General features: G+C 64.1%; 58 protein-coding genes (1 of these 58 running past the window's edge). 45 read left to right on the forward strand and 13 right to left on the reverse strand.

Features of this window, described 5'->3' with window-relative positions; genetic code table 11:
* Nucleotides 1-319, forward strand: a 319-nt coding sequence (locus KJQ12_RS05430) for an MFS transporter (RefSeq protein ID WP_342344827.1), incomplete at its 5' end; no start/stop codon positions are given.
* A 47-nt stretch (nucleotides 320-366) separates the two neighbouring features.
* A complete protein-coding gene (locus tag KJQ12_RS05435; protein ID WP_015255871.1) occupies nucleotides 367-1047 on the forward strand; it encodes a DUF421 domain-containing protein in 681 nt (226 codons plus the stop codon).
* Between the two features lie 66 nt (nucleotides 1048-1113).
* Here the strand turns inward: KJQ12_RS05435 and KJQ12_RS05440 are convergent, their stop codons facing one another.
* Nucleotides 1114-1680 (reverse strand): NAD(P)/FAD-dependent oxidoreductase, encoded by a 567-nt coding sequence (locus KJQ12_RS05440; protein WP_015255870.1) that lies wholly within the window; start codon nucleotides 1678-1680, stop codon nucleotides 1114-1116.
* A 481-nt stretch (nucleotides 1681-2161) separates the two neighbouring features.
* On the opposite strand from KJQ12_RS05440, the gene KJQ12_RS05445 reads away from it, so the two are divergent.
* From KJQ12_RS05445 to KJQ12_RS05485, 9 genes are all read left to right on the forward strand, one after another.
* On the forward strand, nucleotides 2162-5395 hold the full coding sequence (locus KJQ12_RS05445; RefSeq protein WP_213483798.1) for an efflux RND transporter permease subunit: 3234 nt from the start codon (nucleotides 2162-2164) through the stop codon (nucleotides 5393-5395).
* Nucleotides 5396-6280 carry a TetR/AcrR family transcriptional regulator gene (locus KJQ12_RS05450; protein WP_213483799.1) on the forward strand — a complete coding sequence of 295 codons (885 nt, stop codon included), beginning with the start codon at nucleotides 5396-5398 and terminating at the stop codon, nucleotides 6278-6280. It begins immediately after the preceding gene.
* 117 nt (nucleotides 6281-6397) lie between these two features.
* Nucleotides 6398-7744, forward strand: coding sequence for a hemolysin family protein (locus KJQ12_RS05455; RefSeq protein WP_213483800.1), 1347 nt, complete (start codon nucleotides 6398-6400; stop codon nucleotides 7742-7744).
* Nucleotides 7745-7840: 96 nt separating this feature from the next.
* The gene (locus tag KJQ12_RS05460) at nucleotides 7841-8572 is read left to right on the forward strand and encodes a ZIP family metal transporter (protein ID WP_213483801.1); all 732 of its coding nucleotides are present in this window, start codon (nucleotides 7841-7843) and stop codon (nucleotides 8570-8572) included.
* Between the two features lie 28 nt (nucleotides 8573-8600).
* Nucleotides 8601-9161, forward strand: coding sequence for a nitroreductase family protein (locus tag KJQ12_RS05465; RefSeq protein ID WP_213483802.1), 561 nt, complete (start codon nucleotides 8601-8603; stop codon nucleotides 9159-9161).
* A gap of 154 nt (nucleotides 9162-9315) precedes the next feature.
* On the forward strand, nucleotides 9316-10344 hold the full coding sequence (locus tag KJQ12_RS05470; protein ID WP_213483803.1) for a LacI family DNA-binding transcriptional regulator: 1029 nt from the start codon (nucleotides 9316-9318) through the stop codon (nucleotides 10342-10344).
* Between the two features lie 64 nt (nucleotides 10345-10408).
* Nucleotides 10409-11569 (forward strand): Gfo/Idh/MocA family protein, encoded by a 1161-nt coding sequence (locus tag KJQ12_RS05475; protein ID WP_015255863.1) that lies wholly within the window; start codon nucleotides 10409-10411, stop codon nucleotides 11567-11569.
* A gap of 39 nt (nucleotides 11570-11608) precedes the next feature.
* On the forward strand, nucleotides 11609-12334 hold the full coding sequence (locus KJQ12_RS05480; RefSeq protein ID WP_015255862.1) for a ThuA domain-containing protein: 726 nt from the start codon (nucleotides 11609-11611) through the stop codon (nucleotides 12332-12334).
* A gap of 81 nt (nucleotides 12335-12415) precedes the next feature.
* A complete protein-coding gene (locus KJQ12_RS05485) occupies nucleotides 12416-13516 on the forward strand; it encodes a Gfo/Idh/MocA family protein (protein WP_213483804.1) in 1101 nt (366 codons plus the stop codon).
* 303 nt (nucleotides 13517-13819) lie between these two features.
* On the opposite strand, the gene KJQ12_RS05490 is transcribed toward KJQ12_RS05485, so the two are convergent.
* Complete coding sequence (locus KJQ12_RS05490) at nucleotides 13820-14239, reverse strand: DUF4395 domain-containing protein (protein ID WP_213483805.1); 420 nt, start codon at nucleotides 14237-14239, stop codon at nucleotides 13820-13822.
* A gap of 210 nt (nucleotides 14240-14449) precedes the next feature.
* Here KJQ12_RS05490 and yunB point away from each other — a divergent pair, with 210 nt between their 5' ends.
* The gene (gene yunB / locus KJQ12_RS05495; protein ID WP_342344828.1) at nucleotides 14450-15511 is read left to right on the forward strand and encodes a sporulation protein YunB; all 1062 of its coding nucleotides are present in this window, start codon (nucleotides 14450-14452) and stop codon (nucleotides 15509-15511) included.
* 19 nt (nucleotides 15512-15530) lie between these two features.
* Here yunB and KJQ12_RS05500 read toward each other — a convergent pair whose 3' ends face one another.
* Nucleotides 15531-16616: a M23 family metallopeptidase gene (locus KJQ12_RS05500; RefSeq protein WP_244860444.1), complete on the reverse strand. Its 1086-nt coding sequence runs from the start codon at nucleotides 16614-16616 to the stop codon at nucleotides 15531-15533.
* 146 nt (nucleotides 16617-16762) lie between these two features.
* Here KJQ12_RS05500 and lipA point away from each other — a divergent pair, with 146 nt between their 5' ends.
* Together lipA and KJQ12_RS05510 are read left to right on the forward strand one after the other, a co-directional pair.
* On the forward strand, nucleotides 16763-17665 hold the full coding sequence (gene lipA, locus KJQ12_RS05505) for a lipoyl synthase (RefSeq protein ID WP_213483806.1): 903 nt from the start codon (nucleotides 16763-16765) through the stop codon (nucleotides 17663-17665).
* A 57-nt stretch (nucleotides 17666-17722) separates the two neighbouring features.
* On the forward strand, nucleotides 17723-18616 hold the full coding sequence (locus tag KJQ12_RS05510; RefSeq protein ID WP_213483807.1) for a YutD family protein: 894 nt from the start codon (nucleotides 17723-17725) through the stop codon (nucleotides 18614-18616).
* A 52-nt stretch (nucleotides 18617-18668) separates the two neighbouring features.
* On the opposite strand, the gene KJQ12_RS05515 is transcribed toward KJQ12_RS05510, so the two are convergent.
* Nucleotides 18669-19286, reverse strand: a complete 618-nt coding sequence (locus KJQ12_RS05515; RefSeq protein WP_015255855.1) for a superoxide dismutase — start codon at nucleotides 19284-19286, stop codon at nucleotides 18669-18671.
* 179 nt (nucleotides 19287-19465) lie between these two features.
* Here KJQ12_RS05515 and KJQ12_RS05520 point away from each other — a divergent pair, with 179 nt between their 5' ends.
* From KJQ12_RS05520 to KJQ12_RS05565, 10 genes are all read left to right on the forward strand, one after another.
* Nucleotides 19466-20446: a helix-turn-helix transcriptional regulator gene (locus KJQ12_RS05520; RefSeq protein WP_213483845.1), complete on the forward strand. Its 981-nt coding sequence runs from the start codon at nucleotides 19466-19468 to the stop codon at nucleotides 20444-20446.
* Nucleotides 20433-21125, forward strand: coding sequence for a hypothetical protein (locus KJQ12_RS05525; protein WP_213483808.1), 693 nt, complete (start codon nucleotides 20433-20435; stop codon nucleotides 21123-21125). The genes KJQ12_RS05520 and KJQ12_RS05525 overlap by 14 nt, the downstream gene beginning before the upstream one ends.
* A 323-nt stretch (nucleotides 21126-21448) precedes the next feature.
* Nucleotides 21449-21871, forward strand: a complete 423-nt coding sequence (locus KJQ12_RS05530; RefSeq protein WP_015255852.1) for a GNAT family N-acetyltransferase — start codon at nucleotides 21449-21451, stop codon at nucleotides 21869-21871.
* A 125-nt stretch (nucleotides 21872-21996) separates the two neighbouring features.
* Nucleotides 21997-22611: a signal peptidase I gene (gene lepB, locus KJQ12_RS05535; protein ID WP_213483809.1), complete on the forward strand. Its 615-nt coding sequence runs from the start codon at nucleotides 21997-21999 to the stop codon at nucleotides 22609-22611.
* Between the two features lie 14 nt (nucleotides 22612-22625).
* Nucleotides 22626-23072 carry a ribonuclease HI gene (gene rnhA, locus KJQ12_RS05540; protein WP_015255850.1) on the forward strand — a complete coding sequence of 149 codons (447 nt, stop codon included), beginning with the start codon at nucleotides 22626-22628 and terminating at the stop codon, nucleotides 23070-23072.
* Between the two features lie 22 nt (nucleotides 23073-23094).
* Nucleotides 23095-24360, forward strand: a complete 1266-nt coding sequence (gene queG, locus KJQ12_RS05545) for a tRNA epoxyqueuosine(34) reductase QueG (protein ID WP_213483810.1) — start codon at nucleotides 23095-23097, stop codon at nucleotides 24358-24360.
* A 41-nt stretch (nucleotides 24361-24401) separates the two neighbouring features.
* On the forward strand, nucleotides 24402-24959 hold the full coding sequence (locus KJQ12_RS05550) for a methylated-DNA--[protein]-cysteine S-methyltransferase (protein ID WP_342344829.1): 558 nt from the start codon (nucleotides 24402-24404) through the stop codon (nucleotides 24957-24959).
* Between the two features lie 50 nt (nucleotides 24960-25009).
* Complete coding sequence (locus KJQ12_RS05555; protein ID WP_213483812.1) at nucleotides 25010-25231, forward strand: YneF family protein; 222 nt, start codon at nucleotides 25010-25012, stop codon at nucleotides 25229-25231.
* 33 nt (nucleotides 25232-25264) lie between these two features.
* Entirely contained in the window at nucleotides 25265-25858 is a 594-nt protein-coding gene (gene folE, locus KJQ12_RS05560; RefSeq protein WP_015255846.1) for a GTP cyclohydrolase I FolE, read from the forward strand.
* Nucleotides 25859-25969: 111 nt separating this feature from the next.
* Entirely contained in the window at nucleotides 25970-26278 is a 309-nt protein-coding gene (locus KJQ12_RS05565) for a hypothetical protein (RefSeq protein ID WP_213483813.1), read from the forward strand.
* 56 nt (nucleotides 26279-26334) lie between these two features.
* Here the strand turns inward: KJQ12_RS05565 and KJQ12_RS19560 are convergent, their stop codons facing one another.
* Together KJQ12_RS19560 and KJQ12_RS05575 are read right to left on the reverse strand one after the other, a co-directional pair.
* On the reverse strand, nucleotides 26335-27453 hold the full coding sequence (locus KJQ12_RS19560; protein ID WP_244860446.1) for a superoxide dismutase: 1119 nt from the start codon (nucleotides 27451-27453) through the stop codon (nucleotides 26335-26337).
* Between the two features lie 69 nt (nucleotides 27454-27522).
* Nucleotides 27523-28581 carry an alpha/beta hydrolase gene (locus tag KJQ12_RS05575; RefSeq protein ID WP_213483814.1) on the reverse strand — a complete coding sequence of 353 codons (1059 nt, stop codon included), beginning with the start codon at nucleotides 28579-28581 and terminating at the stop codon, nucleotides 27523-27525.
* Between the two features lie 279 nt (nucleotides 28582-28860).
* Between KJQ12_RS05575 and KJQ12_RS05580 the strand changes: the two genes are divergently transcribed.
* The 3 genes from KJQ12_RS05580 to fdhD all read left to right on the forward strand — a co-directional run bounded on the left by KJQ12_RS05580 (nucleotide 28861) and on the right by fdhD (nucleotide 32897).
* Nucleotides 28861-29607, forward strand: coding sequence for an IclR family transcriptional regulator (locus KJQ12_RS05580; RefSeq protein WP_015255834.1), 747 nt, complete (start codon nucleotides 28861-28863; stop codon nucleotides 29605-29607).
* 90 nt (nucleotides 29608-29697) lie between these two features.
* On the forward strand, nucleotides 29698-32097 hold the full coding sequence (locus KJQ12_RS05585) for an FdhF/YdeP family oxidoreductase (protein ID WP_213483815.1): 2400 nt from the start codon (nucleotides 29698-29700) through the stop codon (nucleotides 32095-32097).
* Nucleotides 32082-32897, forward strand: a complete 816-nt coding sequence (gene fdhD, locus KJQ12_RS05590; RefSeq protein ID WP_015255832.1) for a formate dehydrogenase accessory sulfurtransferase FdhD — start codon at nucleotides 32082-32084, stop codon at nucleotides 32895-32897. Before KJQ12_RS05585 ends, fdhD begins: the two co-directional genes overlap by 16 nt.
* Before the next feature lie 175 nt (nucleotides 32898-33072).
* Here the strand turns inward: fdhD and KJQ12_RS05595 are convergent, their stop codons facing one another.
* Nucleotides 33073-33417: a hypothetical protein gene (locus KJQ12_RS05595; protein WP_015255831.1), complete on the reverse strand. Its 345-nt coding sequence runs from the start codon at nucleotides 33415-33417 to the stop codon at nucleotides 33073-33075.
* Nucleotides 33418-33600: 183 nt separating this feature from the next.
* On the opposite strand from KJQ12_RS05595, the gene KJQ12_RS05600 reads away from it, so the two are divergent.
* Complete coding sequence (locus KJQ12_RS05600) at nucleotides 33601-34458, forward strand: helix-turn-helix transcriptional regulator (protein ID WP_015255830.1); 858 nt, start codon at nucleotides 33601-33603, stop codon at nucleotides 34456-34458.
* Between the two features lie 108 nt (nucleotides 34459-34566).
* Here the strand turns inward: KJQ12_RS05600 and acnA are convergent, their stop codons facing one another.
* Nucleotides 34567-37275 (reverse strand): aconitate hydratase AcnA, encoded by a 2709-nt coding sequence (gene acnA / locus KJQ12_RS05605; RefSeq protein ID WP_015255829.1) that lies wholly within the window; start codon nucleotides 37273-37275, stop codon nucleotides 34567-34569.
* Nucleotides 37276-37568: 293 nt separating this feature from the next.
* On the opposite strand from acnA, the gene KJQ12_RS05610 reads away from it, so the two are divergent.
* From KJQ12_RS05610 to KJQ12_RS05640, 7 genes are all read left to right on the forward strand, one after another.
* Nucleotides 37569-38645, forward strand: a complete 1077-nt coding sequence (locus tag KJQ12_RS05610) for an amidase domain-containing protein (protein WP_213483816.1) — start codon at nucleotides 37569-37571, stop codon at nucleotides 38643-38645.
* A gap of 61 nt (nucleotides 38646-38706) precedes the next feature.
* Nucleotides 38707-39867, forward strand: coding sequence for a D-alanine--D-alanine ligase (locus KJQ12_RS05615; protein WP_015255827.1), 1161 nt, complete (start codon nucleotides 38707-38709; stop codon nucleotides 39865-39867).
* A gap of 18 nt (nucleotides 39868-39885) precedes the next feature.
* Nucleotides 39886-40203: a hypothetical protein gene (locus KJQ12_RS05620; RefSeq protein ID WP_015255826.1), complete on the forward strand. Its 318-nt coding sequence runs from the start codon at nucleotides 39886-39888 to the stop codon at nucleotides 40201-40203.
* A gap of 184 nt (nucleotides 40204-40387) precedes the next feature.
* Nucleotides 40388-41158, forward strand: coding sequence for an enoyl-ACP reductase FabI (gene fabI, locus KJQ12_RS05625; RefSeq protein WP_213483817.1), 771 nt, complete (start codon nucleotides 40388-40390; stop codon nucleotides 41156-41158).
* Between the two features lie 14 nt (nucleotides 41159-41172).
* Nucleotides 41173-41997, forward strand: a complete 825-nt coding sequence (locus KJQ12_RS05630) for a sulfite exporter TauE/SafE family protein (protein WP_015255824.1) — start codon at nucleotides 41173-41175, stop codon at nucleotides 41995-41997.
* 64 nt (nucleotides 41998-42061) lie between these two features.
* Nucleotides 42062-42910 carry an inositol monophosphatase family protein gene (locus KJQ12_RS05635; RefSeq protein WP_015255823.1) on the forward strand — a complete coding sequence of 283 codons (849 nt, stop codon included), beginning with the start codon at nucleotides 42062-42064 and terminating at the stop codon, nucleotides 42908-42910.
* Nucleotides 42911-42992: 82 nt separating this feature from the next.
* Nucleotides 42993-43316, forward strand: a complete 324-nt coding sequence (locus KJQ12_RS05640; protein ID WP_015255822.1) for a hypothetical protein — start codon at nucleotides 42993-42995, stop codon at nucleotides 43314-43316.
* An 8-nt stretch (nucleotides 43317-43324) separates the two neighbouring features.
* Here KJQ12_RS05640 and KJQ12_RS05645 read toward each other — a convergent pair whose 3' ends face one another.
* Nucleotides 43325-43774, reverse strand: a complete 450-nt coding sequence (locus tag KJQ12_RS05645; protein WP_213483818.1) for a bactofilin family protein — start codon at nucleotides 43772-43774, stop codon at nucleotides 43325-43327.
* A 1-nt stretch (nucleotide 43775) separates the two neighbouring features.
* Entirely contained in the window at nucleotides 43776-44777 is a 1002-nt protein-coding gene (locus KJQ12_RS05650) for a M23 family metallopeptidase (RefSeq protein WP_213483819.1), read from the reverse strand.
* Between the two features lie 130 nt (nucleotides 44778-44907).
* On the opposite strand from KJQ12_RS05650, the gene cls reads away from it, so the two are divergent.
* Complete coding sequence (gene cls, locus KJQ12_RS05655; protein ID WP_213483820.1) at nucleotides 44908-46293, forward strand: cardiolipin synthase; 1386 nt, start codon at nucleotides 44908-44910, stop codon at nucleotides 46291-46293.
* A gap of 43 nt (nucleotides 46294-46336) precedes the next feature.
* Here the strand turns inward: cls and ligD are convergent, their stop codons facing one another.
* The gene (gene ligD, locus KJQ12_RS05660; RefSeq protein WP_213483821.1) at nucleotides 46337-47236 is read right to left on the reverse strand and encodes a non-homologous end-joining DNA ligase; all 900 of its coding nucleotides are present in this window, start codon (nucleotides 47234-47236) and stop codon (nucleotides 46337-46339) included.
* A gap of 167 nt (nucleotides 47237-47403) precedes the next feature.
* Here ligD and KJQ12_RS05665 point away from each other — a divergent pair, with 167 nt between their 5' ends.
* Both KJQ12_RS05665 and KJQ12_RS05670 read left to right on the forward strand, forming a co-directional pair.
* Nucleotides 47404-48357, forward strand: a complete 954-nt coding sequence (locus KJQ12_RS05665; protein ID WP_213483822.1) for an ATP-dependent DNA ligase — start codon at nucleotides 47404-47406, stop codon at nucleotides 48355-48357.
* A gap of 101 nt (nucleotides 48358-48458) precedes the next feature.
* On the forward strand, nucleotides 48459-49376 hold the full coding sequence (locus KJQ12_RS05670; RefSeq protein WP_213483823.1) for a YitT family protein: 918 nt from the start codon (nucleotides 48459-48461) through the stop codon (nucleotides 49374-49376).
* 224 nt (nucleotides 49377-49600) lie between these two features.
* On the opposite strand, the gene ku is transcribed toward KJQ12_RS05670, so the two are convergent.
* A complete protein-coding gene (gene ku / locus KJQ12_RS05675) occupies nucleotides 49601-50491 on the reverse strand; it encodes a non-homologous end joining protein Ku (RefSeq protein ID WP_213483824.1) in 891 nt (296 codons plus the stop codon).
* A 139-nt stretch (nucleotides 50492-50630) separates the two neighbouring features.
* Between ku and KJQ12_RS05680 the strand changes: the two genes are divergently transcribed.
* From KJQ12_RS05680 to tsaD, 7 genes are all read left to right on the forward strand, one after another.
* A complete protein-coding gene (locus KJQ12_RS05680; RefSeq protein WP_213483825.1) occupies nucleotides 50631-50819 on the forward strand; it encodes a hypothetical protein in 189 nt (62 codons plus the stop codon).
* Between the two features lie 5 nt (nucleotides 50820-50824).
* Entirely contained in the window at nucleotides 50825-51721 is an 897-nt protein-coding gene (locus KJQ12_RS05685) for a polysaccharide deacetylase family protein (protein ID WP_213483826.1), read from the forward strand.
* Between the two features lie 184 nt (nucleotides 51722-51905).
* The gene (locus tag KJQ12_RS05690) at nucleotides 51906-52775 is read left to right on the forward strand and encodes a YitT family protein (protein WP_213483827.1); all 870 of its coding nucleotides are present in this window, start codon (nucleotides 51906-51908) and stop codon (nucleotides 52773-52775) included.
* Between the two features lie 109 nt (nucleotides 52776-52884).
* A complete protein-coding gene (gene tsaE / locus KJQ12_RS05695) occupies nucleotides 52885-53385 on the forward strand; it encodes a tRNA (adenosine(37)-N6)-threonylcarbamoyltransferase complex ATPase subunit type 1 TsaE (protein ID WP_213483828.1) in 501 nt (166 codons plus the stop codon).
* Nucleotides 53382-54170 (forward strand): tRNA (adenosine(37)-N6)-threonylcarbamoyltransferase complex dimerization subunit type 1 TsaB, encoded by a 789-nt coding sequence (gene tsaB, locus KJQ12_RS05700; protein WP_213483829.1) that lies wholly within the window; start codon nucleotides 53382-53384, stop codon nucleotides 54168-54170. The genes tsaE and tsaB overlap by 4 nt, the downstream gene beginning before the upstream one ends.
* Before the next feature lie 2 nt (nucleotides 54171-54172).
* Nucleotides 54173-54685: a ribosomal protein S18-alanine N-acetyltransferase gene (gene rimI / locus KJQ12_RS05705; protein WP_213483830.1), complete on the forward strand. Its 513-nt coding sequence runs from the start codon at nucleotides 54173-54175 to the stop codon at nucleotides 54683-54685.
* Entirely contained in the window at nucleotides 54682-55731 is a 1050-nt protein-coding gene (tsaD, locus tag KJQ12_RS05710; protein WP_213483831.1) for a tRNA (adenosine(37)-N6)-threonylcarbamoyltransferase complex transferase subunit TsaD, read from the forward strand. Before rimI ends, tsaD begins: the two co-directional genes overlap by 4 nt.
* A gap of 50 nt (nucleotides 55732-55781) precedes the next feature.
* Here tsaD and KJQ12_RS05715 read toward each other — a convergent pair whose 3' ends face one another.
* A protein-coding gene (locus tag KJQ12_RS05715) for a phosphodiester glycosidase family protein (RefSeq protein WP_213483832.1) crosses the window boundary here: on the reverse strand, nucleotides 55782-56148 show its 3' end. 722 nt of this gene lie beyond the right edge of the window; only the last 367 of its 1089 coding nucleotides appear in the window; its start codon lies beyond the right edge, outside the window; it ends in the stop codon at nucleotides 55782-55784.

Below are 56148 nucleotides of genomic sequence, written 5' to 3' on the forward strand. Positions count from 1 at the left end.
GCTCGGGCACAGCACAAGCATGGCCGTTCTTGTCGCGGTGATGACCTTGTACGGCCTCGGGTTCGCGCTGCTGTTCCCGGCGATGAACACGCTGCTCATCCACGGCACGACGGAAACGAACCGCGGACAAGCCTACGGCTGGTTCTACGCGCTGTTCTCGGCGGGCACGGTGGCCGGTTCGTCCGGCATCGGACTCGTGCCGCTGCCGGTTGCGGGACAGTTCATCGTGACGGGCTGCGTCATGCTCGCCTGCGTTGCGGCCGTGCTGCTGACCGCGCCGAGAGCGAAGATTTTGGCTGGATCGGATCAAGGAAATTAAGGGAATACTAACGGCGATGACCGCAGTGGAAAGCGCGGGGGGTTGCCGTGAGCCATTATTTGCATATCACCGTGGATCTGCTGTTCGGGTTCGCAGGACTGTTTGTTTTCAATCAGGTGCTCGGCAAGGCGCATTTTTCCAAGCTGACGCCGTTCGAATTCGTCGCCATACTGGTGCTCGGAGATCTGGTCGGCAACGCGGTCTACCAGCCGGATGTGACGGCGGCGCAGATTGTGTACGGTATCCTGATCTGGGGGCTGATCATTTACGCCATCGGGCGGTTGACCTTGAAGTCGAAAAAGATGCGCACGCTGTTCGAAGGCGAGCCGTCCATCGTCATCCGGCGCGGGCATCTGCAATACGACGTCATGCGCCGCAACATGCTGGATCTCGACCAGCTGCTCAGCATGCTGCGGCAGCAGGGGTATTTCTCGCTGCGCGAGATCGAGTACGCCGTCCTCGAGACGAACGGCATGATCAGCGTGCTGCCGAAGCGGCCGTACGGACCGCCGACGCGCGCGGATCTCGGCCTGCACGGCGTGGGCGGACGGGTGCCGATTACGCTGATCCTCGACGGCCGGCTGCAGTCGGACAACCTGGGGAAGGCGTCCTTGTCCGAACCGTGGCTGAAGCAGCAGTTGGCAGATCGGGGCATCACTTCGTATGAGGGCGTCCTGTACGCGGACTGGGACCCCGAAGAAGGACTGTTCGTTATGCCGCATCAATGAGAAACGGCAGCCGAACTGACGCCGTGTTGTCTCGAGCGTCGGTTCAGGCTGCCGTTTTCTGATGGCTCAGGATTTCAGCACGTCGTGGTCGACGTACCGTTCGCCGTTCAGCTTGCTGATGACGTTGATCGCGACTTTCGCGCCGTCGCCGGCGGTGATGATCGTATGGACGCTGACGCCCGCCACCGTGCCGGCGGCCCAGATGCCGTCGATGTTCGTCCGGCCGTCCGCGTCGACGTCAATGACCGTCTTGATGCGCGGCTCGGTGCCGTCTTTCAGCTTCAGGCCGATCTTCTCGGCGAGGTCCGTCAGCAGGCCGGTTGCGATGATGACTTGTCCGGCTTCGAAAGACTCGCCGCCTTCCGTCTCAATGCGGAACTTGTCTCCGTCCTTCACGATGTTCGTGACCGTCGCCTGCTTCACTTCCGCGCCGAATTTTGCCGCCTGCTTCTTGCCGGTCTCGACCAGATCGGGACCCGTAATCTCCGGAACGCCGTAATGGTTCTCGATCCAGGCCCGCTTCGTGATGCTCTTGTCATTGTCGAGCAGCAGCGTCTTCTTGCCCGCTTTGGCCGTGAACAGCGCGGCGCTTGCGCCCGCCGGTCCGGCGCCGATAATGGCGATGTCAAACATCTCCACCCACTCCTTCGCCCATGAAATCAATGCGAATACAACTTGATGCCACAGGAACATTTTATACAAAAATGTTTCTAAAATCAAAAGGATGACGGGAACGGGCGTGAAGGCGTGTAAGAGAAGGCTCTCGGAGGCATGCAGGGGTGGAGGACCGGGGGAGTCACGCGGTACCGTTAAAGTTCGAAAAATAGTCACAAATGTCGGAATAACGATTTACCGTTTCGTCGGCGGGTCCGGTGCCCTGATCCGAAACGCCGCTGCGGACGGGCATCGGGCGCGGTTCGTGCAATTTTTTGGCTCCCGGGCGCAGGCTCGGCCGTATGTAAATGGTGGGCCTGCAAAGGCTGTGCCCGATGTGCGAAAGGGGTATGACCGTCCGGTCAACGGAGGTGTTCATTTGAAATTCAATATTTTGATAAGATAGAATATTACCATTCTGAACAATCGGTCAGCACAACAGACAAAGGAGTGGAATTGGTTGAACGGCATCATCCGATTTTCGCTGAACAACAAGTTTGCGCTGTGGATCATGACCATCATCGTCGTGGCGGCCGGTCTCTACGCCGGACTCACGATGAAGCAGGAAACGATCCCGGACATCAACGTTCCGGTTATTTCGGTAACGACGATCTATCCGGGCGCGGCGCCCGACGAGGTGGCGGAGCAGGTGACGCGTCCGATCGAGCAGCGGCTCCGCAATTTAAACGGTGTCAACCTGCTGCAATCCATGTCGATGGAGAACGTCTCGTCGCTTTTCATTCAGTATGACTATGAGAAGGACATGAAAGAGGCGCTCGAGGAAGCCCGCGAAGCGGTGGACAGCGTCAAACTGCCCGAAGGCGCTTCGAAACCGACGCTCTCCCGGATTACGATCAACGCCTTCCCGGTGCTGGCCGTCAGCGTCAGCAGCGACACGCTGTCGCTCGAGGAACTTACCGCGGTCATCGAAGAGGATCTGCGGCCGTCACTCGAAGGCCTTGACGGGGTATCGGAAGTCCAGATCTCGGGCCAATACGTTCGTGAAGTCATCCTGACCTGGAAAGAGGACAAGCTGGCGGAGTACGGCCTCAGCAAGGATACAGTCCAGGGCATCATCCAGGGTTCGGTGCTGAAGGCGCCGCTCGGTCTGTTCGAGATGGAGAACACGCAGAAAAACATCGTCGTGGACGGCGGCGTGCGTTCGCTGGAGGATCTGCGCAATCTGGCCATTCCGCTCATCCCGTCCGGCGGTGAAGGAACGGGTGCCGGCATGGGCGGCGCTGGCGGCATGGGTGACGCTGCGGGCATGAACCCCGCGGCCGGCATGGGCGGTGCCGCTGGCATGGATGCAGCAACAGGCATGGACGGTGCCGCAGGCATGGAAGCCGGCGCGGGCGACGCCGATCTGCTCGCCGCGCTGATGAACAGCGGCTTGCCCACGGTTCCGCTCTCCGAGATCGCGGACATCGAGCTCGTCGGCAAGGCGGAGTCGATCTCGCGCACGAACGGCCGGGAGTCCGTCGCCGTGCAGATCATCAAGGCGCCGGAGGCGAACACGGTCGAAGTCGTGAACAAGGTCAAGGCCGAGCTCGACGCCTTCCAAGAAGACACCGAAGGTCTGAACATCATCACGATGCTCGACCAGGGCGAACCGATCGAGCAATCGGTCGCGACGATGCTCGAGAAGGCGCTGTTCGGGGCGATCTTCGCAGTCATCATCATCCTGCTCTTCCTGCGCAATGTGCGCTCGACGCTGATCGCGGTCATCTCGATCCCGATGTCGCTGCTGATCGGCATCCTGCTGCTGAAGCTGAACAACATCACGCTTAACATCATGACGCTGGGCGCGATGACGGTCGCGATCGGCCGGGTCGTGGACGACTCGATCGTCGTCATCGAGAACATTTACCGGCGCATGTCGCTGACCGGCGAGCAACTGAAGGGCAAGGCGCTCATCCTCTCGGCGACGAAGGAAATGTTCATCCCGATCATGTCGTCGACGATCGTGACGATCGCGGTCTTCGTGCCGCTCGGCCTCGTCAGCGGCATGGTGGGCGAGCTGTTCCTGCCGTTCGCACTGACGATGGTGTACTCGCTGCTGGCGTCGCTGCTCGTCGCGATCACAATCGTGCCGATGCTGGCACATACGCTGTTCAAGCGCGGCCTGTCCAAGGGCAAGCATTCCGAAGGCCCCGGCACGCTGGCGAAAGCGTACCAGAAGGGACTGCGCTGGGCGCTCAGCCACAAGATCGTGACGTTCTTGGTCGCGGTGCTGCTGCTGGCGGCCAGCGTCGGCCTCAGCGGATTCATCGGCACGAGCTTCCTGCCGGAAGAAGAGCAGAAATACGCAATACTCACCTATTCGCCCGCACCGGGTGAACTCCAGGACGAAGTGGTGGACCTGGCGACGAAGGCGGAGGGCTATCTGCTGAACCGCGCCGACGTGACGGACATGCAGTTTGCGGTCGGCAGTCAGGGCGGCAGCATGATGGGCTTCGGCTCTGACCGCTCCGCACTGTTCTATGTGCTGTTCCAGAGCGACATCAAGAACTTTGAAGAAGTGAAGGAGCAGGTGCTCGCCGACGTGCAGGCGAAAGCCCCGGGCGAAGGCGAGTGGGGAATGCTCGACATGTCCAGCGTCATGGGCACGGGCAGCTTCAGCCTGACCGTCTACGGCGACAGCTACGAAGAAATCAAGGACGCGGCCGAAAAAATCAAGACGCTCATGGAAGAGGATTCGAACTTCAAGGACATCGAGACGGGACTGGAAGAGACCTACGACCAGTACACGCTGCTCGCGGATCAGGCGCAGCTCAGCCGGTACGGGCTGACGACCGGCAACATCATGCTCGCGCTCGCTCCGGTGCGGGAGCGGCCCGTCCTGACGACGATCCAGGAAGACGGCGAAGTGTACAACGTGTACGTGCAGTCGGAGGCGAAGCAGTACGACACGATCGACGATATGACCGGCGTGACGCTCACCTCGCCGCTCGGCTTCGAAGTGCCGATCCGGGATGTCGTGAAGGTCGAAAGCGGAGAATCGCCGAACGCGATCAACCTGATGGACGGCCGGCTGTATACGAACATCACGGCCGAAGTGACGACCGCCGACGTCGGCAAGGCTTCTTCCGAACTGAAGCAAAAGATCAACGATCTTGAGCTGCCGGCATCGGTGGATGTCGAGTTCGGCGGCGTCGTCGAGCAGATGAACGAGACGTTCACCCAGCTCGGCCTGGCGATGGCCGCCGCGGTCGCGATCGTCTACCTCGTGCTCGTCATCACGTTCGGCGGCGGACTGGCGCCGTTCGCGATCCTGTTCTCGCTGCCGTTCACGGCGATCGGCGCGTTCATCGCGCTGCTGCTGGCCGGCGAAACGCTGAACGTCTCGGCGATGATGGGGCTGCTCATGCTGATCGGCATCGTCGTCACGAACGCAATCGTCCTGATCGACCGCGTCATTCACAAGGAACGGGACGGCCTCGCGACGCGGGAAGCGCTGATCGAGGCGGCCGGCACCCGTCTGCGCCCGATTCTGATGACCGCCCTCGCGACGGTCGGCGCCCTGCTGCCGATGCTGTTCAGCCTCGAAGGCGCGGGCATCATTTCGAAGGGACTGGCGGTGACGGTCATCGGCGGCCTGACCAGTTCGACGCTGCTCACGCTGTTCATCGTGCCGGCGATCTACGAAGTGCTGATGCGCTTCCGCCGCAAGCAGGCCGAGGAGCGGATCTGATTGTCGGACAAGAAACGGATGATCGTGTCCGCCGCCCTGCGCGTGTTCGCGCGCAAAGGCTACCGCGCGGCGTCGATCCAGGAAATCGCCGAGGAAGCCGGGGTGGCGAAAGGTTCGATCTACCTCCATTTCAAATCGAAGGACGAGCTCGCGCTGGCCGCCGTCTCCGACGTCTACGACCGCGTCCGGCGGCGTATGGCGGAGCTGGAGTCGGATGACGGCCTGACGCCGCGCGAGCGGTTCATCCGCCAGCTCGAGGCGCAGCTCGCCGTGGGCTCGGAGAACGCCGAATGGATTCGCCGGCTCTGGCATGATCACGCAACTGAAATCCACGAAGCGCTGCCCGGATTCGTCCTCCGGATCCGGGCGGAGACGGCGGATTGGCTGCAGCGTTCGATCCGCAGTGTCTACGGCGAAGCGTGCGGGCCGTATGCCTGCGACATCGCGCTGCTGATGCAGGGCGCGATCGGCGAGTTCATCGGCTACTTCCTGCTCGGCGGCAAGCCGCTCGAACCGCAGCGGCTGGCGCGGTATCTTGTCGCCCGGATGGACGACATCGCCGCCGGGCTGTCCGGCAGCGGCGAGCGTCCGCTCGTTGCGGGCGATGAGCTCGAAGCGCTGGTCCGGAGTTTGGCCGGCGGCTGCGGACCGGCGTTGCGGCAGACCGCGATCCGGGAACTGCGGGAACAGTTGGAAGCCCTCCGGACGGACGGCGCGGATACGGGCGAGCTGGAGGAAGCGCTGGGCGTGCTGGAGGCCGAGACGGCGAAACTGTTGCCGAACCGCGTCATTCTGCGCGCCATGCTGGGCCATGTGCGCGCCCTCGCGCCCGAGCCGCTCCGACCGGCCATCGACCGGCTGGAAAGGGAAATGCAGCAGATGTGAAAACCGCTGCCGCCGGCAGCGGTTTTTCTGTTGGCGCGGAGAAGGCCGCGCGGACATATTTCGAAGCCGCATACCTTATACTACGCATGAACCAGAACAGGACGGGGAAGTGAACGCATGGCATTCATTGTCCTCATCGTGCTCATCCTGCTGAACGCCTTTTTCGCCGCTTCCGAGATCGCGCTCATCTCGCTGAACGACAACCGGATTCGCGCGATGGCGGAGGACGGACACAAGAAAGCGAAACTGCTCGAGGGATTGCTGCGCGAACCGAGCCGGTTCCTCGCGACCATTCAGATCGGGATCACGCTGGCCGGATTTCTCGCGAGCGCGTTCGCGGCCGAGAGCTTCGCGGGCGATCTGGCGGCCTTCGCCGCGAAGCAGGGTGTGCCGGTGCCGCAGAAATTGCTGCATACGATCGCGCTCGTTGTCATCACGCTGGTGCTCTCCTATTTCACGCTCGTGTTCGGGGAACTGGTGCCGAAGCGGCTCGCGATGAAGAAAGCGGAGCCGATCGCGATGCTCGCCATCCGTCCGCTCGTCTTCCTGTCGGCGGTCACCTCTCCCGTCGTACGGCTGCTCACCGGTTCGACGAACCTGATCGTGCGCCTGTTCGGCGTCGATCCGAACGCGGACGACGAAGAAGTGACGGAAGAAGAGATCCGGATGATGGTCGATGTCGGCGAGGAGCGGGGCGCGATCGACAAGACGGAGAAAATGATGATCAACAACATTTTCGACTTCGACAACAAGACCGTCGGGGAGATCATGACCCACCGCATCGACGTCGTCGGCATTCCGCTTGAGGCGACGCTGAAGGACATCGTCGCGACGATCGAAAGCGAGAAATATACGCGCTATCCCGTCTACCGCGAGCATATGGACAACATCGTCGGCATCCTGCACGTAAAGGACCTGACCTTGCACGTCATGGACTGCGATGAAGAAGCGTTCGATCTGACGAAGCTGCTGCGCAAGCCGTATCATGTGCCGATGCAGCGCCCGATCGACGAAGTGTTCCGGGACTTCCAGAAGAACAAGGTCCACATGGCGATCGTCATCGACGAATACGGGGGAACGGCGGGCATTGTCACGATCGAGGATCTGCTCGAGGAGATCGTGGGCAACATTTTTGACGAATATGACGAGGATGTTCGCGATATTGTGAGAATGGACGACGGGTCGCTGCTCGTGAGCGGCATCGTCGACCTCGACGAGATCGAGCGAATGCTGGACATCGGGCTGCCGACGGACCGGTACGACACGGTGAGCGGCTTCGTCATCGGGCAGCTCGGACGGTTCCCGGAGGCGGGCGACGAGGCGGAGATCGTCTGGGAAGGGTACATCTTCCGCGCGGAAGGGCCGGTCAACAAGCGGATCGCGAAGGTACGGATCGTGCCGCCGGGAAGCGGAGAAGCCGGGACTGCGGGGAAAATGGAAGACGTGACGGCCCCGGCCGAATGACGATCCTTCCGCCGGCCCGACAAAAGGGCTTGCCGCCGACCGCGCTCGTGCTATACTCGGAACTAGCGCACAGGAAAGCGGGAGGTGCTGGCGGTCTTGGAGGACGCTTTGCTCGGCAGTTTCGTATCGGCCATGGCGACGGTTCTGGGCGGGCTTCCGGTGCTCTTGATCCGGAAGATGTCCGAGCGGTGGAAAGACATTCTCGTCGCGTTCACGGCCGGCATCATGGTGTCCGCTTCGACGTTCGGCCTGCTTCCCCAGGCGATCGCCGAAGCCGGCTTCTGGACGATGACCGTCGGACTCGTGCTCGGCGTGCTGGTGCTGGATGTGATCGAGCGGAACATTCCCCATATCGACGTCGAGAACAAAAACGGCATCCGCTCGCTCGACAACAAGGCGTTGCTCGTCATGATCGCGCTTTTCATCCACAATATTCCGGAAGGCCTCAGCACGGGGTTCAGCTACGCGAGCGGAAACGAAGGGCTCGGCCCGATGGTCGCGATCGCCATCGGAGCGCAGAATATGCCGGAGGGACTCATTCTGGCCGTGTTTCTGCTGAACGCGCGGACGCCCAAGCTGAAATCGCTGCTCATCGTGACGGCGACCGGCCTCATGGAGATGGTGTCTGCGGTGGTCGGCTACGGGGCGGCCAGCCGGATCGACGGGCTGATCGGCCCGGGGCTGGCGTTCGCGGCAGGGGCCATGCTGTTCATCGCGTACAAGGAACTCATTCCCGAAAGCCACGGTCACGGGTTCGAGCGGCCTTCGACCTACAGTTTTATCGCCGGGCTGCTCGCGATGATCTATATCGCGGAAGTGTTCGGCTGACTGGAAACCGGGAGAGAGGAGCGTACATATGGACGTTCTGGAAGCGATCCGCACGCGCCGGTCGTTCGGCCGTGTCAGCCAGGAGAAGGTAGCGCGCGAGACGATCGAGGCGATTCTCGAGGCGGCCAACTGGGCGCCGAGCCATCACGGCACGGAACCGTGGCGGTTCCGCGTCATGACGGGCGAAGGACGCGGCGTGCTGGCGAAGGCTTACGGCGATATCGCCGTGCTCGGCGCTTCGGAGGAGGAGCGGGAGACGGTCCGCGCCAAGGCGGAGGCGAAGGCGTACCGCGCGCCGGTCGTCATCGCGGTGTCGGCGCTGCCGTCCGATGCGCCGAAGGTCGTGCGCGCCGAGGAATTCGCGGCGACGCATGCGGCCGTGCAGAATCTGCTGCTGGCGGCGCATGCGCTCGGGCTGGCCGCGATCTGGCGGACCGGCGAGCCGATGTACCATCCGCTCATGAAGCAGGCGCTCGGCCTCGCGGAAGCTGAGGAGCTCGTCGGCCTCATCTACCTGGGCAAGCCGGCAGCGCCGCTCCCCGAGGGCAAGCGCAGGCCGGCCGCGGAGAAGACGGTCTGGCTGTCCTGAGCGGGCGCGGCGGATACGGGGAAGCGTGCATGGTCGCGCAAAAAAAATGGGACGCGTGCATTGACTTCCCCTTCTTTTCATGCGAAAATGTACGCGCGTACATTACGTCATCAACAGGCGTGTGAAGGATTTCATTCGGGAGGGAAGGCGCAACGTGGCATCCCGCAAGGAAGTGGCCGAACTGGCAGGCGTCTCGGAAGCGACGGTCTCGCGCGTGCTGAACGGTGTCGGCCCGGTGCGGGAAGAGACGCGGCAGCGGGTGCTGGAAGCGGCCCGCAAGCTCAACTATCAGATCCACGCCCTGGCGGCCAGTTTCGCGCGGGGCCGGAGCGGCAATCTCGGCGTCGTGCTGCCGCATGTGCCGAAGGTGCGGCTGTTCTCCACGTACTATTTCTCCGAGATGCTGGACGGCATCGGCGAGGCGGTGCGCGAGCGCGGCATGGGGCTGCTCCTCCTGTACCGCAGGCCGCAGGAGCCGTTCGACTACGTGCCGCTGTTCCGCTCGGTCAGGATCGACGCCTGCATCGTGCTCGGGGCGAGCAGCCTGCCGGAGGAAGAGGCGGGCATCCGGGCGATGGCGGACGAGGGGCTGCCGTTCTGCATGATCGACCATCGTTCCGGCGACGGCCGGGCAAGCTCGGTCTGCGCGGCGCACGAGGAAGGCAGCCGGCGCGCGGTGCAGCATTTGATTGAGAGCGGTTACAGAAAAATCGGTTTTCTCAACGGTTCGCCGTGGTATTCACCAAGCAGGGAGCGGGAGGCCGGCTATATGCGGGCTCTGCGGGAGGCGGGCCTTGCGCCGGACCCGAAGCGGATGTTCGCCGGCAATTACAGCCGCACAAGCGGCCGCCGCGCGGCGGAGGACGTGTACGCCCGGCTGCGCGATCTGGACGCGATATTCGTCGCGAACGACCGGATGGCGATCGGGCTGATGCAGGCGCTGCGCGAACGCGGTGTCCGGGTGCCGGACGATCTCGCAATCGTCGGCTGCGACGACTCGGACGCGGCCGCCATGGTGGACCCGCCCCTGACTTCCGTCCGCGTGCCGTTCGGCGCGATGGGACGGACCGCCGCGGAGCGGCTGCTGGACCGGCTGCCCGACTGGCGGGGAACGGAATCCGTGTTCCACGAGACGCTGGCTACGGAGCTCGTCGTACGCGAGTCTTCCGCGCCGCGCTCGTAGAAACGTCCGGCGCCATGCGCCCGGACCTTCATACAACTTTATCCCCGTGGGAGGAGTGATCCGCATGAAGCAGTACAACATCGGCATGGTCGGGTACAAATTCATGGGCAAGGCGCACAGCCACGCCTACAAGGAAGTGCCGATGGCGTTCCCCGGTACGCCGGTTCCGGTCATGAAGGCGATCTGCGGCCGGAACAAGGCCGGCGTCGAGCAGGCGGCCGCCCAGTTCGGCTGGGAGTCGGCGGTCACCGACTGGCGCGAGCTGGTGCAGCGCGATGACATCGACATCGTCGACATCAACGCGCCGTCGGACGCGCACAAGGAAATTGCCGTCGCGGCCGCCAAGGCGGGCAAGCACGTGTTCTGCGAGAAGCCGCTGGCGCTGAATCTCGCCGACGCGCGCGAGATGCTGCAGGCCGCCGAAGAAGCCGGCGTCAAGCACATGGTCAGCTTCAACTACCGGTTCGCTCCGGCTGTTCAGCTCGCGAAGAAGCTGGTGCAGGAAGGGCGGCTCGGCCGGATCTATCACTTCCGCGCATGGTTCCTGCAGGACTGGATCATCGACCCGGACTTCCCGCTCGTCTGGCGGCTGGACAAGAACGTGGCCGGCTCCGGGGCGCACGGCGACCTGGGCGCGCATCTGATCGACCTTGCGCATTTCCTTATCGGGGATATCGAGGAGGTCGTCGGCATGAGCGAGACGTTCATCAAGGAGCGCCCGCTGCCGTCCTCGATGACCGGCCTCAGCGCGAAGGGCGACGCTTCCGCGCCGAAAGGCGAGGTAACGGTCGACGACGCGACGCTGTTCCTCGCGCGGTTCGCAAACGGAGCGCTCGGCAGTTTCGAGGCGACGCGCTTCGCGCCCGGCCACCGGTGCACGAACGCGTTCGAGATCAACGGTTCGAAGGGCAGCGTGAAGTTCGATTTCGAGCGGATGAACGAGCTGCAGGTTTACTTCACGGACGACGCGGAAGATGTGCAGGGCTTCCGGCGCGTCATGGCGACCGACGCGGCGCACGCGTACATGGACGCCTGGTGGCCGGCCGGACACTCGATCGGCTACGGCCAGACGTTCACGCATGTCATCGTTGAACTGCTGAACGCGATCGAAGAAGGCCGCCAGCCGGTGCCGAACTTTGCCGACGGGGTGAAATGCCAGGCGGTGCTCGAGGCGGTCGAGAAGTCGGTGGATGAGCGCCGCTGGGTGAAGATCAGCGAAATGTAATCGGAACGTTGCGCTGGACAGAAGAGAAAGGGGAACCTCATGAAAAAAGCGTTGATCGTATGGGGCGGCTGGATGGGCCACGAGCCGGACCAGGCCGCGGAACATTTCCGGGGCATCCTGGAGAAGGAAGGATTTTCCGTCGAAGTGTCGGATACGCTGGAGGCTTTTGCGGACAAGGAAAAATTGATGTCGCTTGACCTGATCATCCCGATCTGGACGATGGGCAAGATTCCGAAGCGCTACGTGCGGAACGTGTCGGAGGCGGTGCAGAGCGGCGTCGGCCTCGCGGGCTGCCACGGCGGCATGTGCGACGCGTTCCGCGAGAACGTGGACTGGCAGTTCATGACCGGCGGCAACTGGGTCGCCCATCCGGGCAACGACGGCGTCGAATACCTCGTCAAGATCAAACATTCGTCGAGTCCGCTGACGGCGGGCATCCAGGACTTCACGGTGAAGAGCGAGCAGTACTATCTGCATGTGGATCCCGCGGTCGAAGTGCTGGCCGTCACGCAGTTCCCGACCGTCCCCGGCCCGCATGAGCTGAACGGTCCCGTGGACATGCCGGTCGTCTGGACGAAGCGCTGGGGCGTCGGCCGCGTCTACTACTGTTCGCTCGGCCACGTGGCGAGCGTGCTCCGCATGCCGGAAGTGACGGAGCTGATGCGCCGCGGTTTCCTGTGGGCGGCGGAAGGCAAGGAGCTTTACGGCAGCACCAACCCGGTGATTTACACCAGCTACACGGGCATGGGCGACAGTCCGGACTGAATCCGGCGGCTGGCGGGCTGACGGGCTGACGGGAGCATCGAAGGCACCAACACTCGACACGGAAAGAAGGAAAGTTCGGCTATGGACAAAGTGAAAGCCGGCATCATCGGCACCGGCAACATCAGCGGGATTTATTTTCAGAACGGCAGCCGGTTTGAATCGCTCGAGATTGTGGCCTGCGCGGACATCGACGTCGAGCGGGCGATCGCCAAGGGCGCGGAATACGGCGTGCGCGGCTGCTCCGTCGAAGAGCTGCTCGCCGATCCGGAGATTGAGATGGTCATCAACCTGACGATTCCGAAGGCGCACGCGCCGGTGAGTCTGCAGGCGCTCGAGGCCGGCAAGCACGTGTACGTGGAGAAGCCGCTGGCGGTGACCTGCGGGGAAGGCCGCGAGGTGCTGGAACTGGCCGGACGCAAGGGGCTGCTCGTCGGCAGCGCGCCCGACACGTTCCTGGGCGGCGGCATCCAGACCTGCATCAAGCTGATCGAGGAAGGGGCGATCGGCACGCCGATCGGCGCGACGGCGTTCATGATGAGCGGCGGCCACGAGTCGTGGCATCCGTCGCCGGAGTTCTACTATCAGGCCGGCGGCGGGCCGATGTTCGACATGGGGCCGTACTATCTGACGGCGCTCGTCGCGATGCTCGGCCCGATCCGGCGCGTCACCGGCTCGGCGCGCATCTCGTTCCCGGAGCGGACGATCACGAGCCAGCCGAAAGCCGGAACGGTCATTCCGGTCGAAGTGCCGACGCACATCGCCGGCGTCATCGACTTTGAATCGGGACCGGTCGCCACGATCATTACAAGCTTCGACGTGAAGGGCGGCTCGACGCTGCCGCGCATCGAAGTGTACGGCAGCGACGGGACGCTCGTCGTGCCGGACCCGAACACGTTCGGCGGTCCGGTGCTGTTGTCCCGAGCCGGCGCGCGCGAATGGATTGAAGTGCCGCTCACCCACGGCTACACGGGCAATTCGCGCGGCGTCGGCGCCGCCGACATGGCGAAGGCGATCCGCACGGGCCGGCCGTATCGCGCGAACGGCGCGCTCGCGTACCACGTGCTCGAGGCGATGCACGGCTTCCACGCGGCGTCGGAGGAAGGCCGGCATTACGTCATGGTGAGCACCTGCGCGAAGCCCGCGCCGCTGCCGGCCGGATTGCCGGAATTCACGCTGGACTGAATTTTGGACAAGCGACCAGGAGGGCTGTTCCTGATCGGCTTTCTTGGCGTCCTGGACCGTCGGGGTGCGGATTGGCGCAAAAATTGCCGCCATTCCGCCCGAAAAGGCAAAGTCGACGCGAATAGGCGCAGAATCTTCTTCTGATTCCGGGGAACCGGCCGATTTCGCGCCAATTTTCCGGAATAGAAGCAGAATTTTTCTCTGTTTCGGGTGAATGCCGAAAATTCGGCCCGATAAGCGAAGCAGCTTCGCTTATCGGGCCGAACTACTTGGAAGGGGTTGATCTCCACGCGCGCCAAGGCCTCAACGCGCGCGCAGCGCCCGCCATCTCTTGTACTGGTAGTAGATCGTGCAGCCGATGCAATAGCCCGCCAGGGCGGCCAGCGCGGCCAGTCCGACCATGCCGGAGGCGATGTGTCCCGGCCAGCTCCAGCCGGCGAGATGGAACACGGACGACAGGCCGAGCAGCAGCACGGCGATCGTCTGGTTGAACCTGGCAAGCTCCGCCGCCTGCGTCTCGGACCGCCTCAGCCGCTCGTCCGCCAGCGCCGACCGGGCGAGAAGAATGAACAGGCTCGCCTGCGGGCCGAACGCAAGGCCGGCAAGCTGGATGAGGAACAGGGCGTAGATCCACCACGGCTGCTGAGAGGCCAGCGCGATGACGACGAACAGGACGATGCCGGCCTGATTCGCTTTGATCAGGGGAAGCGGGATTTCCATCATGTCGGGACCTCCTTCCGAAATCCGTAATCCTCAAGCTAAAACCGACCAATCATATCTATCTGCTCACCATTAAAACGCAGCAGGCGCCGGATGTCAATGAAGGCGGGCGGAAGATCACGGCGGGGAAATGTTTCCGGGCGGGGGCGCATATGCTGGGATGAGGAAGCCGTCGGACGGGCGGCTGGCGGCCAGACAGCGGAGGTGACGCGAATGGCGAGATGGGGAAGACGCGGCATCGCGCATTGGCTCGGCGCGCTCTTGCCGGGAAGGCGCGGCGTCATGCGCATCCGCCGGCGCAGAGGATGGCGCCGGCCCGGCGCGGGCGGACGATTTGCCGCCGGCAGCCGTCCGGCCTCGGGGGGCCGGTTCGTCTCCGGAAACCGGCCCGCATCGGGCGGCCATTTTGTCGCGGGCGGCCGGACCGCTCTGTTCGCCCGTCCGGCGCGGCGCGAACGGCATCGCCGGCCCGCCGGGACGCGAATGCGCGTCAGCTCAAAGCCTCCCCGCCGGGAAAGACGGAAGCTCGGCGGAATGCGGCTGTTCCTGATCGTCTTCCTGTCTTTCTGCGTGTTCGTGACCGCCGCGTTCGTCTATGTGGAGCGCAATCTCCGCCCGCCGCTCATGCATGTCGCCACGATGCGGGTGAAGCAGATCGTGACGCGGGCGATCAACGAGGCGATCAGCAATCATGTGGCGAGCCATGCGAACGCGGAACGGCTCGTGGAATGGCAGAAAAGCGAAGACGGACGGGTGTCCGGCTTCATGCTGAACTATGCCGAGCACATGCGCATCACTTCCGAGACGATCGAGACGGTTCAGCGGACGCTGAACGAAATCAAACATGTGCCCGAGCACATCCCGATCGGCCAGGCGATCGGCAGCGCGGTCATCGCGTCGTTCGGACCGCGCATGCCCGTGCGCTTCGAACCCGTGGGCGCGGCGAAGGTGGAACTCGGCACGCGCCAGCGGGACGCGGGCATCAACATGATTCTCGTGGAAGTGTATATCCGGATTACAGCCGAAATGGCCATCATCATTCCGTTCGATACGCAGCCGGAGACGGTCGTGACGGAAATTCCGATCTCTTATCTGCTCGTCGTCGGCGACGTGCCGATGTACTATTACGACAACAAGGGCAATCCATCCGGATCAACGGCCGATCACGCGCCGAATATCGCGCTGCCGCTGCCGGAACCGGACAAAGAAACCTCCGGCGAGGCGCATGACGAGACCGGAACCGGAAACGAAGACGCCGTGCCGGAGGAATCGTGAGAAAAAGATCCGCGGCCGTTCACCACTTGTACGTGCCGTTCCGTATCCGCTGCCAGTCCTCGCGCTCCCATTTTTTCAGCAGCGGGTAAGGATCGAACGCCCACTCGACGAGACCGCGATCGCGGTACAGGCCGAAATGGAGATGGGGCGGGAACTTGCCCGACGTGCCCGGCTTGCCGTAGCCGGAGCTGCCGACCCAGCCGATGACCTGGCCCGGCTTCACGATGTCGCCGGGCTTCAGGTTTTTGTCGTACCCGGACAGATGGGCGAAATAGTGATACACATTGTCAATGTCCCGGATGCCGATCCGCCAGCCGCCGAACCGGTTCCATCCTTTCGTCTCGACGACGCCGTAGCAGGTGCTGCGGACGGGCACGCCGTAGTCTGCGAAAATGTCCGTCCCCTCGTGAATCCGGTAGCCGCCCCAGCCCCGCGCCGCTCCCCAGGTGTCCCGATACGAGTAGTCGGCGCGGACGGGCAGCGGGAACGCGTGATCGTCGAGATCGAGCCGGTCGAAGGCGGCGTACAGCGCGGAAAACTGCAGGACGCGTTGGACTGCGCGGGTGTTGTGGTAATATTCCCACAGCCCGATGGCGAAATCGTCTTCCGCCGTGCCGGATTTGAGCAACTGCTGCGCGACCGTCCAGAGGATGTCCTCGTCATCCGTCCGGTCGGCGCGTCCGTCGCCGTTGCCGTCCAGGCCGATGCCGCCGAAATGGCGGATGACCGCCGGATTCGTCTCGTTCTCGTCCGGGTTCAGCTCGCCCGCCCACCGTTCGGGCGGCACATAGATGGCGATCAGACCGCGCGGCTGCGGTCGTGATTTCGGACGAGCCTTCGTCAGCGTCCGCTCGTACTGATCGATGGCGGCCAGATGGTGCCAGGGGATGCCGGTCAGCATGCTGATCCGGTCGAACAGCGCGCGGCGTTCGGCATAGACGTCGCGCTCCGGCGTCACCTTGCCGGCCGCGGGCGCCGCCTGGGCGGCGGGACCGGCCGCGGCGGCAAAAAGCGCCAGGGAAGCGCAGGCTGCGGCGATGCGCCGAACGGCCCGCAATGCCGTGTCGAACCGGCTCCCCGCGCCTCTCCGCGTCAACCGAAGCATAGCGTTCCATCGCCTCCTTGTCCTCCGTTAGCATCTGCAGATCATTGGTTTTTATCCGAATCGTGTTATAATAAGAAAGATTATGGCTCCACTCTAGCAAGGGTCTGGGACTGCGGTCCCGCCCGTAAGGAAAGCGGGGATCCCCCATGAGCACACGCGAAAAGCAAAGGCTGCCGAAGCCGGACTGGCTTCGGATCCGGCTTGCGACGGAAGGCAACTATGCCGAACTGAAGACGATGATGCGCGCGAAGACGCTGCATACCGTATGCGAGGAAGCGCGCTGTCCGAATATTTATGAATGCTGGGCGAACCGGACGGCGACGTTCATGATCCTCGGCGACATCTGCACCCGCGCCTGCCGGTTCTGCGCGGTGAAGACCGGCCAGCCGACGGAACTCGATCTGGCCGAACCGGAACGGGTCGCGGAAGCGGCAGAGCAGATGATGCTGCGCCACTGCGTCGTGACGAGCGTCGCGCGCGACGATCTGGCCGACGGCGGCGCGCAGGTGTTCGCCATGACGATCAAGGCGATCCGCAAGCGGCTGCCGCTGTGCAGCGTGGAGGTGCTCATTCCGGACTTCATGGGCAACTGGGATGCGCTGCGCACCGTCATGGACGCGAAGCCCGACATTCTGAACCACAACATCGAGACGGTCCGCCGCCTGTCGGACAAGGTGCGGGCGAAGGCCAAATACGACCGCTCGCTCGAACTGCTCCGGCGGGCGAAGGAGATGCAGCCGGACATTCCGACGAAGTCGAGTCTGATGCTCGGGGTCGGGGAAGAATGGGACGAAATTCTCGAGGCGATGGACGATCTGCGCGCCGTGGACTGCGATATTTTGACGATCGGACAATATTTGCAGCCGACGCCGAACCATCTGCCCGTGGAGCGGTACGTCCATCCGGACGAATTCAAAGCGCTGAAGGAAGAAGGGCTCAAAAGAGGCTTCCGCCATGTCGAATCGGGTCCGCTCGTGCGCAGTTCCTATCATGCCCATGAGCAGGTGCAATCGGCGGCGGCGGCGCTGACCCATTCGGCCGGAAACTGAGCGAAAGGATTCGGGGAAGCATCGGAACAGAACCGGTGCGGGAAATGGGGGTTCATCTTGATCAATATCGGCGGCAGAGTATTCGAGCTGGTGCTCGATCACAAAGGCGGCTGGAACCCCGAAGCCTTCAGGGAACGGTACAGCGAAGTGCTGGACCGCTATGATTACGTCATCGGCGATTGGGGTTACAACCAGCTGAGATTGAAAGGATTTTTCCGCGACAATCATCCGAAAGCGACGAAAGATACGTCGATCAGCCATCTGGTCGACTATCTGCACGAATATTGCAACTTCGGCTGCGCGTACTTCGTCCTGCGGCGGGTGCCGGGGGATGAACGCAGCCGGACGGCGCCGGAAGAAGAGCCGGTCGTGTTCACGCACGCGCTGCCGGCCACCGGCGAGACCGCTGCCGGCCTCGCCGGCAAGGCGGCCGCGCTGCCCGGCGGCGAGCGGCTCATGCGCTGGCGGGCCGACCAGTCGACCGGCCGGGAAGGCCGGGCGCTCCGCATCGCGGCCGAGCGGGCGGAACTGGAGGCGCTCATTCTTCAGCGCGAGCTGCGGGAAGCGCGGGAACAGCGCGAGCAGCAGAAACAGCAGAAGCGGCAGGCGCACAAGAGCCCGGGATTCGGGCAGCAGAAGCCGCAGGGGCAGGGCGGCGGACAGCACGGCGGCAAGCGCGGAGGGGCGTCCGGCGGGCGGCAGGAGCCGCGCGGCGGGCAGCAGAGCCAGGGCGCGCCGGGCAAGGGCGAGCGGCATCCGCATCAGCCGCAGGGCCGGAAGCCCGACGCCGCCCGCGGCGACGCGCATCGCGGCCGGCAGCCGAATCCGCGTTCCGGCGACGCGCCGCGCGGACCGCGTCATCCCAAGGTCGAGCGGGCGGGCGGCGAGCAGCACCGGAACCGGCGGCCGAACGCGCAGCAAGCCGCGCCGGCGGGATCCGGCGAGACGTAAACAGCGAAAAGGGGTTTTCCCGCAGCGGGAAAACCCCTTTTTGTCAGGCTTTTTATTTCTTCACGGCTGCCTCGTAACGCTTGCCGACTTCGTCCCAGTTCACGATGTTCCAGAACGCGGCGATGTAGTCCGGGCGTTTGTTTTGATATTTCAGGTAGTAAGCATGCTCCCATACGTCCAGACCGAGGATCGGCGTGTCGCCTTCCATGAGCGGGCTGTCCTGGTTCGGCAGGCTGTACACTTTCAGCTTGCCTTCCGGCGATACCGCCAGCCAGGCCCAGCCGGAGCCGAAACGGGTCGTGGCCGCTTTCGTGAAGTCTTCCTTGAATTTCTCGAAGCCGCCCAGTTCGCTGTCGATCGCCGCAGCGAGCGCGCCCGTCGGAGCGCCGCCGCCGTTCGGGCTTAAGGTAGTCCAGAACAGCGAGTGGTTCGCGTGGCCGCCGCCGTTGTTGCGAACAGCCGTGCGAATCGATTCCGGTACGGCGTTCAGGTTCGAGATCAGCTCTTCGACCGACTTGCTTTGCAGTTCCGGAGCGGATTCGAGCGCTGCGTTCAGGTTCGTGACATACGTGTTATGGTGACGGCCGTGGTGGATCTCCATCGTCGTCGCGTCGATATGCGGTTCGAGCGCGTTCGTCGGGTACGGAAGCGGTGGCAGTTGATGAGCCATGGTTCGTTTACCTCCTGCGTTCAATTTTTTACAGCATTATTATCCATGATTCGCCGGAATAAATCAACATGGATGTTGCGAAAGTCCGGCGCGAGGAAGGCTTGAATCGGTGACAATCTTCATGTCACCGTCGTGTTGCTATGATCATGACGGGAAGCGAGGGAACCGCGTTGAGACGGATGGACAGGCTGGTGGCGATTCTGATCGCGCTGCAGCAGCGGCCGGAGACGGCGCAAAGTCTGGCGGACAAGTTCGAGGTGTCCAGGCGGACGATTCTGCGGGACATGCAGGCGCTCGCCGAGATGGGCGTTCCGATCTGGGCAGAGCCCGGGCCCGCCGGCGGCTTCCGGCTGATGGAAGGGTACAGGCTGCCGCCGCTGCAGCTGGATTCGCAAGAGGCGCTCACTCTGCTGTTCGCGCTCCGCGCGCTCACGCGGCTCGCCGACACCCCTTTCCGCCAGGCCCGCTGGACGGTGATCGACAAGATCCGGGCCGTGCTGCCGAAGCCGATGCTTGAGGCGATCGAGCCGGTGCTGGACCGGGTGGAAATCGAAGTTCCGGAAAGGAAGGTGAAGACGCCGCATCTGTCCGAGCTGATGGAACACGCCGCCGCGTCCCGCTGGATTCGTGCCGACTACCGGTCCGCCAGCTCCCGGCGCTGGCTGGAGCTGCTGCCGCGGCGCATTTTCGCGGCGCACGGGTTCTGGTATTGCGAGGCGTATTCGGCCTTCCACGGGGAGACGCGCACGTTCCGGGTGGACCGGATGATGAGCATCAAGGCGATCGACGGTCCGTCGCTGAACCCGCCGCGCACCAGCCGCGATGATGCGGAGGTGCGCGCGCCCGCGGCCCCTTTCGTGCGGATCGTCGCCCGGCTGACCTACCGCGGCGCGCTGCTGGCCGAGCAGGACGAGCATATCGGCGAGCGGGTGCGGCAGATCGCGGATGACGAGTGGGAAGTGGATTTCGATTGTCCGGCCGAAGAATGGCACTGGGCGGTGCGCTTCTTTTACACGCTTGGGCCGGATGCCGAGGTGATGGAGCCGGAGCGGCTTCGGCGCGAGATCGCCGGCATGGCGAGGCAGGTATGCGAACGGTACGAACGGCATGCCGGACGGGACGGTCATCGAGCGGGGCGGCAAGAATTTGACGGAGAATGAGGGAGGATGGAACGATGGGAAACAACGAAAGATCGGCTGCTTCGCCCCGGACGTGCTGGACGGGATCATCCGGTATTTGCGCGGCATCACGCTGCCGGACGGCGGGCTGCCCTTCGTCTTCAAGAGCGCGGGCGAATACACGCATGCCCCGTGGTGGAGGGCGGAGCGCGACGATGTGCCCTCGATCAACCCGACCGGCAGCATCCTCGGCCTCCTGTACAAGCAGCGGGTGCGGACGGAGATATTCGCGGAAGAATGGTTCGTGAAGAACGAAGCGTATGTCTGGCGCGTGGTGGAGCGGGAAGAGCCGGCAGGCTACCATGACGGAGTGAACTGGCTGATGTTTCTGCTGCATGCGCCCGACCGGAATCGGGCCGAACGGCACTTGTCCAAGTTCGATGCGTGGCTGGGCCGCCCCGGGACGATCGAGCGCAACCCGGACGCCGAAGGCTATGTGCATAAAGTGCTCGATTGGGCCCCCCGTCCGGACAGCCATGCGGCGAAATTCGTCACGGAGTCGGAAGTGCGGGAGCATCTGGAGGCGCTCGTCCGCCTGCAGCGGGAAGACGGCGGCTGGCCGATCCACTGGCAGACGGTCAGCCCCGGCGCGGAGCTGGCATGGCGCGGCTGGATAACGGTGGAACGGCTGAAGACGCTGCGGGCGTACGGGGTGATTTGAGTCGGGGTGGAATCTGTCGAGGATTCGTTCATATACATTTCGATAAGACGAGACATGGCGCATGGGACCTGCCGGTGAGCCCGAGCATAAAGTAACAATGGAAGGTGCCGCTGTCTGCCGCAGCTGCGAACCCGCATTTCCGAACAAAGCTAACTATTAATGGAAGTAAGCGCTTAAAATACACATCCACGGACAGCATTTCCACGAATGAGACGAATTTTTTAAACTTTTTTTAAGATTTTGCAGGAATCCGTTCATTTTTGTCGTAAATGAAAAGGTGCTTGTCTTTTCTCATTTGACGAAAATGCGGGGGTACTCATTCCATGGTTGTTCGCTCTTTTCAACTGTCGGATTACCGTGCGGTATCGGAGCTGATGGAGTCCGTTCTCTCCGAAGCCTGTTGTGAAGAGACGCGCGAAGCTTTCGCCCGCCAGCTCGGCTGGGACAGCGACCTGATCCTGGTGGCGGAGATTGAAGGCGCCATCGCGGGCTTCATCATCGGCACGATCGACAGGGACCGCGGCTATTACTACCGGATCGCCGTTCATCCGGACTATCGCGGCCGGGGATGCGCGAAGGCGCTGATCCAGGGGCTCAAGATCCGGTTTGAACAGCGCAAGGTAACGCAGGTCATGGTTGCCGCGGACGAGCATAACCAACCGATTCTTCCGCTATACGAAGCCATGGGCTACAAAGCCCAGGATTTCCAAAATTCGAACCGAAAACTCGCGATCATGGCGGGCTGAAGGCCGGCCTTGGGCGTCGAATCGATCGAAGTTCTCACAGCATATGTTGCGCGCCTTGCTTTTGGCCGCAAGATATGCTTTTCTATTCTCAGCGCCCTTGAGGGCATCCGCGGGCGGAGGATGACATGAACAAACCGGCGGAGACCACGGAGACGGATGAACGGTTCGCCGACAGGCGCGAACGGTCCCGGCGAAAGCGCGGCGCGAAGCCGAAGGGATGGCGGGAAGAGCTGGCCGATTGGCTCAAGTCGCTCGCCTTTGCGGTTGTCGTCGTGGCGGTTCTGAAACTGTTCGTCTTCGACCTCACGATCGTGCACGGCATCTCGATGGAACCGACGCTGAAAACGGGCGAGCGGCTGCTCGTCAACAAGATCGGCTACCGGCTGGGCGGACCGGCCCGCGGCGACATCGCCGTGCTGGTCGATCCCGCGCCGACTCCCGGCGAGAGCAAGTATATCGTCAAAAGGGTCATCGGCGTCGCGGGGGACACGATCGAGATCCGCGGCGGCGTGCTGTATGTGAACGGCGAGCGGCTGGCCGAGCCGTACGCGGATGTCGCGATCGCCGGTCCCGATTTCGGACCGCTCACGGTCGAGCCGGGCAAGGTGTTCGTCATGGGCGACAACCGGCGGAGCGGCGCCAGCAAGGACAGCCGTTCGTTCGGGACGGTGCCGGCGGGCAGCCTGCTCGGCAAGGCGGAATTCATCCTCTGGCCGATCCCGCGCTGGAAGAAGATATAGGAGCGACACGGCACGTGAAAGAAGTGACGATCTACACGGACGGCGCATGTTCCGGCAACCCGGGGCCGGGGGGCTGGGGCGCCGTTCTGTTCTATGGACCGCATCGCAAAGAAATATCCGGCGGCGAACCGATGACGACGAACAACCGGATGGAGATCGTCGCGGTCATCGAGGCGCTCAAGCAGCTCAAAGAGCCTTGCGCCGTGACGGTGTACAGCGATTCGGCGTATGTGGTGAACTGCTTCCGGCAGAACTGGATGCAGGGCTGGCTGAAGAACGGCTGGCGGAACAGCAAGGGCAAGCCGGTGGAAAATCAGGATCTCTGGCAGGAACTCTGGTCGCTGATGCAGCGGCATCGGGTATCCTATGTGAAGGTGAAAGGCCACAGCGACAACGAATGGAACAACCGGTGCGACGAGCTGGCCCGGGCCGAGATCAGGCGGCAGTCGCAGCCGGGCTGACGAGAGGAGCGTGGGGTCCGCCATGACGGAGCGGCCCGCGGCGTTTTACGCCGAGCTGAAGGCGGAGATGAAAGCGGCGGCGCGGTCGCTCGGCATCGACAAGATCGGCGTCGCATCGGCGGAGCCGTTCACAGAGCTCAGGCGCACGCTGGAGCGGCACCGCGCGCTCGGCCGCGAATCCGGCTTCGAGGAGCCGGACCTCGACAAGCGGACGAATCCCGCGCTGTTGATGGAGGAACCGCAATCGATCATCGCGATTGCGGTCGCTTACCCGTCGAAGCTGCGCGATGCGCCGAAGTCCGAGCCGGGGGCCCGCCGCGGCATCCTGTCGCGCTCGGCATGGGGGCGCGATTACCACGAGGTGCTGCGGGACCGGCTGGCCCGGCTCGAAGCGTGGCTGCGCGAGCGGGCGCCGGAACTTCGGGCGCTGTCCATGACGGACACGGGCGCGCTCGTCGACCGCGCCGTCGCCGAGCGGGCCGGCATCGGCTGGAGCGGCAAGAACTGTTCGATCATCACGCCCGAGTTCGGTTCCTGGGTGTACCTCGGCGAGATGATCACGAACTTGCCGCTGCCGCCGGATGCGCCGGTCACGGAGATGTGCGGCGAGTGCACGAAGTGCATCGACGCCTGCCCGACCGGCGCGCTCGTCGGGCCGGGCGAGCTCAATGCGCAGGCGTGCGTCTCGTATCTGACGCAGACCAAGGGTTACTTGAGCGACGGGCAGATGCGCAAGATCGGCAACCGGCTGTACGGCTGCGACACGTGCCAGATCGTCTGCCCCGTGAACCGCGGCAAAGACTGGACGCATCACGAGGAGCTGCAGCCGGACCCGGACACGGTCAAGCCGCTGCTTGTGCCGCTGCTGTCGATGAGCAACCGCGAGTTCAAGGAGCGGTTCGGCGCGTCCGCCGCCGCCTGGCGGGGCAAGAAGCCGATCCAGCGCAACGCGGTCATCGCGCTCGGCCATTTCCGCGAGGCGTCGGCGGTGCCGGACCTCATCCGCGTGCTGACCGACGATCCGCGTCCGGTGCTGCGCGGCACGGCCGCGTGGGCGCTCGGCCGCATCGGCGGCTCCGAGGCGGAGCGGGCGCTGCGGCAGGCGCTCGATCGCGAGGCCGATCCCGAAACTTCGGCGCGGATCAAGGCGGCGCTTGAGGCGCTTGAGGCGCTTGAGAATCCCGAGCCGCGGGATGCGGCCGGCGGCCGAGCGGACGACCGCAGGCACGGCGGCGCGGACAGCGGCGTTCCTATATACGAGGAAGGCGCGGCGAAGCCGGGCGTCTGACGCCCGCCGCATGCGCTGCGGAAGGAGGAATGGGTATGGATATGGGGCAACCGATACTTGTCCGCTGGATCGAAATCGATTCGCCCGTCGGACCGCTCGTGCTTCTGAAGGCGGACGGCAGGCTGTGCCGGGTCGAATTCGGCCGGATGGTAGAGCGCCGCGCGGCCTTGACCGCATGGGCGGCCGAGCACGGACTGGCCGGCGATTTCCGGCACGCGCCGGACGATCCGCTGCTCAAGGAAGCGGCGGCGCAGCTTGCGGCCTATTTCCGCGGCGAGCGCTTCCGGTTCGAGCTGCCGACGGCGATGTACGGCACGCCCTTCCAGAAGGCGGTGTGGGCGGCGCTCGCCGCCATTCCGTACGGCGAAGTCCGCTCGTACAAGGCGGTCGCCGGGGCGATCGGCCGTCCGTCGGCGGTGCGGGCGGTCGGCGGGGCGAACAACCGGAATCCGCTGCCGATCATCGTGCCGTGCCACCGGGTCGTCGGCGCGGACGGATCGCTCGTCGGCTACACGGGCGGGCTCGACGCGAAAAGGCGCCTGCTCGAACTGGAGCGGTTGGCCGCGAACGTTGCCCGGCCGCTGGCGAACGTGCTATGATTTAGTGGCATCGCGGGAGAACGCATCATGCAGAAGGGGGGGCGGCCGAAATGAGCGCATGGGATATCATTATACCGATTCTGACTTTGGTCGTCGGCCTGATCGGCGGATTCGCGGGCGGCGTTTTCTATCTGCGCCAGCAACTGATGAAGATGCAGAGCGATCCGGAGATGCTGCAGAAGATGGCCAAGCAGATGGGCTACAATCTGAACAAACAGCAGCTGCAACGCGCGCAGCAGATGATGAAACGGGGGAACATCGGCCGCAAATAGGCCGGTGTGCCTCCGGGGGAGGCGATCATCGAGATGGCAGGCGTGAAGGATTATGCCAATCGGCATGTGGCGGAGAACCGTGCCGAACTGGAGCGGCTCGTCCGGGAAATGCTGCGGATGATCGGGGAAGACCCCGACCGGGAAGGGCTGCTCGATACGCCGGCCCGCGTCGTGCGAATGTTCGAGGAAATCTATGCCGGCTATTCGGTCGATCCCGGCGACGTCCTCGGCGTCACGTTCGACGAGCAGCATGAAGAACTCGTGATCGTGAAGGATATCGTCTATTACAGCCAGTGCGAGCATCACCTCGCGCCGTTTTTCGGCAAGGTGCACATCGGCTATCTCCCGAGCGGCAAAATCGTCGGGCTCAGCAAGCTGGCGCGTCTGGTCGAGGCGGTCACGCGCAAGCTGCAGGTGCAGGAGCGCATCACGAGCCAGATCGCGGACATCCTCGAGGAGAGGCTGCATCCCCACGGCGTCATGGTCGTCGTGGAAGGCGAGCATCTGTGCATGTGCGCCCGCGGCGTCAAGAAGCCGGGCAGCAAGACGGTCACTTCCGCGATCCGCGGGGAATTCCGGGAGAGCGCCGCGCTGCGGGACGAGTTTCTTCAACTGATCCGGATGTAGAAAAGGAACAGCAAACGCGAACAACCATCATCCGCTGCACGCAGCGCTCCGACGGACATCAGTTCCATCGGGGCGCTGGTTCTATTTTTACAGGGGTCAAGGGGTGAAAAAATGAAACGCGTTGCGCTTCTGTTGCTGCTTCTGGCGGCGGCTGCGGGGTGCGGAATCGAACAGTCGTCCTACGCATCGATTTTGATTTATCAAGGTCAGGAATACATCGGGAAGGGGCTGGTGCCGCAAGACGAATACGCGCACGCGGAACCGGTCGGCACCGTGTCCGTCAAGACGGCCCCTGAACGGCTGCCGACGGACGAACTGTCTTCCAACGAGCTCGAGGCCGGAACCGAAATCTGCAAAGCGGATGAAGACATGCTGCTCGCGAAAGTGAACGATCGGGAATACAAAGTGTTCGAACGCTGAGCACAAAGACGAAGAAGGCCCGGCTCCCCCTGACGGAAGAGCGGGCCGTCTTCGCTTCAGAACGGCTCCCACCGGAGCTGCGACGCCTTCGCGAACCGCTCGGCGACGCAGGGCCAGTTCACGACGTTCCACCAATCCCGGATGTAGTCGGCGCGGCGGTTCTGGTGTTTCAAATAGTACGCGTGCTCCCACACATCAAGCGGAAGGAGCGGCACGACGTCCCATTGGGACAGGTTCTGGTGCTTCTCCGCCTGCAGAATCTCGAGCCGGCCGCTGCGCGGGCTCCAGACGAGGATCGCCCAGCCGCCGCCCTCGACCTGCTCCGCCGCCGCGGAGAACTGGCGCTGGAACGCTTCGAAGCTGCCGAAGCTCGCGTTGATGGCGTCGGCGAGCGCGCCCGTCGGCCGCCCGCCGCCCTGCGGCGACATCACGTTCCAGAAAATCGTGTGCAGGTAGTGGCCGGCGCCGTTGAATGCCAGCTCCCGTTCCCAATGTTTCACGAGATCGAACTGCCCGGAGGCGCGGGCCGCCTGCAGCGCCCGCTCCGCCCGGTTCAGACCGTCGACGTAGGCGCGGTGGTGCCGGTCGTGATGGATGCGCATCGTCGCCTCGTCGATGTACGGCTCCAGCGCATCGTAAGCGTAGGGCAGCGGCGGCAGCGTATGCCCGCCGATCGGCACCGCACGCCAGGGCCGGCTGCGATCGGGAGGGCTGCGGTCCTCCGCTTCGCTGCGGAGCTTCTGGCCGGCGTCCGCCGCGCCGCCCGGCTCCTGATGCTCCCGCCGCGCCAGCCGCGCCCGTGCCGCCGCGGCCGCCTGTGCGAGCGCATCCGCCTCCTCCGCGCGGCCGCTGATGCGGGCGCCGTCCGCCAGCCGCTCGAGATGGCCGGCGAACGCTTCGGTCTGGGCGTATGCGGCTTCTTCCAGTGCCCGGCCGTGCGGCTCCGGGATCGCGGCGAACCCGCCTGCCGGATCCGCCCGGGCCTGCCGCCAATACTCGGCACAGCGTGCCGTATAATCGAAGACCGGCACCCAGTCGCCGAGCAGGCGGGCGCCGGGCGGATTGAACGCCGCAATCCGCCGGGACAGTTCAGCGGCCGTCCGCTGCTCTTCCCTTTTCCAGGCGGCGATGGCCTCGGCCGGATCGGACGGCGTTTCGTTCTCGCTCAAGGTCACGGCGCGTCATTCCTCCTTCCGCGTCTCTCTTGCCGGATGCTTCCGTAAGAGATGTATTCGCGGAGCAGGTTATCCTATGCCGGCGAGAAAAGCGGTGACGCGCTGCATATATTCTTCGGTGTGCGTGCGGAACATCATCTCATGCTGCCCGCCCGGCACGATCCAGGCCGACGACAGCGGATGGCGCTGATTCGCGGCGATCGTCTCGGCGATCGAAGCCGGCGCCTTCGCATCGTTCGTCCCGTGGATGAGCAGGATCGGCATGTCGTAGGAGGTGCTTTTGATCCGGTCGGACGGAATGCTGGCGAGGCGGGTGCCGGACCAGAGCGGGAAGAACGCCGCGACGAGCGAAGGCGACGGAAATCCGTCAACCGGCGAGAACTCCGCCAGATTCAGCGCGAGCGTGCCGGCGTCGGCGATGAACGTGCTGTCCAGAATCATCGCCGCGATGTCGTCCGTCAGGAAAGCGGCCTGCAGCGCCGTTCCCGCGCCCATCGAGAAACCCCAGACAATGATTTCGTCCGCGCCGGTCTCCTTCGCGTATTCGATCACCTTGACCAGCTGGCGCGACTCCGTGACGCCGCCCGTCGCCGGCGCCCGGTCTTCGGCGGAGGCGTAGCCGTAATCGAACAGAATGATGTTGTACTCCAGCAGATGCATCGTCTCGGCCAGATCGTACATCGGAACCCACGGTTCCTCCCGGTTCGTGCCGTAGCCGTGGCTGAAGACGATAGTGCGCGAACCGCCGGCCGTGGCGGGGATGTACCAGCCGCTGACGGCGGGAATGCCGCCCGATGCGGGGATGACAAATTCGGAGTAGGCCAGCTGCTTCGCCTGCATCGGATCGGAGGCGAGCGGCGCGACGGCGGGATAGGCGAGCCGCCAGGCGATGAGGCCGTGGGCGGCCGTGAAGATCAGCAGCGCGAACGCCGTCAGGGAGGCGAGCGCGAGGACGGCGACTTTCAGGCCTTTGTGCCGGGGTGTCGCAGGAGCGCGCTGCTCCGCCGGCGGATCGTCGGGCAGAACAGGCAGACCGGGACCGGCGCCGGGCAGCAGCGCGGGACCCGGCAGCGCAGCCGGACCGCTGCTTGAAATGCCGGCCTCAAGATGCATGACCTTCGATCTCATGCGGATCCCCTCCCCCGGAATGTAAGCGCTTTTAATCGGTTACTTTTATCCTACGGGAGCACCGGCATGCGTGTCAATTTGCGTCGACAAGTTGTTAGGCAAGTGTAATCTTGGCGTAAAAAATCGGCCGGAATATTCCTTCATTACCATCTCGTCTCCCCGTCTGCCGCACGTTCTTCCGATTGCCTATGGCCCGCGGACGCGGAGTGCGTTATACTGGTTGATACAGAGTTTCATTGTGCGAAACACCGGAAGTTGATCATGGGAGGCGATCTTCCGATGGACGACGGGAAATCGACGGTCCGCGCGGTCGAACGGGCGCTGGACATTCTGCTGCTGTTCCTCGAGCGCGCCGAATGGTCGATGACCGAGATGGCGGAGCGGACCGGCCTGCACAAAAGCACGGTGCACCGCATGCTTGCCACGCTCGAACACAAAGGTTTTGTCGCGCGGGATTCGCTGACCGAACGCTACCGCATCGGCATGCGGATCTGGGAACTGGCGGCGAATCTGTCCTCCAGCGACGACCCGGCCTCCCTGCTCCTGCCCGAAATGGAGCGGCTGCGCGACATGCTCGGCGAGACGGTCAGCCTGTACGTCCGCGACGGCAAGGAGCGGATCCGGATCCAGGCGGTGCAGAGCAACCAGCCGGTCCGGCGCGTCGCCCCGGTCGGCGCCCGCTTGCCGCTCTACGTCGGCGCGTCGAGCAAGGTGCTGCTCGCCTGGGCCGACGAGGAGACGCTGCGCCTCGTGCTGGACGATCCCGCTTGGCCGGCATCCATCGACCGGACGGCGTTTATGGCGCAGCTTGAAGCCATCCGCGAGACCGGCTATGCGACCAGCTTCGAGGAGCGCGAGCCCGGAGCGGCGGCGGTGTCCGCGCCGATTCTGGACCGTGCGGGCCGTCTCATGGCCGCGCTGTCCGTCTCCGGGCCGTCCGGGCGGCTGACGCCGGAAGTGATGCAGTCGTATGTGCCGGCCATCCGGGAAGCCGCGCGCCGCATGGGCATGATGCTGGGCAAGTGATCCGCCGGCCCGGCATCTCCCGCGTTGTTGTGCAAAGGCTTTCCTGATACGATGGAAGTGTGATGGCGGACAGAGGAGGACGGATGCAAAATGGGAAAAACGAAACACGGCGGTCCGATGCGCTTGCCGAAGACGCCGAAGCCCGGACTGTGGGTCAGCCCGGTCCCGCTCGGCCTCGGCAAGGTGAAGCCGCATCACATCATGGAGACGGCCAAAACGGTATGGCGGAACCGGGACAACCTGCCCTATGCCTGGCGCATCCTGACCCAGGGCGTATGCGACGGATGCGCGCTCGGCGTCTCCGGCCTGCGGGACCGGACGCTCACGGGACCGCATCTGTGCACGACCCGGCTGAATTTGCTGCGCCTCAATACGGCGCCGGCCATCCCCGATGACATCCTGACGGCGGACATCGACGAGCTCAGGCGCATGAGCAGCGCCGAGCTGCGGGAATTGGGGCGGCTCCCTTATCCGATGATCCGCGAGCGCGGAGAGCGGCGTTTCCGCCGCGTGTCGTGGGACGAGGCGATGGACCGGATCGCGGACAAATTCCGCGCCGTCGATCCGAAGCAGGCGGCGTTCTATCTGACGGCCCGCGGCCTGACGAACGAGACGTACTACATGGCGGCGAAAACGGCGCGCTTCCTCGGCACGAACCATATCGACAACGCTTCGCGCATCTGCCACTCGCCGTCCAAGACCGCGCTCAAGCGGTCGATCGGCATCGGCGCGTCGAGCTGCAGCTACACGGACTGGATCGGCACGGACGTGCTCGTCTTCTGGGGCAGCGTCGCCGCGAACAACCAGCCCGTTTCCACGAAATACATGTACGCCGCCAAACGGCAGGGCACGAAGATCATCGTCATCAATCCGTACCGCGAGCCGGCGATGGACGGCTACTGGATTCCTTCGATCCCGGAATCGGCCCTGTTCGGCACGAAGCTGGCGGACGACTGGTACCAGGTCAATATCGGCGGCGACATCGACTTCATGAACGGCGTCATGAAGCATTGGTTCGAGATGGAGAAGCGGGAGCCCGGCTCCGCGCTCGATCTCGCCTTCATCAGCAAGCATGTGAACGGCCTGGAAGAACTGCGGGCGCATGTCGCGGGGCTGGATTGGGACGACATCGAGCGCGGCTCGGGACTGTCCCGGGAGCGGATCGCCGAGTTCGCCGAACTGCTGGCCCGCGCGAAGAGCGGCGTGTTCGTCTGGAGCATGGGGCTGACGCAGCACCGGTTCGGAACGGACAACGTGACGCAGGTGGTCAATCTGGCGCTGCTCCGCGGCTTTCTCGGCCGGGCGAAGTGCGGCCTCATGCCGATCCGCGGCCACAGCGGCGTACAAGGGTCGAGCGAGATGGGGGCCGATCCGTTCAGCCTGCCGGGCGGCGATTTCGATCCGGAGACGATTGCGCGGATCGAGAAACTGTGGGGCTTCGACATTCCGAAGTGGCAGGGCGACATTGTCGGCGTCACCCTGGAGAACGCGCTGCTGCCGGATGATCACGAGCGGCGGCTGAGGCTTTTCTACACCTCCGGCGGCAACTTCCTCGAGACGATGCCGAATCCTGACCGGATCAGGCAGTCGCTGGAGAACATCGAGCTCCGCGTCCACCAGGACATCATTCTGAATACGTCGATGCTGGCGGACGCGCGGGAGGCGGTCATTCTGCTGCCGGCCAAGACGCGCTATGAGCAGGAGGGCGGCGGCACGTCGACGTCGACGGAGCGGATGGTCTACTTCTCGCCGGAGATCCGCGGTCCGCGGATCGGCGAGGCCCGCGAGGAATGGCGCATCTTCCTCGATCTGGCGCGCCGCGTGAAACCGGAGGAAGCGGCCCGGTCGATGAAGGCGGAGTCGGCGGACGAGATCCGGGCGGAGATTGCCCTTGCGGCGCCGAACTATGACGGCATTCAGCATTTGCGGAAGCAGGGCGACTTCTTCCAGTGGGGCGGCGCCTGGCTGTGCGAGGGCGGCGTCTGCCCGACGCCGGACGGCCGGGGCCGGCTCATTCCGATCGCCTCGCCCGGCATCCGCCGCGCGGCGGGCGCTTTTCTGGCGACGACGCGCCGGGGCAAACAGTTCAATTCGATGGTGTACGGCAGCGTCGATCCGTTCAACGGCGCGCTTCGGGAAGATGTGCTGATGAGTCCCGAAGACGCGGCCGAACTCGGCATCGCGGACGGCGAAGCGGTCGTCGTCCACAACCGTTTCGGCCGGTTCTACGGGCGGCTCCGAACGGCGCCCGTCGCCCGCGGCAACCTCGAGCTGTTCTGGCCGGAAGGCAACGTCCTGTTCCCGTCCGGCGTCTACGAGCCGCACGCCGGCATACCCGAGTACAACACGGAAGTGAAGGTCGAGAAAGCCGACGTCTTCTACGCCCGCAAGGACCGCAAATACCGGACGAAGGAAGCGGAAGTGCCGGAGGAAGACGGTCTGCCTGCGGGCGCGGCGGGAGCGGGGGCGCAGCCATGCCGGACGGAATAGATCGCGCCGTCGACACCGCGTTTCCCGTATGGAGATACAGCGCTGACGGCTGGTCGGCCGGCGAAGACGCGGTGGCCGAAGAGATTCCGCTGACGGTCCGGCTGGACGGCGAAGAGTTCGTCACGGTCGTCTGCTCGCCGCAGGATACCGAAGATCTTGTGTTCGGTTTTCTCGCGGGCGAGGGGATCATCGCGTCGCCTGAAGATATCGAGCGGATCGACTGGGACGAGGCGGCCGGTTTCGCGGATGTCCGGCTGCGCCGCCGGCTGGACGGGGCGGAGGCCGATTTCGGCAGGCGCGTCATCGGTTCCTGCTGCGGGCGCAGCCGGCAGTTCTACTTCCGAAGCGACGTGCGCACGGCGCGGACTTCGATCTCGCGGGTGCGGATGCGGCCGGAGGAATGTCTGGCCGCCATGGCCGAACTGCAGCGCCGTTCGGCCGAATTCGCGCGCACGGGCGGCGTGCACAATGCGGCGCTGTGGTCGCCGGGGCGCGGGCTGATCGCGATGCGGACGGACATCGGCCGCCACAACGCGCTCGACAAGCTGCTCGGCTACTGTCTGCGGCGCGGCATACCGACCCGGGATGCGGCGATTATTTTCAGCGGGCGTATTTCCTCGGAGGTGCTGCTGAAGACGGCGAAGATCGGCGCGGCGATCCTGATCGCGAAGTCGGCGCCGACCGGCCTCGCGCTGCGTCTGGCGCACGACCTCGGCATCACGGCGGCCGGCTTCGTCCGCGGCGGCCGGATGAACGTTTACACGCACCCCGAGCGGCTCGGCGCCGCCGGGCAGCCTTGAATCGCGTGCATTGCAGGGAGCGGGACGGGGTTTCTCAAGCCGCCAGACCATGCCTGCGCGGGATGAAGATCTCCGAGACCATCCGGCGCGCTCCTTCCTGAGCGAAGGGGATATGGTGCCAAAGCAGCCGAAAGGGGCTTCGTCCCAATATGCACCGAACCGCTGATTTCGCGGCTTACGATTTCTTACGCTTCGCTTCCGCCGCAAGCACCGCGGGGTACGCAAGGATCAGCAAGAACGTGAGGTATGCCGAGTTCTCGAAATAAGCTTTGAATTTTTCTTTCGACCAGCCGTCCTCGCCGATGATCCAATAGGCCACCGCATTCGATACGCCGAGCCCGTCGTTCGCTTCGGGGATCAGGCTTTGCGTGTAATTTTGCGCAAGGCACACCGTGGCAAGAGCGGAAATGGTGATCGCAAGCTGGATGCCGTTTGCGTACGGATGACGAACCGCCGATTTTCTGAAAACCAGCACCGAAGCGAGAATGAAGACCAGGCAGATCAGCAAAAACAACACCATCAGACGCCTCCATTTCAAACCATGCTTCCTGTTGCTTTATTCCACGCCCCGCTTTCTATTCCTTTTCAAGCACCGATGATTGTTCCATCCGCCATTCCTCAGGTAAGATAGCATTGTGGAACACCGGGCGCGCCGGATGCCTCCTGATCCCGGACCGCGCCGGTTTGAAAGGAAGGAAATGTCATGAGCGCTGATCAGCGACGGGCGGAACTCAGCCGTTTCCTGCGAACGCGCAGGCTTCGGCTGTCGCCGGAGCTTGCGGGCCTCCGGAACGTCGACCTTTCGCGCCGGAGAACGAAGGGGCTTCGCCGCGAGGAAGTGGCCGCACTTGCCGGCATATCGCTTCCCTGGTACACGCAGCTGGAGCAAGGGCGGGACATTCAGGTATCCGATCAAGTGCTGGACAGCCTGGCCAGGGTGCTTCGTCTGGATGCCGACGAACGCAAGCATTTGTTTTTCCTGGCCGGCTCGCGAAGGGATGACGCAATGCCGGCCGACGAGCGTGAGGACGTACCCGCCTCGCTGCGATACATGCTGGATCAATTTTCCGCCCTTCCCGCTTACATTTGCGACGAAAAGATGAATGTGCTCGCATGGAACCGGCTGGCGGAGGCCGTCTTCGGCCCGTTCGAGTCGACGCATCCGTACGGACGAAACCTCGTCTGGCGCATGTTCATGATGCCTTCGCACCGGTCCATGTACCTTGAATGGGAAAGTCTGGCCAAGACGATGCTGGGTCATTTCCGTCCGAAGTATGCGAGACATCTGGAAAACCCGTGGTACAAGGATTTCGTTGCCGCATTGTCGGCAGGAAGTCCCGAATTCGCGGACTGGTGGGATGACTATGAGGTGCATTGCTCGTACCGGCATCCCTACGTCATGGAGCACCCGGAGGCCGGGCGGCTTCATCTGGACCCGCAGATCATGCAGATCGATGAACAGGAGCTGTATTTGACCGTCTTCACGCCGGATCTGCATGACGGTTCGATCCAGCGGCTGGCCATGCTGAACGAAAGGGACGGCTCGAAAGTCCGTTCCTGAGCGAAGGGGACAGGGTCCCAAAGCTTAAAAAAAGGGCTTCCGCCCGAGCGAATGCTTGAGCGGAAAGCCCTTTTTCCGTTATAGCGTCAGCCTGCCTGCGTTTCAGCCTCAGCTTGCGATCATCTGACGGAGAACCGTCTGCAGGATGCCGCCGTTGCGGTAATATTCGATGTCGACGTAGGAGTCGAGCCGGACGGTGACCGGGAACTCGAACTTGCTGCCGTCTTCGCGGGTTGCGACCACCTTGACGGTGTCGCCCGGCTTGATGTCGTTCGTCAGGCCGACGATGTCGAACGTCTCGCGGCCCGTGATGCCGAGCGATTGCCAGTTGTCGCCGTTCTGGAATTGCAGCGGCAGGACGCCCATGCCGACCAGGTTCGCGCGGTGGATCCGCTCGAAGCTTTCGGCGATGACGGCCTTGATGCCGAGCAGGTAAGTGCCTTTCGCCGCCCAGTCGCGGGAGCTGCCCATGCCGTATTCCTTGCCGGCGATGACGACGAGGTTCGTGCCGTCCGCCTGATACTTCATCGCGGCGTCGTAGATCGACATCACTTCGTCCGTCGGCAGATACTTCGTCACGCCGCCTTCCGTGCCCGGCGCCACCTGGTTCCGGATGCGGATGTTGGCGAACGTGCCGCGCATCATCACTTCGTGATGGCCGCGGCGGGAGCCGTACGAGTTGAAGTCCTCGCGCTTCACGCCGTGCTCGATCAGGTATTTGCCCGCAGGGCTGTCGACCTTGATGTTGCCCGCCGGCGAGATGTGGTCGGTCGTCACGTTGTCGCCGAGCAGCGCCAGCGCGCGGGCGCCGGTGATGTCGCCGAGGTCCTTGACGCCTTCATGCAGGTTCTCGAAGAACGGCGGGTTCGCGATGTAGGTCGATTTTTCGTCCCACTCGTACGATTCGCCCTGCGGCACCGGAATCTTGTTCCAGCGCTCGTTCTGCGTGAACACGTTCGCGTATTTCGCGCGGAACATGTCCGGCGTGAGCGATTGGTTGATCGCGTCCTGAATCTCTTGCGACGACGGCCAGATGTCGCGCAGGTAGACCGGCTGGCCGTTCGGGTCGTAGCCGAGCGGATCCTTCGTCAGGTCGATGTCCACCGTGCCCGCGATCGCATAGGCGACGACGAGCGGCGGCGAAGCGAGGAAGTTCGCTTTGACCTGCGCATGGACGCGGCCTTCGAAGTTCCGGTTGCCGGACAGGACGGATGCGACCGTCAGGTCGCTGTCGGCGATCGCCTGGCTCACTTCATCCGGCAGCGGACCGGAGTTGCCGATACAGGTTGCGCAGCCGTAGCCCGCGATGTGGAAGCCGAGCTTCTCGAGCGGCTCCATCAGGCCGGCTTTCTTCAGGTAGTCGGTGACGACGAGCGAGCCCGGCGTCAGCGAAGTCTTGACGTATTCTTTCACCGTCAGGCCGCGTTCGACCGCCTTCTTCGCGACGAGGCCCGCGCCGAGCATGACGGACGGGTTCGACGTGTTCGTGCAGCTCGTGATCGCCGCGATGACGACCGCGCCGGTGCCCATCTTGCTGACCTTGCCGTTCTTGTGCTTCACTTCGACGGTTTCGGCGATCTTCTCCTCGGTAAGGCCGTAGCCGCCCTTCTCGATCGGCGTGCGGATGATGGTGTTCCACGATTCCTTCATCGCCGTCAGCTCGATGCGGTCCTGCGGACGCTTCGGACCCGCGAGGCTCGGCACGATCGTCGACAGGTCGAGCTCGATGACGTCCGAGAACACCGGATCCGGCGTGTCGTCCGTCCGGAACATGCCCTGCGCCTTGTAATAGGCTTCGACGAGCGCGATCTGCTCCTCGCTGCGGCCCGTCTGACGCAGGAAGTCGAGCGAGATGTGGTCGACCGGGAAGAAGCCGATCGTCGCGCCGTATTCCGGCGCCATGTTCGCGACCGTCGCGCGGTCAGGCAGGCTGATGTTCGACAGGCCCGGGCCGAAGAACTCAACGAACTTGCCGACGACGCCTTTCTTGCGGAGCATCTGCGTAACCGTCAGCGCCAGGTCGGTCGCCGTCGCGCCTTCCGCCAGCTTGCCCGTCAGCTTGAAGCCGATGACTTCCGGCGTGACGAAATAGAGCGGCTGGCCGAGCATGCCGGCTTCCGCCTCGATGCCGCCGACGCCCCAGCCGACGACGCCGAGGCCGTTGATCATCGTCGTATGCGAGTCCGTGCCGACAAGCGAATCCGGGAAGACGACCGTCTCGCCGTCCACCGTTTTCGTCGCCGCGACGGTGGCGAGGTACTCCAGGTTCACCTGGTGCACGATACCCGTTCCCGGAGGCACGGCGCGGAAGTTCTCGAACGCCGTCTGCGCCCAGCGGAGGAAGCGGTACCGTTCACCGTTCCGTTCGAATTCGATCCGTTCGTTCGTCTCCTGCGCGTCGGGCGAACCGAACGCGTCGACCATGACGGAGTGGTCGATGACGAGGTCGACCGGCACAAGCGGGTTGATCCGCTTCGGGTCGCCGCCCGCTTTCTTCACGGTGTCGCGCATCGCCGCCAGGTCGACGACGACCGGAACGCCGGTGAAGTCTTGCAGTACGATGCGGGCGGGGATGAACGGAATTTCTTTGTCTTGACGGCCTTCCGCCCAGGTGGCCAGCAGTTTCACGTGATCCTTCGTGATGGCGTGTCCGTCGTATTGGCGGACGGCCGCTTCGAGCAGCACCTTGATCGAGAACGGAAGCTTGCCGATGCTGCCGAGGCCTTGCTCCTCCAGCCCTTGCAGCCGGTAGTAGGCATATGTCTTGCCGCCGACTTCAAGGCTGGAGCGGATGCCGTAGGCATCTTGCTTCGCCATGGAAAGTCTCCTCCTTACCGTATGGGGTCTCTCTGCCGCGATTCGTTTCTTCCGGACAATGTTGTTTCGTCTGGTGAAACTCAATTTCATAATCGCGCTATATTCCTAGTATATCGTTTGCAATGATCAACGTAAAGCCTGATTTTGTCGCTTCCGCGCCGTCTGACGGCCGCTAGGGCCCGCCGGATTCATGAAACCGGCGTCCGGCACATATACATGAAGCGATGCTTTTCCTGCCCCGGGGAACTGCCCCGGGACCGCAGACCGCGAGCTTGAGGGGAGGAGGGGCCGGCATGGCGCTGCAAAGCGAAGCCGGGCGACGCCCGCCGGCTTTGCACGGGTGGCGGGCAGCCGTGCACGAATACGTGAAGTGCGTGAGTGAAGCGGAGATCGATATGACCGCCGGACCGCTTACGGCCGTCGCGGAGGATGACAAGCACCTGGGCCGGCTCGAAACCCGCTTGAAGCGCATGCGCGAGCGGGAACATCGGCGCGGCGCGTTTCCCGAGCGGCAAGAAGCCCGTGCGGTTCTGCTCGGCTTCCGCGAGGAAGGCCGTACGGCCGCGGTCCGCCTGCAATTGCATCTCAAGCGAAGCTTGTCCTTCGGGGAAGCCTCCTATACCGAGGAAAAACTGGAGATCGAACGCATCCGGCTCGAACTTCGAAACGGCGTCTGGCGGGTGACCGGCATCGAACCCGAGATTGCGGAGCGGCGGCGGGAACCCCCCGGCCCGGCGGCGCCGCCCGACCCGGACCCGGAGGGAACCGCCGGCCGGTCCGGGCAGGAGCAGGACGAACCGGCAATTCCGCTACCTTATATAAACGGCCGGCTGCTGCCGCATTTCCAGAAGATGCGCGCAGGCATTCCGTACCGCCGGGATCTGGCGGCCGCGTATGCCGACCGCTGGTGGAACGAGCCGAATCCCGCTTATGAGAAGTTCGAAGTGAACTGCACGAACTATGTTTCCCAGTGCCTCTTTGCAGGCCATGCTCCGATGAACTATACTGGTAGAAGAGATTCGGGCTGGTGGTACAAGGGGCGCAGCGGCGGCCGTGAGCTGTGGAGCTACAGCTGGGCGGTCTCGCATGCGCTTCAATCGTATTTGGCGAGGGGCGCGACGTCCGGCCTGCAGGCCGTTCAGGTCGAATCGCCGGCGGATCTGATGCTCGGAGACGTCATTTTCTACGACTGGGACGGCGACGGACGGTTTCAGCACAGCACGATCGTCACCGCCTTTGACAGCGCGGGGATGCCGCTCGTCAACGCGAATACGACGGCCAGCCGCCACCGCTATTGGGATTACCGCGATTCTTACGCCTGGACGGAACGGACGCGGTACAAATTTTTTCACATCGCGGACGAATTCTGATCGTCCGCGCGGCCGGACAGCGCCTGAGGCTGCAGGATAATCTAAGAACCGGAGGATGGACATGGGGGATAAAGTTCGGGTAGGGCTCGTCTACGGCGGCCGTTCCGGAGAACACGAGGTGTCGCTGCAGACCGCGTTCTCCGTGCTGCAAGCATTCGATTACGACAAATATGAAATCCAGCCATTCTATATTACGAAGCAGGGCATCTGGCATGCCGGGCCGGCGCTGTCGGCTCCGCCGGAACATATCGGCCTCATCCGTTACGACGAAGCGGACGGATCCGCGTCGGAACAGCTGCTGCTGCCCGTGTTCGAACGCATGGCCGCTCCGCCCAAGGCGCCGGCGGCAGCCGCGAAGGCGGTTCAGAAAGCCGCGCCTTCGGCATCGTCGGGCGGCAGCGGCGGCAAGCGGCTGGATGTCGTCTTTCCGCTGCTGCACGGGACGTACGGCGAGGACGGCACGATCCAGGGGCTGCTGGAAATGGCGGGCATTCCGTATGTCGGCGCAGGCGTGCTTGCTTCGGCTGTCGGCATGGACAAGGTCATGATGAAGCGGGTGTTCGCCCATGAAGGGCTGCCGCAGTGCGTGTTCCGTCATTTCACCCGGGCGCAGTGGGACAAGGATGCGCAATATTTCATCATGGAGATCGAGGTGTCGCTCGGCTACCCTTGCTTCGTCAAGCCGGCCAACCTCGGTTCGAGCGTCGGCATCTCGAAGGCCTACAACCGCGAGCAGCTGATCCAGGCGGTGGAATACGCGTTCCGTTACGACCGCAAGGTGCTCGTCGAAGAATTCGTGAACGCCAGGGAGCTGGAAGTGAGCGTGCTCGGCAACGACGAGCCCCGCGCGTCGGTCGTCGGGGAGATTGTCTCGTCGAACGACTTCTACGACTACAACGCGAAATATATCGACGGCAAATCCGTCATGAAGATTCCGGCCGACATCCCGGAGGAGACGGCCGAACAGATCCGCGAGATGGCGCTTCGCGCCTATCAGGCGATTGACGGATCGGGCCTTGCGCGCGTCGACTTCTTCCTGCGCAAGGAAGACGGCCGCATCTTCCTGAACGAAGTGAACACGATGCCGGGATTTACGCCGTTCAGCATGTACCCGCTGCTCTGGAAGGAGTCGGGGCTGCCCTATCGGGAACTGCTCGACAAGCTGATCGCGCTCGCGTTCGAGCGGCATGAAGCGAAGCAGAAGCTCGTCTACGGCGAATAAGTTGAAGGAGGGAATCCGATGGGTTTTCCGACCGAATTCAACTCCGTGTGCAAGTTCAAATCCGACCAGGAGCTGTACGAACTGCTGGAATACGGCCGGGGCAAAATGGTCAAAAGCGGATTCCGCGTCTACCCGACCGGGCAGAAAGTGATCGCCTACACGCCGGACAACCGGGCGATCGCCATCGTCAAGATCGTCGCGTCGATCGCGGAGATCAATTTCCAGGGTGAAGAAGTGACCGAGGTCGAGATGGAGCTCGTCCGCAGGCTGACGGACGAAGAATCGCGCATCCAGACGGCGCTGGCGCACGAGATGTTCTTCGGCGAGCAATCCTGACGGCCGGGGCAGCGATGCGGAGAGGCGGCGTTTCCGGGCGCTCCTTCCGGCCCGTGCGGTCCGGTGCGGGACAAGCTCCCGCGGGCGGACGAGCATTTTGCGCGGGGCGTGAGGGGTGCCACTTGAAATCGTTGCCAGAATCCGTTAAGTTGGACGAAGGACAAGTCAAGGAGGAGATCGGTTCATGAGCGGACTGCTTAACGGCAAGAACATCGTCGTCATGGGCGTGGCGAACGACCGGAGCATCGCCTGGGCGATCGCCCGCTCGCTTAAGGCGCAGGGCGCCAACCTCGCATTCACGTACGAGAGCGAGCGCGTGGAGGAGCGGGTACGCAAGCTCACGGAAACGATGCCGGGCTCGCTCGTCCTGCCGTGCAACGTGACGTCCGACGAAGACATCGAACGGCTGGCCGACGCGCTGCGCGAGTCGTTCGGCGTGCTGCACGGCGTCGTGCACAGCATCGCCTTCGCGAAGACGGAAGAGCTGGAAGGGCTTTATGTCAACACCTCGCGCGCGGGTTTCGCCCTGGCCCATGACATCAGCGCCTACTCGCTGACGGCGGTGGCGCAGAAACTGTATCCGCTCATGACCGAAGGCGGCAGCATCATGACGATGACCTATCTCGGCGCCGAACGGGCGATGCCGAACTACAACGTCATGGGCGTGGCGAAGGCGGCGCTCGAAGCGTCCGTCCGCTATCTCGCCGCCGACCTCGGACAATACAACATCCGCGTCAATGCCATTTCGGCCGGGCCGATCCGGACGCTCGCGGCCAAAGGGATCAAGGACTTCAACTCGATTCTGCGCCAGGTCGAAGAGAAAGCGCCGCTGCGGCGGACGACGGACGCGGAGGAAGTCGGCGACACCGCGATGTTCCTGATGAGCCATCTGTCGCGCGGCATTACGGGCGAAGTCATTTACGTGGACAACGGCTATCATATTGTCGGCGTGTGATCCGTTAATTCGCCATGTTCATTGCCATCATCCTGCTCATCATCCTCGGACTGATCGCCGCCGTCTTCGGCAGCATCGTCGGGCTCGGTGGCGGCATCATCATCGTGCCGTCCCTCCTTCTGTTCGGCCCGATGCTGACCGGCGAGCCGATCGGGCACAGCACGGCTGTCGGCACATCGCTGGCGGTGCTGATCGTAACCGCGCTCGCTTCGACGCTGAGCTACATGAAGGACAAGCGCGTCGATTTCCGCATCGCGTGGCTGCTCTTCGCCACCAGCGGACCGGCGGCGATGCTCGGCTCCGCCTTGACCGGACAATTGCAGGGCGGCCCGTTCCGGATCGTGTTCGGCGTCTTCATGCTGCTTATGGCACTGCTGCTCATGCTGCGCGACCGGATGAAGCCGTCCTCGCGGGCGTGGCCGATGCGCCGCGTCTGGACCGACGCCGCCGGGAACGAGCACGAGTACGGCTTCGCGCTGCTGCCCGGGCTCATCGTCGGTTTCGGCGTCGGTCTCGTCTCCGGGCTGTTCGGCATCGGCGGAGGCTCGCTGTTCGTGCCGGTCATGGTGATCCTGTTCCGGTTTCCGCCGCATGTGGCGACCGCGACTTCGATGTTCACAATCTTCCTGTCGTCGCTGCTCGGCAGCGGCGTGAAGGCGGGGCTCGGCGAGATCGACTGGCTGCTGGCGGCGGCGCTGCTCCCCGGTGCCTGGATCGGCGGCAAGATCGGCGCCTGGATCGCCCGGCGCATGTCCGGCCGGGGTCTCCTGTGGCTGCTGCGCGTGACGCTGCTCGTGCTGGCGGTCCGCATGATATTCGAAGGAATTCAATCACTGTAGGCCATCAATGGGCGGGCGTACCGCTTAATCAAGCGTTATTTTCGGACGGAAAGGGGGGGAGATCATGAACGATACGGACAGCCGGCAGGTCATCGGCCGGAAAAGCTTCGCGGCCGTGGCGATCAACTGCGCGGCGAAGGCGGGCGAATGGATCAAGACGAAGGTGGGCGGCTACGCCAGCCTGAATCAGAAAACGTCGCACCACGACCTCGTGACGGAAGTGGACAAAGGTTCGGAGAACCTGATCCGCAGCCTCATTCTGACGCACTTTCCGGACCATGCCGTTCTCGGGGAGGAAGGCGTCGAACCGGGGCCGGCCGCGTCGGCGGCGGCGCTCGAAGAAGTGAAGGATGCGGAATATCTGTGGATCATCGACCCGATCGACGGGACGACGAACTTCGTGCACGGATTTCCTTTCTTCTCCGTCTCGATCGCGCTGGCGCACCGGGGCGAGGTCATCCTCGGCGTCGTCTACGATCCGTCGAAAGACGAGTTGTTCATCGCGGAGAAAGGCAAGGGCGCTTACGTCCACGGCCGGCGCACCCGGGTGTCCGGCGAGACCGGCCTTAAGGAGAGCCTCGTCGCAACGGGCTTTCCGGCCGACCGTGACGGCGCGCTCCCGCTCAACATGCGCCAGCTTGAGGCTGTCGTGCCCCGCGTGCGGAACGTGCGCACGGCCGGGTCGGCGGCGCTGCATCTGGCTTATGTGGCCGCGGGCCGGCTCTCCGCCTTCTGGGAGATCGGCCTGAACAGCTGGGATATCGCGGCAGGCGCGCTGCTCATCCAGGAGTCGGGAGGCGTCGTCACCGATCTGGACGGCAACCCGTACCATCTCGGCGTGCGCAATATCGTGGCTTCGAACGGCGCCGTGCACGACGAACTTCTGGCCGTGCTCCGCTCGGCGGCGGAATAACGGATCGGGCGCTTCCCGATACTACACGGGACGGCACGATTGCATCGTCATCCAATCGGCATCTTGCGGGAAGGTGAAGCGCATGGAAGGACGGGAAGGACGGCAGGCCGGCGGCCGCGCTCCGCACGATGCGGAAGCGGAGCGGGTGCTTGCGGAGCAGCTGACGGACGGCCCGCTCGATGAGTCGGGCCGCGAGGAGCGCGTCCGGGCAAGCCTGCCGCCGAAGTACGAAGTGCGGATCCGGATGGAGTACGATCCGATCGTGGAAGAGACGAAGCGGTACCGCAGCATGGCGCGCGAGATCGACGGCCGTTACGACCGCTTCATGATCCGGATGGATGCGGACGCCCCGGACGAGGAACGGACAGACGGTCAGAACGGAGAAGGGCAGGATGGAGAGCGGTAGACCGCTCTTCATCCTGCCTGTTTTTTTGCCTGCGGGACGGCGATGCGGCCGTCTGCCGCCACGGGCGCCGGCTGCTTCCGTCCGTCGTCCCGCTGCGCGTCCGCGCGTCCTTCGGCCAGGGACGGATCCGTCCGGCAATCGGCATTGAGCCGCGCCCCGCCTTCGATGACGTATCCCGCGGCCGCCACGTCGCCGTTCATTTCGCCGGATGCCAGGAGGGTGAACCGGCCGTGCGACTTCACGCTGCCGAACAGCTTGCCGGCAACGGTCACGCTCCGCGCCTCGACGTTGCTGCGGACGATACCGGACTCGCCGATGACGACGTCGCCGCGGCAGACGATTTCGCCGCTGAATTCGCCATCGATCCGGAGGCCGGCATCGCATTCGATGCGTCCTTCGGAAGAAGTGCCCCGGCCGATCAGTGTGTCGGTCACGGGAATCGAACGTTTCCTCCGCATGTTAATCCTCCTTCACGAGTTCCAGATAGTTGAGCGGGTTCACGCTCTCCCCATCCGCTTCGACTCCGAAATGCAGATGCGGCCCCGTACTCCTGCCGGACGAACCGAGCGCGCCGATCCGTCCGCCCCGCTTCACGGCGTCGCCGGGCTCCACCTCGACGGCCGACAGGTGATAGTAGAGGCTGCGCAGCCCGTTTCTGTGCTTGATGACGATGTAGCGGCCGCGGCTTGCGTCGGAGCCGGTATCCTCCACCATGCCGTCTCCGGCGGCATACACCGGATCGCCCTTCCGCCCGGCGATGTCGATGCCCGCATGGAAGGCGGTCTTCCCGGTGTACGGATCGCGGCGGTAGCCCCAGGTCGAGGTGACGCGGCGGGAGCGGGTCGGCCAGGCGGACGGCAGGGCGTCGGCCTCCAGCTTCCGCCGCCGCGCCTCTTCGATCTTGTAGGCCATCGACCGGTCCAGATCGTCGATCATGCCCGAAATGGTGCGGAAATCGGGCTCGTCCGCATTCAGCATCCGGATCATGTCGGCGGCGGTCACTTCGGGCGGGGCGTGCACGTCCGCCGTATCCTCATCTCCGGCCGTATCGGCTCCGCTCAAGCCGGTTGCGCCGACCGGCGGCGCATCCCCGTCTCCTCCGTACCGTTCAAAAAAATCTTCCAGCCTTCGCTCCAATTCGTGCAAATCGCGAAGCCGCGCCTCAAGCTCGCCCTGCTGGTCGGACAGTTCCCGCACCTCCGCTTCCAGCGCGCGGATCTGCCCGTCTTTCGCCGCGATGGCTTCCTGATGGCGGACGGTCTGCTCGGTCAGCTCCCGCTCAAGCGCCGCAAGCTGCCAGGCCGCGCGCGCCTGCAGCAAAGCCAGGCAGGCGGCGAACAGCAGGAGCAGCGCCGCGGGCGCGGCGACGACGAAGCGCCGCCGCATCCGGAACTGGCGGACGCGTTTGTCGGGGCCGCGCATGACGATCAGCGACCACCGGGTCGAACTCCTGTCCCTCAAGTCACGGCGCCCCTCCCCGTCCGGTGATGGTTTGAACGTTCACTAGTTATTTATTCCTGTCCGGTGGGAAACATGTCACGGGACAAGGGCATACTACAGAGACGACTTTCGCCAGGAAAGGAGCGGTTGCATGGTCTGGCCGTGGCTGTTGGCGGCTGTTGTCGTCTGGTGGGCGGAAGCCGCCGTTGTGCTCGCAGCGGAGCATCGCCGTCCGGCGCATGCCGCGGCATGGCTGCTTGTTCTGCTGGCGCTGCCGATCGTCGGCATCCTTCCGTTTCTGCTTGCAAGGGGAAAGGTCGGCTTGGGAGACTCCCGTGACCGCAAGCCGGCAAAGCGTTCTTCCACCGGAACGGATGACGCCTTTCCCGGGGATGAGCGGCTGAGGCGGGCGCTCAGGCGGATGTCGGATGCGCCGATCACCGGATGCAACGGCACCGAGATTCTGACGGACGGCGAAGAGGCGTTCGCGTCGATTTTCGATATGATCGGGAAGGCCGAGCATCATATTCATCTGGCCTATTACATTCTGCGCGACGACGGCGTCGGACGGCGGTTCCGGGACGCCCTGATCCGCAAGGCGAAGGAAGGCGTGCAGGTGAGGCTCATCTACGACGGCTTCGGCAGCTGGAAGCTGCCAAAGTCGTATATCCGCGAGCTGACAGAAGCCGGCGTGCGGGTGCGGTGCTTCCTCCCGCTCGGCGCCGCGCTCAGAAGCCGCCGGATCAACCACCGCTACCATCGCAAAATCGTCATCATCGACGGCAAGTCCGGATTTACGGGCGGCATCAACATCGGCGACGAATATTTGGGGCTGGACAAAAGGCTCGGGTTCTGGCGGGATACGCATCTGCGGGTGGAAGGGGACGCCGTCTGCGACCTGCAGAACATTTTCGTCCGCGACTGGGAGCTCGCTTCCGGGGAGGCGCTTGACGATCCGGCTTACTGGCCGCCGCATGCGTGCACGTCGCACGAACGGGTGCAGATCGTCTCGTGCGGGCCGCGCCTCGGCGGGAACGAGATTTACGACGGCCTTCTCGCCGCGGTCGGTGCCGCACGGGAGCGCATCTGGATCGCGACGCCGTATTTCGTCCCGGATGCCGGCCTGACGGCGGCGCTGCGGACGGCGGCCGCGGGCGGCGTGGACGTGCGCCTGATCGTGCCGGGCATCGCCGACACGCGGTTCGTACTGGCCGCCACGCTGTCCCACGCGGCCGATCTGCAGGCCGCGGGCGTGCGGGTGTACCGCTATCAGAAAGGGTTCATCCACGCGAAGGTGATGATCGTCGACCGGCTTCTCGCGTCGGTGGGGACGGCGAATCTGGATATGCGCAGCTTCTACAGCAACTATGAGCTGAGCGCGCTGCTGTTCGACGAGAAGCCGATCGGGCGGCTGGAGCGGGACTTCCTCAAGGATCTTGCGGATTCGCGCGAGGTGACGGCGGAGGAGCTGCGCGGGCTGACGGCCGGCGCAAGGGCGGGGCGGGCGATGGCGCGGCTGCTGTCGCCGCTGCTGTAGCCGCAGCAGCAGCCGCTGCTGCAACCGCCGATGCAGCCCGTCTTCACCCCTGGCGCCTCCGGATAAATTCGAAGATCGGCCGGAGGTTCTGCTTCGGCGCCCGCTCCAGCAGATCGCCCAGCCGGGCGAGGCGCGGCCCGATCGTGTGCAGGTTGAAGTCCGCCGGACGGACATCCGCCCGCACCTCGTCCCATGTAAGCGGCGTCGAGACGGACGCCGCCGGACGTGCGCGCGGCGTGTAAGGGGCGGACAGCGTTTTGCCGGCGTAATGCTGCAGGTAATCGAAGTAGATCAGGTCGCCGCGGTTTTTTTTCAACCGTTCAATGGTGAACAGCTTCGGGTGCCTGCTGACCAGATACTCGCCGACGAACCGGCCGATGGCGCGCAGCTCGTCGAACGTCAGGTCGGGCTCGACCGGCACGACGATCTGCACGCCCGTCGCGCCGGACGTCTTCGGCACGGACGCGATGCCGAGGGAGCGGAGCAGCTCCCCCGCCAGCCACGCCGCCTCCATGATGCGCGGTTCCTCCTCCCGCGACGGGTCGAGGTCGATCACCCATTCCGTCGGGCGCAGCGGCTCGCCGATCCGGTCGAACGAGGCGTGGAATTCGAGGCAGGCGAGGTTGCCGAGCCAGATGAGCGTCGGCAGCGAATCGAGCACGACGTAGCGGATGCCGTTCTGCTCGGCCGTCCGCACGAAGGGGGGAAGCGGTTCCGGGGCGTTCTTTTGATAGAAAGACTTGCCGTGGATGCCGTTCGGGTACCGGATGACGGTCAGATACCGCCCTTCGCAGTGCCGGATGAGGTGGGGAGCGAGCTCCGCCAGCTTCTCCAGATAGCGCAGTTTCGTAATGCCGGCTTCCGGCCAGAGCACCCGGTCCGGATTGCTGATGGACAGCCGTTCGCCCTGCACCGTAATCGTTCCCGTCGTTTTGACCGCCATGCACGCCCCTCCTGTTTCGTTTCGTCACTTTCGGGAAAATATGATACTGCCCCCAGTATTGCCGCTGCCGGCGAAACTATCCGCTTTGCATGGAATGGGCGGGACGGCAGCGGCGTTCCGTTCGAAATTGCCGGGGCAGATCCGATCCCGTACAAGGAGGCGCGCGCATGGAACCGATCGTGCCGTTCGAGCCGGTCGCGGCGGACGACATTCCGGCGGGGCCGCAGTGGGCCGCCCAGATCAAATGGGACGGCGTGCGCATGCTCGTCTACTTCGACGGCGCCTCCACGAAGCTTGTAAACCGCAGGCTGCACGAGCGGACGATGCAATATCCCGAGCTGGCCGACGCACGGCGCTACTGCCGGGCGAAATCGGTCATCCTCGACGGCGAGATCGTCGCTTTCGACGCCGCCCGCCCGTCCTTCCACGAGGTGATGCGCCGGGACGGCATCCGCAATGCGCAGGCCGTGCCCGCCGCCGTCCGCGAGATCCCGGTCACGTACATGGTGTTCGACATCCTGTACCTGGACGGCGAATGGGTGACCGGGCGCAGCCTCGAAGAACGCCAGCGGCTGCTGGCCCGCGCCGTTGAACCCGGAGCCGGCGTCCGGCTCGTCGAGAACACGGCCGACGGCGAGAAGCTGTTCGACGTGATGAGAAAGCACGGCATGGAAGGCATCGTCGTGAAAGACCTCGCCAGCACCTACGCGGTCGGCGGCAAGGACGGCCGCTGGCGCAAGATCAAGGTGCGGCGCGACCTGACGGCCGCCGTGGGCGGCGTCACGTATGGCGGCGGCCGGGTGAACGCGCTGCTGCTGGGCCTGTACGACGGGCAGGGCCGCCTGCACTACATCGGCCATGCCGGATCGGGCCGGCTCACCGGCCGGGACTGGGCGGACATCACCGCCGCGGCGGAGCTGCTCCGCATGCCGGACTGCCCGTTCGCGGCGAAGCCGCCGCGCAGCGCCGGCGCGGTCTGGATCCGGCCGATGCTGACGGCGAAGGTCCGCTACCTCGAATGGACGGCCGGCCGAACGCTCCGGCAGCCGGTGATCGAGGCCGTCAGTGCGGGGTTTGGAACGGACTGCACGTTCGACCGGCTCGACGAAACGACGGTTTGAGCAAGACCCGGTACTGTGGTAACGTTAAGATGAAGAAATATCTGCCCAAGCAAATTGAACCGGTCTGAACCGGAACAGCGAAGGCAAGGAGGCGATGCCGCATGACCCCTGTCCAGCAACTCGCTTTGCGCAAATCCGCCTTTTCCCCGTCCGGACGCCGGGACGCCGTCAGGCGGGACGAGCCGTCCGAAGCGGGAGCGCGGAGCGGCGCCCTGTCCGCCTTCGACCGGTTCATCCACTACGGTCTGCTCGTCATCGGCAGCGTGCTGGCGGCCGTCGGTCTGGAACTGTTCCTGCTGCCGAACGGGGTGGCGACCGGCGGCATCGCCGGCGCCTCGATCCTCGCGGCGCATCTGACCGAAATGCAGCTCAGCCTCGTGCTGTTCCTGTTCAATCTGCCGTTTCTGCTGAGCCGGACGGCAACGAACCGGCGCCATGCGCTGCGGATGCTGCTGCCGCTCGTGCTGATCGTCCTGTTCACGCACTACCTGCATCCGGTGCCTGCGGTCTCCGACGACCCGCTGGCCGCCGCGCTGGGCGGCGGCACGTTCCTCGGCCTCGGCATCGGCCTCGTCCTGCGGCAGGGCGGCAGCTTCGACGAGCTCGCCGCGTCCGCACCGCTCAGGCCGGCTTTTCGCCGGCTCGACGCCGGCACCGTCATCTTCGTGGCGAATCTGGCGATTTTGCTGTTCGCCGGGCTTGTGTTCGGCATCAACCAGGCGCTCTATTCGATCATCGCGCATGTGCTCGCCTATTTCATGCTGGAAGCGGGATATTCCGGCATGTCGCCCGTCAAGCGGATCCGGGTCCGCAGCGCCATGCTGGGCCGGCTGCGGGAAGCGGCGGATCGGGGCTTGCGGGTCCGCTGGATCGAGACGGGCGACGGGGAGACGGCGGTCCTCGACGTCTACCGGCGCGATGTCAAGGCGCTGCGCCGCCTGCTCGCCGCGATCGATCCGCAGGTCGAGATCGAAGGGGTGCGGCATGACGAGGCGCGGCGGCTAAGGCCGTTTGTGTAAGGGCGTGCGTAGGGCGGCATGCCATAGGGTGCATAAATGCACCTCATTTTCGGTCGGGATGGAAGTATCGGCGATTATGGTGCAAATATGCACCATATATAAAGCTTTCCGGGCTTTGATGGACGCATCTGGTGCAGATTTGCACTATATTGGGCCAAAGCGGGGTTTAGATACGCCATTATGGTGCAAATTTGCACCACAATGGCGAAAGAACAAAGAGCCGGTCAACGGATCGACTCTTTTTCTTTCTTCTTGCCGCTTGTCTTGCGACGGGTCCCTTTGCCCGTGCCGCCCGCTGCGCCTTCTGCGCCCGCCGCGTCCGCCGTCGCCGCCGGTCCCGCCTTCGGCGCTCCCGCCGCTTCGAGGCTCGCCTGGAGGGCGGCCATCAGGTCGATGACGTTCGTCCGCTCCTGTTCCGGCGCGATGTGCACCTCTTCGCCCGCGATTTTCGCCTGGATCGCCTCCATGAGCCGCTCCCGGTACTCATCCTTGTACTTCTCCGGCTCGAACGGGCCCGTCAGGTGGTCGATCAGCATCGTCGCCATTTCGAGTTCCTTCTCGTTCACGGCCGTATGCTCCGGCAGCCCCGGCACCTGGTGAACGGGCCGCACTTCGTCGGGATAGGCGATCGTCTCCATCACCAGGCAGTTCTCGATGAAACGGATGGCGGCGAGGCTGCCTTTCGAGCGGATCGACACGTTCGCGATGCCGATCCGTCCGGTCCGCTTCATTGCCTCCAGCAGCAGGCTGTAGGCGCCGGCGCCCGCCTGATCCGGCGCGAGATAGTACGACCGTTGGAAATAGATCGGGTCGATCTCCCGCATGTCGACGAAGTCGAGGATGCGGATCGTTTTCGACGTCTCCGCGGCCAGTGCGTCCAGCTCTTCCTTCTCGAACAGCACGAACCGGCCTTTCTCGTATTCGTACCCTTTCGCGATGTCCTCGGCCGCCACTTCCTTGCCGCAGTTCTTGCATGTCCGTACATAGGCGATCGGCCCGCCGCACTCCCGGTGAATCATCCGCATCGCAATGTCCTTGTCCTCGACGGCGGCGAACATTTTGACCGGCACGTGCACGAGACCGAAGCTGATCGCGCCTTTCCACACCGTATGCATGCCCGTCCCTCCTTTTTCGGGAAAAAAGAATCTCTGAACCGCACCTTCCTGCTAACCATCGTGCCCAACATGCATGAAAACCAACCGCAGAGGGCATATTTTGTGCGTATCCCGCAGCGGATGGAAGGAGGACTCACGGATGACGGATCGGCCGGAGGGACATCCGGAACGATTGCAGGACGGCGACCATGAAGGCCGCGCGGAAGCGGAGATGGATATCGACCGGATGGTGAACGAAGGTCTCGGCGGCGGCTATGTGTCGCCGGTGAAGAACGGCAAAATCGGCGAAACGACAACGGATACGATGGACGACCTGGAAGGAGGTTGACCGGCATGCGCATCGGCGCGAAGAATGTGAAACGGCTGACCTGGCTGTCTTGTCTCGCCGCCTTGCTGGTTCTTGCGCTGCTCGCCGGCTGCGCGGAGATGAAGCGCGGGAACGGCGCAGACGGCGACGGAGGCATCCGCGCGAAACAGGCCGGAGAGAAGAACGGACGCGGCGTCCGCATGCAGTCGAAACGGGACGATACGCCGAACCTCGCGGACGGGCCGGAACGCAAGCTGCGCGAGCCGAAGCCGCTGACGCTGGCCGACCTGCGCGCGAAATATCCGAGCACTTTCGTGCTGCAAGGGTCCGGAGACAAGCGCGAAGTGGCGCTGACGTTCGACGACGCCCCGGACGACGTGTTTACGCCGCGCGTGCTGGACGTCCTGAAGCGCGAAGGGGTGAAGGCGACGTTCTTCTGCGTCGGCAACCGGATCGAGGCGCACCCGGACGTCATGCGGCGGATCGTCGCGGAAGGGCATGTCGTCGGCAACCATTCCTACAGCCACGCCAATCTGCCGAAGCTGTCCGACGAGCGGTTCCGCGAGGAAATCCGCAAAACGGACCGGCTGATCCGGCAATATACCGGCTATACGCCGAGCTTCGTCCGGCCGCCGTACGGCAACATCACCGAAGAGCAGATCAAATGGCTGGCGAGCCAGAAGCGGAAGATCGTGGGCTGGAACGTCGACTCGCTCGACTGGAAATCGTTAAGCCGCGAGGAGGTCGCGACGAACATTCTGGCGCATGTGAAGCCGGGGTCGATCATTCTGCAGCATTCGGCCGGCGGGACCGGAGAAGACCTGACAGGCACCGTCGAGGCGCTGCCCGAGGTCATCGCCAAGCTGCGCAAAGACGGCGTTCGGTTCGTCACGATTGATCGGATGCTGGGCATTCCGAAATAGCGCGGGGTCACGGCGGGCTGAAATTTTTCGGGACCGGATGCGGCGGCAAGCCGGGAGCGGGCCGGGGCGCGGGCACAAGATGTCCGGGACGCGGCGATCGCTTCCGGCTTTCTCTTTTTTTCTTCACGGCGAAAAGTTAAAATAATAGATGTCAGTCCAAACGCCGTGGAAGGGAAGACAATCAATGGCCTCACAGCAGCATTCCGGCCTCAGGCCGGCAGAAATCACAAAACGCATCGTCATGCTGACGATCGGCGCCGTCCTGATGGCCGTTGCGCTCGAAATTTTTCTTGTTCCCAACAATGTCATCGACGGCGGCATCACCGGTATTTCCATTATTTTGCACGAACTGACGGGCGTGCCGCTCGGGCTTTATCTGTTCTTCATCAATCTCCCCTTTCTGTTCCTCGGGTACAAACAGATCGGCAAGACGTTCACCCTCTCGACGCTCTACGCCGTTTCGGTGATGTCGCTCTGCACATTCCTGTTCGAACCGATCGCGCCGCTCACGATCACGAAAATTCTGGCCGCAATCTTCGGCGGCGTCATTCTCGGCGTCGGCGTCGGCCTCGTCATCCGGTTCGGCGGTTCGATGGACGGCACCGAGATCGTGGCGATTCTCATCAACAAGAAGACGCCGTTCTCGGTCGGCGAAGTCGTCATGTTCTTCAACTTCTTCATCTTGACGTCAGCCGGATTCGTGTTCGAATGGGACAGCGCCATGTATTCGCTGATCGCGTATTTCATCGCGTACAAGGCGATCGATATTACAATCGAGGGGATGGACGAGTCGAAGGCGGTCTGGATCATCAGCGACGCCGCGACGGAGATCGGTTCGGCCATCATCAACCGGCTCGGACGGGGCGTTACCTATCTGGCCGGTGAAGGCGCGTACACGGGAGACAGCAAGCGGGTGATCTTCTGCGTCATCACGCGGCTGGAGGAAGCGAAGCTGAAGTCCATCGTGCAGGAAATGGATCCGACCGCGTTCCTGGCCATCGGCAACATCCACGATGTGAAAGGCGGACGGTTCAAGAAGAAAGATATTCACTGATGCGGACGGTCGGCGCGCGGAACCTGATCGCGGCCTTTGTTGATCGCCCATGGCCCGGCCGCTATAATAAGTGCGTATTGACGGTCAGGGAGAAGGACGGTGAACGGCCGTGAACGATCAGAAGAAGGATGCCGCGCAGGCGGTATGGCGCGCGGAAGATGAGAACGGAACGGCGAGGCTGGCCGAACGGCTCGCGGGCTGGGCGGCTCCGGGCACGGTCATTGCGCTGGACGGCGATCTGGGGGCGGGCAAGACGTTCTTCTCGCAGTCGTTCGCCCGGGCGCTCGGCGTGCGGGAAGTCGTGAACAGCCCGACGTTCACGATCATCAAGGAATATGAGGACGGGCGGCTGCCCCTGTATCATATGGACGTCTACCGGCTGTCGCAGGACGAGGCGGACGAGCTGGGGCTGGACGATTATTTTTATGGACAAGGCGTTGTGCTGGTGGAGTGGGCGAGTCTGATCCCGGATCTGCTTCCGCCCGCGCATCTGGCGATTGCGATTGAACATGCCGGAGGCAGCGCGCGCATCATCCGTCTGACCGGCGCGGGCCGGCCGTATGCGGATTGGTGCCGGCGGCTGGCGGAGGAAGGGGTGTGCGGCGAATGACGAACATCGCATCCGCCGGTTTTGGCAAGCCGGTATTGGCGCTCGATACGTCGACCTCCGCGCTCTGCGTCGCCGTTGTCGGGGAAGGCCGCGTGCTTGCGGACGACCGGTCGATCGTGGAGCGCAGCCATTCGGTGCTGGCCGTGCCGATGGTGAAGGACGTGCTCGCCGCGGCGGGCGTGACGCCGGACAAGCTCGGCGGCATCGCCGTCGGCTGCGGCCCGGGGTCGTACACCGGCGTGCGGATCGCGGTGACCATCGCGAAGACGCTGGCCTGGGCGTGGGGCGTGCCGCTCGCCGGCGTGTCCAGCCTCGAGGCGCTGGCGCTTGGCGCGGCCGGCGACGGCGGAACGGAAGCGGATTCCGCTCCCGAATGGATCGTGCCGCTGATGGACGCGCGGCGGGGCCAGGTGTACACCGCCCGGTTCGCATCCGGCGGCGGCTGGCGGCGGCTCGCGGCCGACGGCATCCGGCTCATGCGGGAATGGGCGGATGAGCTGGCGGAGCAGGCGGAAAGCCAGGGGGAGCGGGAGCGCCCGCGCCGCATCCGGTTCGTCGGCGACCCGTCGCTGCACCTGGCGAGCATTGAACAGCTCGGGGAGCGGCTGAACGGCCGCGTGCGGATCGAAGTCTGCCCGACCGTCATGGAAGGTCGATCCATTGCGGAGCTCGGCATCCGGCGGCTCGCCGCGGGCGAAGCCGACGATCCGCATGCATTGGTGCCCAACTACACGCAGCTCGCGGAAGCGGAGGCGAAACTTCTCGCCGGGCGGCAGGAGGGATGACGATGGGGGAACGCGCGCGTGAAGCGCAAGGCAGCGGCGACAGCGCCGTGAAGGTGCCGGAGTTCCGCCCGATGCTGCTGTCCGACGTGCCGGCGATTACGGCCATCGAGCGGGAAGCGTTCACGGTGCCGTGGTCGGCGGAAGCGTTCGTGAACGAGATCCGGCACAACCATTTCGCCCGGTACACGGTGATGGAGCTGGATCAATCGATCATCGGCTACGGCGGCATGTGGGTCATCATGGACGAAGCGCACGTGACGAACATCGCGGTGCGCGCGCAGTACCGCGGGCGCGGCTACGGCGAGATGCTGCTGCGCCGGCTCATGCAGACGGCCAGGGAACAGGGCGCCCGGTCGATGACGCTGGAGGTCAGGGTGTCGAACGAAGTGGCGCAAAACCTTTATCGCAAACTGGGGTTCAAACAGAACGGGATCAGACCCCGCTACTACACCGACAATCAGGAGGACGCGTACATCATGTGGGCGGATCTCGCATCCGGAGGCGGAACGACATGACGGCGGCCCGCACACGCGGCTCCGGGGGCGGCGTCATACTGGCCATCGAGACGAGCTGCGACGAGACGTCTGCCGCCGTCGTACGCGGCGGCAAGGAAGTCCTGAGCAACCTGGTGTCCAGCCAGGTCGAGACGCACCGCCGGTTCGGCGGCGTCGTGCCGGAGATCGCCTCGCGCAAACACGTGGAATCGATCACGCTCATGATGGAGCAAGCGGTGGCCGAGTCCGGTCTGTCGCTCAAGGATGTCGACGCCGTCGCGGTGACGCAGGGTCCGGGGCTGGTCGGCTCGCTGCTGGTCGGCCTTGCGGCGGCCAAGGCGCTGGCGCTGGCGCTGGACGTGCCGCTGATCGGCACGCATCATATCGCGGGGCATATTTACGCCAACCGGTTGATCGGCGAAATGCTCTATCCCGCGGTGGCGCTCGTCGTCTCCGGCGGGCACACCGAACTGGTCGTCCTCGAGCGGGAAGGAAGCTTCCGGATCATCGGCCGGACGCGGGACGACGCGGTCGGCGAGGCGTACGACAAGGTGGCGCGGGCGCTCAATTTCCCGTATCCGGGAGGGCCGCACATCGACCGGCTGGCGATGGAGGCGGACGACGTGAACGAGCTGCCGCGCGCATGGCTGGAGCCCGAATCGTACGACTTCAGCTTCAGCGGTCTCAAATCCGCCGTGCTCGCCGAGATCAACAAGGCGCGGATGAAGGGCGAGCCGCCGATGCGGCCCGCCCTGGCGCGCGGATTTCAAGAATCGGTCATTGACGTGCTCGTGACGAAAGCGCTGCGCGCGGCGGAGGAATTCGGCGCCCGGCAGCTGCTTCTGTGCGGCGGCGTCGCCGCGAACCGCGGGCTGCGCGGGACGTTGACGGCGGCCTGCGAGGCGCGCGGACTGCCGCTGCTCATCCCGCCGCTCTCGCTCTGCACGGACAACGCCGCGATGATCGGCGCCGCCGCCCATCTGAAATGGGTGCGCGGCGAATTTACGCCGCTCGACGCGAAAGCCGATCCGCTCCTGTCCCTTGAAGCGTGGTCGGTGAAAGATTAGAACGAAAGCCCGGCCGGTGCGGCCCAATCCGCATCCGCCGGGCTTTATCGTCACTTGAAGAACAGGAAGTGGGTCGGCAGCTTGCGCAGCTCGCCGTCGGACGGTTTGTTGATGACGCGGCCGTTGAACACGAGCGATGACGAGCCGCCGCCGTCGAGATTGTAGGCGTCTTTCACGCCGTACCTTTCCAGCAGAATTTGCAGCTCCTCCAGCGTGGCGCCGGAGCTGCCTTTCTCGTCGTAACCGTCCACGACGAGAATGAGCAGCTGGTCGTCCTTGTAGTTGGCGATCACGGTGCGCGGCGCGCGCCGGGGCGTCGTCTTCCATTTCTCCGGAATGGGCTGGGGGCGGCCGTTCTTCATCAAGATCGGCACGAACGACGCGCCGAACTGCGGGTTCAGCTTGTCCAATTCTTCC

It is taken from the genome of Thermobacillus xylanilyticus, assembly GCF_907165215.1.
GTDB lineage: Bacteria > Bacillota > Bacilli > Paenibacillales > Paenibacillaceae > Thermobacillus > Thermobacillus xylanilyticus.

Coding starts and splice junctions, on each gene's coding strand:
- KJQ12_RS05565 (WP_213483813.1), top strand. CDS start 25,970: ATGAAACGCGTTGCGCTTCTGTTGCTGCTTCTGGCGGCGGCTGCGGGG.
- KJQ12_RS05555 (WP_213483812.1), top strand. CDS start 25,010: ATGAGCGCATGGGATATCATTATACCGATTCTGACTTTGGTCGTCGGC.
- rimI (WP_213483830.1), top strand. CDS start 54,173: ATGGGGGAACGCGCGCGTGAAGCGCAAGGCAGCGGCGACAGCGCCGTG.
- KJQ12_RS05615 (WP_015255827.1), top strand. CDS start 38,707: ATGGGGGATAAAGTTCGGGTAGGGCTCGTCTACGGCGGCCGTTCCGGA.
- acnA (WP_015255829.1), bottom strand. CDS start 37,275: ATGGCGAAGCAAGATGCCTACGGCATCCGCTCCAGCCTTGAAGTCGGC.
- KJQ12_RS05480 (WP_015255862.1), top strand. CDS start 11,609: ATGAAAAAAGCGTTGATCGTATGGGGCGGCTGGATGGGCCACGAGCCG.
- KJQ12_RS05680 (WP_213483825.1), top strand. CDS start 50,631: ATGACGGATCGGCCGGAGGGACATCCGGAACGATTGCAGGACGGCGAC.
- KJQ12_RS05440 (WP_015255870.1), bottom strand. CDS start 1,680: ATGTTTGACATCGCCATTATCGGCGCCGGACCGGCGGGCGCAAGCGCC.
- lipA (WP_213483806.1), top strand. CDS start 16,763: ATGAGCACACGCGAAAAGCAAAGGCTGCCGAAGCCGGACTGGCTTCGG.
- KJQ12_RS05515 (WP_015255855.1), bottom strand. CDS start 19,286: ATGGCTCATCAACTGCCACCGCTTCCGTACCCGACGAACGCGCTCGAA.
- KJQ12_RS05530 (WP_015255852.1), top strand. CDS start 21,449: ATGGTTGTTCGCTCTTTTCAACTGTCGGATTACCGTGCGGTATCGGAG.
- ligD (WP_213483821.1), bottom strand. CDS start 47,236: ATGGCGGTCAAAACGACGGGAACGATTACGGTGCAGGGCGAACGGCTG.
- tsaB (WP_213483829.1), top strand. CDS start 53,382: ATGACGAACATCGCATCCGCCGGTTTTGGCAAGCCGGTATTGGCGCTC.
- KJQ12_RS05520 (WP_213483845.1), top strand. CDS start 19,466: ATGGACAGGCTGGTGGCGATTCTGATCGCGCTGCAGCAGCGGCCGGAG.
- KJQ12_RS05635 (WP_015255823.1), top strand. CDS start 42,062: ATGAACGATACGGACAGCCGGCAGGTCATCGGCCGGAAAAGCTTCGCG.
- KJQ12_RS05550 (WP_342344829.1), top strand. CDS start 24,402: ATGGGGCAACCGATACTTGTCCGCTGGATCGAAATCGATTCGCCCGTC.
- ku (WP_213483824.1), bottom strand. CDS start 50,491: ATGCATACGGTGTGGAAAGGCGCGATCAGCTTCGGTCTCGTGCACGTG.
- KJQ12_RS05490 (WP_213483805.1), bottom strand. CDS start 14,239: ATGATGGAAATCCCGCTTCCCCTGATCAAAGCGAATCAGGCCGGCATC.
- KJQ12_RS05620 (WP_015255826.1), top strand. CDS start 39,886: ATGGGTTTTCCGACCGAATTCAACTCCGTGTGCAAGTTCAAATCCGAC.
- KJQ12_RS05465 (WP_213483802.1), top strand. CDS start 8,601: ATGGACGTTCTGGAAGCGATCCGCACGCGCCGGTCGTTCGGCCGTGTC.
- KJQ12_RS05575 (WP_213483814.1), bottom strand. CDS start 28,581: ATGAGATCGAAGGTCATGCATCTTGAGGCCGGCATTTCAAGCAGCGGT.
- queG (WP_213483810.1), top strand. CDS start 23,095: ATGACGGAGCGGCCCGCGGCGTTTTACGCCGAGCTGAAGGCGGAGATG.
- KJQ12_RS05685 (WP_213483826.1), top strand. CDS start 50,825: ATGCGCATCGGCGCGAAGAATGTGAAACGGCTGACCTGGCTGTCTTGT.
- tsaD (WP_213483831.1), top strand. CDS start 54,682: ATGACGGCGGCCCGCACACGCGGCTCCGGGGGCGGCGTCATACTGGCC.
- KJQ12_RS05580 (WP_015255834.1), top strand. CDS start 28,861: ATGGACGACGGGAAATCGACGGTCCGCGCGGTCGAACGGGCGCTGGAC.
- KJQ12_RS05690 (WP_213483827.1), top strand. CDS start 51,906: ATGGCCTCACAGCAGCATTCCGGCCTCAGGCCGGCAGAAATCACAAAA.
- KJQ12_RS05475 (WP_015255863.1), top strand. CDS start 10,409: ATGAAGCAGTACAACATCGGCATGGTCGGGTACAAATTCATGGGCAAG.
- KJQ12_RS05455 (WP_213483800.1), top strand. CDS start 6,398: ATGGCATTCATTGTCCTCATCGTGCTCATCCTGCTGAACGCCTTTTTC.
- KJQ12_RS05630 (WP_015255824.1), top strand. CDS start 41,173: ATGTTCATTGCCATCATCCTGCTCATCATCCTCGGACTGATCGCCGCC.
- KJQ12_RS05610 (WP_213483816.1), top strand. CDS start 37,569: ATGGCGCTGCAAAGCGAAGCCGGGCGACGCCCGCCGGCTTTGCACGGG.
- KJQ12_RS05665 (WP_213483822.1), top strand. CDS start 47,404: ATGGAACCGATCGTGCCGTTCGAGCCGGTCGCGGCGGACGACATTCCG.
- KJQ12_RS05645 (WP_213483818.1), bottom strand. CDS start 43,774: ATGCGGAGGAAACGTTCGATTCCCGTGACCGACACACTGATCGGCCGG.
- yunB (WP_342344828.1), top strand. CDS start 14,450: ATGGCGAGATGGGGAAGACGCGGCATCGCGCATTGGCTCGGCGCGCTC.
- folE (WP_015255846.1), top strand. CDS start 25,265: ATGGCAGGCGTGAAGGATTATGCCAATCGGCATGTGGCGGAGAACCGT.
- fabI (WP_213483817.1), top strand. CDS start 40,388: ATGAGCGGACTGCTTAACGGCAAGAACATCGTCGTCATGGGCGTGGCG.
- KJQ12_RS05500 (WP_244860444.1), bottom strand. CDS start 16,616: ATGCTTCGGTTGACGCGGAGAGGCGCGGGGAGCCGGTTCGACACGGCA.
- KJQ12_RS05585 (WP_213483815.1), top strand. CDS start 29,698: ATGGGAAAAACGAAACACGGCGGTCCGATGCGCTTGCCGAAGACGCCG.
- KJQ12_RS05640 (WP_015255822.1), top strand. CDS start 42,993: ATGGAAGGACGGGAAGGACGGCAGGCCGGCGGCCGCGCTCCGCACGAT.
- KJQ12_RS05670 (WP_213483823.1), top strand. CDS start 48,459: ATGACCCCTGTCCAGCAACTCGCTTTGCGCAAATCCGCCTTTTCCCCG.
- KJQ12_RS05600 (WP_015255830.1), top strand. CDS start 33,601: ATGAGCGCTGATCAGCGACGGGCGGAACTCAGCCGTTTCCTGCGAACG.
- fdhD (WP_015255832.1), top strand. CDS start 32,082: ATGCCGGACGGAATAGATCGCGCCGTCGACACCGCGTTTCCCGTATGG.
- KJQ12_RS05595 (WP_015255831.1), bottom strand. CDS start 33,417: ATGGTGTTGTTTTTGCTGATCTGCCTGGTCTTCATTCTCGCTTCGGTG.
- KJQ12_RS05485 (WP_213483804.1), top strand. CDS start 12,416: ATGGACAAAGTGAAAGCCGGCATCATCGGCACCGGCAACATCAGCGGG.
- cls (WP_213483820.1), top strand. CDS start 44,908: ATGGTCTGGCCGTGGCTGTTGGCGGCTGTTGTCGTCTGGTGGGCGGAA.
- lepB (WP_213483809.1), top strand. CDS start 21,997: ATGAACAAACCGGCGGAGACCACGGAGACGGATGAACGGTTCGCCGAC.